Source organism: Micromonospora sp. NPDC002389 (assembly GCF_040296095.1).
Lineage (GTDB): Bacteria > Actinomycetota > Actinomycetes > Mycobacteriales > Micromonosporaceae > Micromonospora.
The window spans coordinates 1-57,017 of record NZ_JBEOWP010000012.1 but is presented as its reverse complement, the minus strand read 5'-3'; the positions used below and the strand labels follow the sequence as shown (position 1 = coordinate 57,017).

Here is a 57,017-nt window from a genome sequence, read left to right as displayed (position 1 = left end):
TCAGCAGCGGCGGACATGGCACGATGGCCGTGTCCTGCGCCGCCGGTGGCCGGGCACGACGCTGATGGAGTCGGGATGTCAGAACTGGCCGGCACGCCGGTGCCAGGATTGGCGAAACTGTGGACGCACGATCCGGTCACCGCCGGCCGGTATCGGCTGGTCGGCCGGCTGGGCGCGGGTGGACAGGGGGTCGTCTATCTCGGCGAGGACGACGCTGGTGACCGGGTCGCGGTCAAGATGATCAACGCCGATCTGAGTGATCCACGGGCCCGGTCGCAGTTCGTGAAAGAGATCGCCGCCGCACGCCGGGTCGCTCCGTTCTGCACCGCGCAGGTGCTCTTCGCCGAGGTGGACGGCGAGCAGCCCTATGTGGTCAGTGAGTTCATCGAGGGTCCGACCCTGCACCGACACGTCCGCGAGCACGGCCCAGTGACCGGCAACTCCCTACACCGGCTCGCGGTCGGCACGGTCACCGCACTCGCCGCGATCCATGGTGCCGGCGTGGTGCACTGCGATCTGAAGCCGGACAATGTCGTACTGGGCAAGGACGGCCCTCGGGTGATCGACTTCGGCATCGCACGCGCGTTGGGAGTCACCGAGACGGCGTCCAGCCGAGTCATGGGGACCACCGCCTACATGGCGCCCGAGCGGTTCCGCAACGACGCGGTCGGTCCACCCTGCGACGTCTTCGCCTGGGCGGCCACGATCGCCTTCGCTGCCGGCGGTCAGCCGCCTTTCGGCAACGACTCGCTCTTCGCCGTGATGCACCGGGTGCTGCACGATCCACCCGAGCTGCCCGCGTTGCCTGCCGCACTGGACGAGCTCATTCGCCAGTGCCTGGCCAAGGATCCGGCGGACCGGCCGGATGCCGAACGTGTACTGGTACGGCTGCTCCGACAGGACACCACGCTCACCAAGCCGCTACACCGGGAGAACCTACTCGAAGTCGGCAACGAGACAGCGGGCGCGCCGACACCGAACCACCCGCTCCCCCAGATCACGCCGACGGCACCGCAGCCGCACTCGACAACGTCGCGGACTCCGGCCCAGCCGACGGTGCCGACCCAGGCCCGGCCGACACGGCCGGAACACGTGCCCGTGACGGAGCCCGCCGTCGGTGCCGAGCCCGACGGCGCGCTGCGGCGACTGCGGCGTGAGTCCCTGGACGCCTGGGGCATCTCGACCGCACTCTTCCTCGGTTCGGTGGGCGCCGCCGGCGGCTACGTCGCGTCGAGCGCGATCGGCCCGGCCGCCGCAGCCGGGGCGGTCACCTTCGTCGTGGTCTACCTGGTTCGGCTGCTCGTCGCGACGGCGGTCGGGGGACGCTCCGACCACGGATGACTCGGTACGGTGGAGGTCTGGGGCGCCGGCTGGCGCCGGATCGATAGGTTGACTGCCACCAGCCGCCCGCCGAGGAGGACGTCCCGATGACCCCATCCGCTACGCGTACACGGCAGTGGTTGCCCTACACCGCCGCCGTCACCGCCGGGCTGGTGGTCATCGTCGGAGCGTTCGTGTTCGTCCAGCAGCACGAAGCGGGCAGCGAGGGGCCCCGCACCGACTGCGCCATCACCCTCCAGGTCAACTCCTCCACGGAGAAGGCGGAGCTACTGGTCGACCTGGCCGAGCGCTACAACAGCAGCACCCGGTCGATCGACGGCGGCGGCTGCGCCCAGGTGCACGTCAGCGCGTTGAACTCGGGCAAGGCAACCGAGGCGCTGGCCACCGGATGGGCCCACACCGGCCTGCCGCAACCACAGGTCTGGCTGCCGACGTCGAGCCTGTGGACCGGCCAGCTGCGGCTGCTCGACATGGCCGCTGGGCGGGCACCGCAGACGCCGGACCGCTACCCGTCGATCGCCAACAGCCCGCTGGTGATCGCGATGCCGCAGCCCAAGGCCGAGCTGGTACGCCAGCGCGGGCCGCTGGGTTGGGGGGAGATCCTGGGCCTGTCCGGGCGGGACGGGTGGGCGGGCTTCGGCAAGCCGGAATGGGGCCGGTTCACGTTCGGCAAGGACAACCCGAACCTGTCCACCTCCGGGCTGGCGGCGACCATCGCCACCTACTACGCGGCGGTGCAACGGTCCAGCGACCTGACCCGGTCCGACCTGGCCAAACCCGCGGTCACCCAGTTCGTGCGCCGGATCGAGGCCAACGTGGCGCACTACAGCGACGACTCGGTGGACCTGCTGCGAAGCCTCGCCGAGGCGGACCTCGCGGGCCGTACGGACGACATGAGTGCCATCGTCCTGCAGGAAGAACTGGTGGACCTCTACAACACGGGTGCGTTGAGCCCTCGGCAGGAGGGGCAGGAGCGGGGCCGCCGGCCGAACGTCCCGCTGGTCGCCGTCCACCCCAAGGAGGGCACGTTCAACCTGGACCACCCGTTCGTGGTGCTGCCCTCCGCCGATGAGCGGCAGCGCGCGGCAGCGGCCGACTTCCAGGCCTTCCTGACCGAGGACGCCCAGCAGCAGAGCTTCACCCGCCTGGGTTTCCGGAACCACGAACGCCGAGCGTCGGCGGAGCTGCTTGCAAGCGTCGGTGACGAGCCCGCCGGCGGGCTGACCTACTTCGAGCCCCCGGACCCGCAGGTCGTCGGTGCGATGTTGGACGGTTGGCGCACCCTCCGTAAGAAGGCCAACATTCTGATCGCCCTGGACACGTCAGGATCGATGCAGGCGATGATCGGCACCCGTACCCGTTTCCAGGTCGCCTCGGCGGCAGCGGGCAAGGGCCTCGCGTTGCTCAACTCCGAGGACCGGGTGGGGCTCTGGTCCTTCTCCTCGGAGACTTCGAAGCGGCCGAAGAGCCCCTACCGCGAGGAGGTTCCTCTCGGCGCGTTCGATCAGAAGCGGATCACCCGCAAGATCGACGGCCTGCACGTCGAGGGCGGCACCGCGCTCTACGCGACGGTCCGGGCCGCCCACCGGGAGCTGCTCGACCGGTACGACCCGCAGCGGATCAACGCGATCGTCGTGCTGACCGACGGCAAGAACGAGTACACCAAGGACAACGACCTCACCCGCCTGCTCGACGAGGTCGCCCTGGATCCGCAGCGTCCGGTGAAGGTGTTCTGCATCGCCTTCGACCGGGAGTCGGACTTCGTCACCCTGAACAAGATCGCCAAAGCGTCGTCGGGCAAGGCCTACGACGCCACCGATCCCGCCACGATCGACGAGGCGTTCGTGAAGCTGGTCAGCAGCTTCTGACGCACTCTCACTCTGGGACGTCGTCAGCGCGCCGCGAACACCCTCAGCGCACTGACGTCGATCCGCGCCGCCTGTCCGGACGGGCACCGATCCCCCGTCGTTATGGACAACCTGTCCGCAAGGCCACACGATCCGGGCATGGGCTGCCGGCACGGGGCCGAGCGGTGCCGTCCCAGGAGCAGAAGCGCCGCATGCGACCCGAGTCTGCCAGGGATCTTGGCCTGATCAGGCCAGGCTCGCTCTCGCCGCACGGGACGGTCCGTCCACGCCGGTTTGGTAGTGCAGAGTGACGATCTCCTTGTGGCGGCTGACGTCGATGAGTGTGAGATGGGTGTGCTTATCGGGGCCGCGGAAGCGTACGCCGTCGCCGAGCAGGATCGGGGCGATGTGCACGATGACCTCGTCCACCAGGCCGGCGGCCAGGCACTGGCTGGCGACGTCCGCGCCGATGATGAGCACATCCCGTCCCGTCGCGGCGATCCGGGCTTCGTCGACGACAGGTGTGACGTCGCCGGCGCGGACTGCCACGCCATGGAGCGGCTGCTCGGTGGGGCGGTGGGTGAGCAGGTACTGCGGGCCGGACCAGGCGCCGTCGAACACTTTCCTGCCGTCTCGTTCTCCCGCCTCGTAGCTGCGTCGTCCGGCGATCACGGCTCCGGTGCGCTCAACCACGGCGACCGCTGTCGGCTCCTCCGGGTCGAAGTGGTCGAAGACCCAGGTGACGTCGTCACCTGGGGCGGCGATGTAGCCGTCGAGCGAGACGGTCGCATGCCACAGCACTCTTCCTGCCGGGCGATCTGGCATGGGCTCTCCCTGGGTACTCGACCATGAATCCGATTGCAACATGCAATCGGCCCGAACAGCCTAGGGGAACCGGGAGTAGTCTGCAATCAGTTCGCGGGGGCATCGGGAGGGTTCATGAGTGAGCATCGTTCGGACTGTCCGATCAACCTCGCCTTGGAAGTGATCGGGGACACCTGGTCGTTGCTGGTGATCCGCGACATCATGTTCGGCAATCGCCGCCACTTCCGCGAACTGCTCACGCGTTCCGACGAAGGGATCGCCTCCAACATCCTCGCCGACCGGCTGCGCCGCCTCCTCGCCAACGATCTTCTCTCGCAAGCCCCGGACCCCCGACACAAACAACGACGCATCTATCACCTCACCGAGCGATCCATCCAGCTCGTCCCGGTGCTCGCGACGCTTGGGGCATGGGGGCGACAGCACCTACCGGTAAGCCCCGAGCTCAGTATCCGAGCCCGGATACTCGACGAGGGCGGCCCACACTTGTGGCACCAGTTCATGGACGAGTTGCGGGAGACGCACCTGGGCCAGCCCCGGCCAGCCGGCGCCACCTCGGTCGCCACCCAGTTGGAGGCGGCCTACCAGGCGGAACTGGCGCGCAGAGCCTGACCCGTCCGTGTTCGAGGCGGCAGGCCCAACTGCGGGTCACAGACGCCACTCGCGGGTGAACCGGCGGACCGCGCCATGTCGACGGCGCGCGCGGGTGAGTGACGTTCGCCGCGATGCCGACTGACCGTTGGTGCGTGGGGGGCCGAGTGGATAACTTCGAGCCCTCAGGGTGGGCGACGGGCGGAGGCTGGATGACGCATGGCAACGCTGAGTATCGCTACGCAAACACGGCGATACTGTCGGTTACGGCTTTGGAGGCGCCGGTCATCGTCACCTCTGATCAGTTCGATGAGCAGCTGAGCGAGACCTTCCGACGGCTGAGACTGCGCCCAGGGATGCTTCAGCGGATCGCCGGAGTTCAGGAGCGGCGCTGGTGGCCGGAGGGCTTCGGATTCGCCGAGGCGGCGGCGACGGCCGGCGCCAAGGCACTGTCGGAAGCGGGTGTCGACGCGCGTGACGTCGGCCTGTTGATCAACACGTCGGTGTCCCGCGCGCATCTGGAGCCCTCGACGGCGGTCGCGATCCACCACGCTCTGGACCTGCCGCCGTCGGCTTTGAACTTCGACATCGCCAACGCCTGCCTCGGGTTCGTCAACGGGATCCAGGTCGCTGCCAACATGATCGACGCCGGGCAGATCCGGTACGCGCTGATCGTGGCGGGTGAGAGTTCCCGCGAGGCCCAACAGGTGACCATCGAGCGGCTACGTCGATCCGACTCCACCCGCGACGACGTCCGGGAACAGTTCGCCACGTTGACCCTCGGTTCCGGCGCGGCCGCGATGGTGTTGGGCGCCGCCGGCAGCCATCACCAGGAGCACCGGCTGATCGGCGGTGTGAGCAGGGCGGCCACCCAGCATCACGAACTGTGCGTCGGGGACAACACGCGGATGCGTACCGATGCGAAGGGTCTCCTCGACGCGGGTGTGGAGCTCGCGGAGGCGACCTGGGCGGATGCGCGGTCGTGGGATTGGCAGGACATGGACCTCTACGTCATGCATCAGGTCTCAGCGGCCCACACGCGTGGCGTCGTCAGGCGGCTCGGCCTTGACCATCGGCGGGTCCCGGCGACGTTCCCACTGTGGGGAAACGTCGGCCCGGCATCGCTACCGATGACCTTGGCCCACCACGCGGGATCGCTCCACTCCGGTGACCGGGTGCTGTGCATGGGGGTCGGCTCCGGCCTGAACACATGCGCCCTGGAGGTCGTGTGGTGAGCAGCCGACAGGCAGCGTCGCCGCTCGGGTTACCCGGCCTGGACAGTGCCTGGTCCCGGTGGGTCACGGCGACGGACAGTCAGGGCGTGCAACGCACCTGGCATGTTCTGGACACCGCCGGTACGGACTCGGGTAGCTCGATCCAACCCGTGGGAACGCTCCTGTGCGTGCACGGCAATCCCACCTGGTCGTACCTGTGGCGGCACCTGCTGGCCCGGTTCCAACGGGCTGACGCTCCACCGTGGCGGGTGGTCGCCGTGGACCATCTGGACATGGGGTTCTCGGAGCGGACTGGCACCGTACGCGGGCTGGCGCAGCGGATCGACGACCTCACCACGGTCACCGACGCGCTAGGTATCACCGGGCCGGTCGTCACCGTCGGGCATGACTGGGGCGGGTCCATCTCCCTGGGTTGGGCGCTGCGTCACCGCGATCAGCTACGTGGCGTCGTGCTGACCAACACTGCGGTGCACCAGCCGAGTGGGTCGCCGGCGCCCGCACTGATCCGCCTGGCCCGACTGCCCGGCGTGTTGCCGGCGGTGACCGTGCGGACGCAGACGTTCCTGCAGGCCACCCTCGCATTGGCGAACCCGTGGCTGCCGAAGCCTGTCCGCGAGGGCTATCTCGCTCCGTACCACGGTATGGAGCGACGGGCGGCGATCGGCGGCTTCGTCGCGGACATCCCGCTCGGACCCGACCACCCGAGCTGGCAGGCGCTGCAAGAGGTCGCGCAGCGTCTGCACACGCTGGCGGGGATACCAGCACTGCTGCTGTGGGGGCCACGCGACCCGGTCTTCGGCGAGGTGCACCTGCGCGACCTGCGAAACCGGCTGCCGCATGCACAGGTGCACCGGTTCGAAGGCGCGGGTCATCTGCTCGCCGAGGACGCTGATGTCGCCGGTACGGTCGAGCAGTGGCTGGTCGACCTGGACCGCCGGCCCGCCGAGCCGATCGCGACGCCGGAACCGGCGGCGCCGTGGCGTCCGCTGTGGGCGGCATTGGCAGAGCGTGCCGAGGACCGGTCGGTTGCTCTGGTCGAGCTGGCGAACAACAGCCGGCAGATCAGCTGGTCCTTGCTGTGGCAACGCATTCAGGAGATCGGGGCCGGGTTGTCCGCCTCCGGAGTGCGTCGCGGCGATCGGGTGGCACTGCTCGTACCGCCCGGCGCCGATCTGACCGCCGCCGTCTACGCGTGCCTTCGCATCGGTGCGGTGATCGTGGTAGCCGATCCCGGGCTGGGACTGGGCGGCATGAGCCGAGCGCTACGCAGCGCCGACCCCTCGCACCTCGTCGCCATCGGCCCCGGACTCGCTCTCGCCCGCGCCCTGCGCTGGCCCGGAAGGCCGCTCGGGGCCGGACCTGGCGCCGCCGTGTTGGGCGCGCTCACCCTGGGCAAGCTGGCCCGCCTCGGCGCCGACGTCCGGGAACTTCCGGCCACGCCAGACCCGGACGACGACGCGGCCGTGCTGTTCACGTCCGGTTCCACCGGACCGGCGAAGGGTGTGGTCTACACCCACCGCCAGCTCGCCGCGATGCGGGACGCGCTGTTCGGCCTCGGAGTGAACGCCGACGCCGGAATCGTGGCGGCCTTCGCGCCGTTCGCACTCTTCGGACCGGCTCTCGGCGCCCCGTCGGCCATCCCGGACATGCGGGTCACCGCTCCACGGACGTTGACCGCCGCCGCTCTCGCCGAGGCGGTAGCCGCAGTCGACGCTTCGGCGGTGTTCGCCTCACCGGCCGCGCTACGCAACGTGGTCGACACCGGCGACGTGTTGGACGATCGCCAGCGCACCGCGTTGGAGGACGTGACATTGCTGCTGAGCGCGGGCGCGCCGGTGCCCGCCGCGCTGCTCACGCAGACGCGAGCCTTGATGCCCAAGGCGCAGCCGCACACGCCCTACGGGATGACCGAGGTTCTCCCGGTCACCGACATCACCCTCGACGAGATCGTCGAGGCCGAGCCGGGTGACGGTGTCTGCGTCGGCCGGCCGTTGCCCGGTGTTCAGGTGGCGATCGCGGCCCTGGACTCGACCGGTACGCCTTCCGAGCAAGCCGGTTGCGCTCCTGGGCTGACCGGCGAGATCTTGGTCAGGGCCGGGCATGTGAAGGATCGTTACGACGGGCTCTGGCTGACCGAGCGGGACAGCTCCCGCACTTCCGGATGGCACCGCACCGGCGACGTGGGCTACCTGGATCCCGAAGGCCGGCTCTGGGTGCAGGGTCGACTGGCCCATATCCTGCTCACCTCCGACGGCGTGCTCGCCCCGGTCGGCATCGAGCAGCAGGTCGAATCGGTGCCGCAGATCGCGCGGGCCGCAGTGGTCGGTGTGGGACCGCCCGGTGTGGCGAAGGTCGTGGTGATCGCCGAGACCCTGCCCGGGACCCGCCATGCCCGACTGGCGAGCCGAGAACTGGCCGACGCGGTACGTGCCGCGACCGTGCCGCCGGTCGCGGCCGTGTTGGTGGTCCCGTCCCTGCCCACTGACATCCGCCACAACTCGAAGATCGACCGTACCCGGCTACGTCGCTGGGCGGAACGAGTGCTCGCTGGCGGGAGGGTTAGCGGACTGTGAGAATCCTGGTCACCGGTGCCAGCGGCATGCTCGGCGGCGCCACTGCCACAGCTTTGCGGATGCGTGGCGACGAGGTCCGCGTCCTGCAACGTCGATCCAGCGGCCTGGTCGGGGTCGACGAGCACCGCGGCGACATCACCGATCCGCAAGCCGTACGTGCGGCCGCGGAGGGGGTCGACGCCGTGGTCCACCTGGCCGCGAAAGTCTCGATGACCGGCCCGTGGCGACAATTCGAGCACATCAACATCGGTGGTACGACCACCGTGCTCGCCGCCGCCCGGGCAGCCGGCGTGACGCGATTCGTGCACGTGTCCTCGCCGTCGGTCGCTCATCATGGCACCGGCCTGGTCGGCGCCGGAGCCGGCGCAGCCGACCCCGAGCGGGCCCGGGGACACTACGCCCGCAGCAAGGCCTCGGCGGAGTCGCTCGCGCTGGCCGCCGACTCGCCCGACTTCGCCGTGGTGGCGATCCGCCCCCACCTGGTCTGGGGACCGGGTGACACCCAGTTGGTGGGCCGAATCGTCGAGCGGGCCCAGGCCGGCCGGCTGGCACTGGTCGGCCAGGGAACCGCCCTGATCGACACGACGTACGTCGATAACGCCGTCGACGCCCTCGTCGCCGCGCTCGACCGGGTGCCCGAGGCGGACGTACATGGGCAGGCCTTCGTCGTCACCAACGGCGAGCCACGGACGGTACACGAACTCGTCGAGCGTATCTGCGTCGCCGCCGGGACGGCGCCACCGAGACTTCGGGTGCCGGTGGCCGCAGCGAAGGCCGGCGGCACCGCAGTGGAGTGGCTGTGGTCGGCGCTTCGGCAGACCGACGAACCGCCCATGACCCGGTTTCTGGCCGAGCAGTTGTCCACCGCACACTGGTTCGACCAACGCCGGACCCGCGAGGCACTGCGCTGGTCACCGCAGGTGACGCTGGATGAAGGCTTCGTGCGGCTAGCTGCGGCGTACGGGTAAGGTCCCGCCCTCGTGGCCACCGACGGGCCCCTGGGTGCGCCACCTCTTGGCTCGTTCGGTCGGGACGACAGCGGCGGCTGACGACGATGCAGTTCCATACCTACCGTCGCGAGGTGCCGCACCGCGCTCCCACACTTGGTGTCATGCACGGTCAGACGACCCACGGCGGTCGCGTGAGAGGGCTCTTGGCGCCCACGCGCCGTCATGTCTGTGTGAGTAGTTCTGCGCGGAATTCGTTCGTGGTGCTGACCCCAAGTCGCTCATACGTCTGCGGCTGCCCGTTAGCCGCCGCGCCCTACGAGATCAGCGAAGTGCGTACGCACAGGGCAACTCCACGGCGCGGTGCCAGGCGCTGCCGAGTACAGCGACGGGGTGATTGATTTCCCTGACCCTTCCGTCAGCGGTCTCTACCGCAAACTCCATCGACAACGGCTCAGTCCCGAACGGGACCACGCAGTCGACCTGCACCTCGACGTCGATCCAGCCGGTGCCGCCGGGACGCACTAACCGATCCTGCCCCATACCTCGGACCCGGATACCCGGCAGCTCGCCGGTAGCCGCACGGACAGTGATCGGGGCCGGCCCAGCATTGATCACTGCCACGCCAGCAGTTCCAGTGCCGGACGCGCGCCGCCGGCGGTGGCGACAGCGGCGTGCACGGCTCTGCCGCTGGTGGCACCGGCCGGCTGGTCGCGACCAGCCCGTTGATCGCGGCGATCCCTGGGCGTACCGGTCTCGACCTCGACGGTGCTGGCCGGCCCGTCGGGCGAGCTCGACAACGCGAGCCCGATACCCGTTGCGCGGTTGCAGTCGTTCAACTTTCAGAACCGTTACGTCCGGCACCAGGACTACGGCGTCCGGATCGACCCGACCGTCAACCGGGCGTTGGACGGGCAGTTCCGGGTGGTGCCCGGACTGGCGGATCCGTCGTGGTCGGGTACGGCACCGGTACCCGGACCGACCCGCGTGCCGCGCGAGGCGGCGGGGACGTCCGAGCCGCAGATCGTGTCCATCGATGCCGTCACCGTCGTGATCAGAGACGGGGTCAGCGGGTCTTCTTCGTTGCGCGTTTGCGGGGCGGGGTCAACAGGTCGGCGACCGCAGCGATGGCAGACGGCACGAGACGGTAATACGCCCAGACACCACGCTTGTCCCGCTCAAGCAGACCAGCCTCGGTGAGAATCCGCAGGTGATGACTCACGGTCGGCTGGGAGAGTCCGAGAGGCTCAGTCAGATCACTGACCGACGCCTCCCCCTCCGGAGCCGACTGGATCAAGCTGAGCAATCGCAGCCGAGCCGGATCAGCGAACGCCTTCAACACCCCCGCAAGCCGCTCGGCATCAGCACGCTCGAACGGCTCACCGGCGAGAGGCGAGATGGCGGGCGTCACAGTCTTCACAGTTGCCACGCCCTGCATCGTTGCAGGAAAACCCATCAATCCGCTGGTGAACGAGGGCAGGATCACCCGGAGCTCGTATGGCGGCCCCGCCGCGTACCTCGCCGCTCGGGTCGATCGCGTGCCCAGCGACGACGTGGCGGCGAGGACCGGCGAGCGGTCCGAGAGCTCACGCTGCGCGCCGTACGCGCCGTGCGAGCGGCTTCGGGTCGGCCGCTATGCGGCGACCGGTATCGCACCGGTGATACCTGGTGCGGCCCTCGTGCTACCAATTGCAGGGTGTCTCATCAGCGGTGCCTCATCCACTCTGGCCGGCGTCAACCTCCTGTCACCCGACGCCCACAGCCCCCGGCCGGCGGAGAGGTACGAGTCCTTGTCACGTCTGGAGCAATCGGTAGTGGCCCAGTCCGGCCGTTGCGCGTTTTGGTATCACGTCATCCTTGCTTTGGTGTGCGCGGGGGGCGGGATACTCCTGTTCAGCCTTGGGTATCGCACGTACCCGGTGGTGGCGCTCGTCGGCGCGACCGCCTGGCTGGGGATGGCAGTTCGATCCGCACGCGACACCGAAACGGCAGGTAGTGACGTGGAAGAAGGCGGCCGTAACACCATGCAGGGTCGAAAAGCTTTGACTCTCGTCATCTCCATACTGATCGCCGTCGGTGCCACCCTGCTACTCGCCAACGCCAACGGCAACATCACCGCGTACATCGTCGGTGGGGCGCTCCTCGCCATCGTGCTCTACGTCATCGTCAGCGTCATGGTGAATTGGAAGAAGGCCGTCTGAAGTCCCGGTGAGCTGATGCGAGCACCGCGCCAGTATCCACGCCGATTCCGTTCCCCCCTCGCTGGTAGGCATACCCTGACCACGAGCACAGCTTCCGCAGGCACGTCACACGCTCGGGCTGCACCGGTCCGCGCCCGCTGCTCGACCCGAGAGGTACTCCTATGCCCGATACGTCGGAACCCGTCACGTACCTCATCGTGGACGGGGAGAACATCGATGCCACTCTCGGCAACAGTGTTCTGGAGCGTCGGCCGGCACCTGCGGAGCGACCTCGGTGGGAGCGGCTACGGGATTTCGCGCGGGACACGTGGCAGCGGCCGGTGAAGGGACTGTTCTTCCTCAACGCCTCCGGTGGCGCTCTGCCGATGCCCTTCGTCCGGGCCCTCCTGAGCATGGAATACCGGCCCATCCCGCTCGCTGGATCATCGGATCAGAAGGTGGTCGACATCGGCATCCAGCGGACGTTGGACGCCATCGCCCGACGCCCCGGCAACGTCATGCTCGCCAGCCACGACGGCGACTTCCTCCCGCAGATCGGGGAACTCCTGCGAGGTGACCACCAGGTCGCCGTCGTCGGCTTCAAGGAGTTCCTCAACGCCGGCTTCGCCGACCTACCGGGCCTGCAGGTATTCGACATCGAAGAGGACGCGGACTGCTTCACCAACGTGCTTCCCCGGGTACGCATCATCGACCTCGAAGACTTCGACCCGGAGCGCTTCCTGTAAGGCGGACAGCATCCGCGGACCGGCTGACGGCGAGCACCAGTTCACAGGCGGACAAGCCGCGACAGATCACCCCCACCTGGTGCTCGCCGTGGCCCGGGCTGTCGTTCGCCGAGGGACGCCAGGCTAGTTTGCTCGGATGAGTTCCCTCGATGACGTCGCGAGGCGTGACGGTTGGCGATGCTGGGTCTGCGACGAGTTGGTCGACCCGCACATGTCGGTGAACGACCCGCGTGGTCCCAGCGTCGACAGCCGCACCGCCGACAAGAAGGCCAAGGTCGCCGAGCGGCTCGCGCATCGTGCCTGCAACACCCGCAAGGGCGCGGTCAAGGTGGTCATCGCCTGGCCGGAGCGTCTGCACGTGGTGGAACCGGCATCGCTGATCGCCGTCGCCGAGCGACTCGAACGCAAGGGTGGCCGCGAGCTGGTCGCTCGCTGTCCAAGCCGAAAGGATGCCCAGGAGGCGGCGGAATGGCTGGTCGACCGGTTCTCCCGGCTGGTGCCCGGACTGCCGGTGACCGCGAGCGTCGACGCGGGCGGCGGACAATACCTCGTCGCCTTGGCCACCGGCCGCCGCTGACCGACTGCCCTGCTCGACAGGCCGCGCCGACCAGGGCAACCCGCTCCGAACCATCACCAACGCCGTCACTCACGCCCCCACTCACAGTGCGTCGATCTCAGCGAACGGCTCGCGCGTCCGAGAGGTCACGGCAGGGACTATCGTTCCAGTGTGGACGTGATGGAGCGGTCACGACGGGCGACAGCGTCGCTGCAGCGCTACCTGGCGCCACTGGAGTTCACCGACTGGTCCGCCGTCCGGGTCACCGCCGAGTTGACCCGCCAGGTCGTGAACTGGGGCGTGGAGCACGGATGGCGAGTGCGCCGCGAGGTGCCCAGCATCGCCGGTCTACCCGGACCACACCCTGACCGACCCGGCTACCTGGACGTCGTGTGTCAACGGCTCGACGGACCACCGATCGCCATCGAGATCGACCGCACCGACAAGCAGTGGTCCAGCCGCAAGCTGCTGTGCGAGGCCGACGCCAGTGCGATCCCGCTCTGGGTTCGCTGGAACGACGCGAAGACCTGGATCGTGCCCGACCCGATTGGTGTGGTCCGGGTACCGACCACCAGCCGGCGGGTCGCCGGGCGACTGCTCTACTCCCGGGCTGCCGACGAGCACCCGCGCCGGACGCCCACGACGCCACCGGTGCCACCCGCCGAGGAAACGGTGGCCCCGCCGCCGGCAGGCCCGACGCGACCGCGCGCACGCTGCTCGGCTGTCACCGCCAAGGGCCAGCCCTGCCTGATCGACCCACGACCGTCCGGTCTGTGCCACGTTCACGACCCGGCGGTGCAGTGCGGAGCCATCAATCGCAAGGGCAGGCGCTGCACCATCGCCACCGGCGGTGGCCGCTGCACACGTCACCAGGATGTCGACGGACCTGGTGCAGGGCTGTTCGATCGCCCCGACACCCTGCTCTGACGTCGTCACCCGCTCCCACCTCGGCCACGGACATCGGCCGGACCACATCAGGGCATCGGCAGCTGGGGCTGCTGCACTGATAGGTGACATCTGAGTTGGCTGCCGGTCGAAGTCGCGGTCGGCGCTGGACTGCGCCGGTGGACGTCCACGCCACGCCTCCCCCGGGCCGCACCGGGCGTGTCCCGCGCCGGAGCGACACGGGACACGCCACCGGGAGCAGGTGGTATCGCAGCCGGGGTCAGGGAGTGACCGACTCGATTCGGACCGGCACGGAGTCCACCCCGACCAGACCGGAGGAGTCGAACACCTCCAGCCACACCACCCAGGTGGTGACGGTGCTCCCACTGTCCAACAGGCCCAGCGGGGCGGTGAAACCGGAGCAGTTCTTCGGCTGCACCACGTCGTCGACCGGGCCGCCGGTGGGCACGCCGCTGCCCTGGCAGAGGACCTTCTTGACACCCCCGTCGCCGTACGCGGTCCACCGCAGGCGCATCCCGCTGATCGCCCCGTCCTCGGAGTCGGTGCCGGTACCGGCGAAGGCGACCGACCGGGGAGTGCCGTCGTCAGTGGTCAGCGTCAGGGCCTGCGCCGGTGCGGTGATCGTGGCCGTCGGCGCGGTCTTCCCGGCCGGTGCCGCCACGACTGCGAAGACGCGGTGGGCGCTGACGCCGTTGGCGGTGAAGGTCACCGCGTACGACCCCGGCGTGACAGTGGCCGCCGGCAGGAGTGCCTGGTGGCCGCTCTTCTGGAACACCACGGTGTTGCCGCGCCGCACCGTCCACGACACCTGCGAGTCGGGTACCGACCCGGGCTCGTCGGGGTCGTGGGAGGTGCCGACCAGACCGACCGACTGCCCGGCGGGAAGGGTCGATCCCACCGGCGGCGAGATGATCGCCACCGTCGTCGGGCTGTCCACCACCGTGACGGTCACGGCGGCGGTGCCGGTGCGGCCGAGGCTGTCGGTGGCGGTGGCGGTGACGATGTGGGTGCCGGCCGACAGCGACGCGAAGGTCTGCGACCCCTGGGCCAGCGGGCCGTCGACGCTGCTGGTCCAGGTCAGTGGGATCTCCTTGCCGAGGAAGTCGGTCGCCGAACCCCACAGGTCCACCGTCTGCCCCACCCCGAACTGCTGACCGGTCTTCGGGGTGCTGATGGTCACCGTCGGCTTCCCGACCTTCACTCCCAGCGCCTCGGCGACCGCGCCCAGGGCGTTGATCCGGCGTTGGCTGCCGGTCACCTTGGCGCCCAGCCCACCGACGTGGGCGGTGTCGTTGAGGATGTCCCGGACCTCGGCGGCGGTGAGGGTGGGGTCGGCGGCCAGCACCAGGGCGGCGACCCCGCCCACGAACGGTGCGGCGACACTGGTGCCGCAGGCGTTCGAGCGGGTCGTGTTGTTCCCCGGCGTACCGGGGTCGGCGAGGCCCCTGACGCACATCGGACCGTAGATCTCCACCGATCGGGTGTGGTCGCTGGTGCCGTAGTTCGACCCGCCCGCCACCGCCGCGTTGTCCCGCATGCCTCCCACACACATCACGTGGGTGCTTTCGCAGGGCACGTAGAGGGTGTCGCCGTCGATGTCCACACCGTTGTTCCCGGCGGCGGCGACGATCAACGCGCCGGTGTCCCGCACGTGCTTCATCCGCCGGTCGGTCCAGGTCCGCGCGTGGGACTTGCCGAGGTCGACGTCGCGGGTGAAGCTGAGGTTGACCACGTCCGGGTGGGTCGCCTCGGCGGCCTTCTCCAGCCGGCGCAGCACCGTCCAGTAGTCGATGCCGTTGCGCACCGCGACGAGTTCCTTCACCACGGGTCCGGCCGGTCCGGCGGTGCCGTAGTCGTTGTCGACCCGGCCCATCCCGGCGAGGACGACGTCGGTGCCGTGCCACGGGCAGGGCGTACCGCCGGTGCAGTCGTTGGTGTTGGCCTTGCCCCACTCCACCGTGTGCAGCGACACCTTGTCCGGGAAGTCGGGGTTGTGGGTGAACCCGCCGTCGAGCACCAGGTACTTCACCTGCTTGGTCAGCCGACCTTTGGACTGGAGCAACTGCCAGGCGGGCGCGACGCCGGTGTCCATCGCACCCCCGGCCCGCATGAACGACCAGTCGAAGACGTTGTGCGCGAAGTCGGGCGCCTCGAACACCTCGCCGTCGGCGATGCCCGTCGGCTCCACCAGCCAGTCGAGGACCAGTTCGGTGCCGACCCGCCACTCGGCCGCGGCCAGGGCGAGCAGCCGCAGCGCCCGCTCGTCACCGACCCGGTACACCCCCGACTGTCGAGGCTCGGCGGCGAGCAGGTCACCGACCAACCCGGCCGGGTCGGCTCGGCCGGTGTCCACCCGGACCAGGTGGTCCTGTCCCTGGTCGTCCGGGGCGAACGAGTCGAGGACCTGGCCACCCCAGCGCGTCAGGAAGGCGTCCAATTCGGCCTGGTCGGCGACCCGCACCATCACCTCGTCGAGGACCAGCCCGGCAGGGGACCCGCTCGGCCCCGCCACCACCCCGAGCTCCCGGTCGGTTCCGAGCCGACCCACCGGGTCGATCGGTAGCCGGGGTGCGGACAGTGCCGGGTCGACCCGGAAGGCCAGGGGCTGCGCCACGGTGGTGCCGGAGGCCGTGGCCGGGCCACCGGGGGTGGGCGCGGCGATGGCGTCCAGCGGGGTGGTCGTGACGAGCCCACCGGCGAGTGTTGCCACCACGGCGGCGGTCAGCAGGCGGCGGACGGGTGTCCACCGGTGGACGGAACGTGTCGGTGTCATCGGTGTCTCCTCGATGTCGGTGATGCGGTGACACCGGTGGGAGCAGCCGAGGGTCGGGATGCCAACAGAAAAGTCCAGAAGTATTTCCGCTTCGCTCTAATGGAACCGTCGACGGGGGCGGGAGCAGGGATGGATACGGCGGCTCAGGACGACCGGAGCCTGGTCGAGGCGGTACGCCGAGGTGACCCGGCCGGGCTGGAGGGCGTGTACCGGCGCTACGCCGACCGGCTCCACACGTACGCCCGGGCGATGGTGCACGAGCCGGAAGCCGCCGCCGACGCCCTCCATGACGCGTTCCTCGTCGCCGGCCAGGCCATGGGTCAACTGCGCGACCCCGACCGGCTCCGCCCCTGGCTGTACGCGATCGTGCGTAACGAGTGCCTGCGGCACCTTCGCGAGGGGGCCCGTTCCAGGCCGCTGGGCGAGACCGACGACCCGGTCGCTGACCTCCCCGACCCGGGGGCGGGTGTCAACGCCGACCAGGTGCGCGCCCTCGTGCACGCCGCCACGGCGTCCCTCAGCCCCGGTGACCGCGAGGTGGTGCACCTGGCGATCCGCCACGACCTGTCGTCCGCCGACATCGGCGCAGCCCTCGGCCTGCCCGCCAACCACGCTCACGCCCGCCTGTCCCGGGCCCGCTCGCAGTTGGAACGGGCGCTCGGCGCCCTGCTCGTCGCGCGCAGCGGTGCCCGGGACTGTCCGGCCCTGGCCGACCTGGTGGCGGGTTGGCAGGGCCGATTCACCCCGACCCTGCGGAAACGGGTCGCCCGGCACGTCGACGACTGTGGGCGGTGCGGACTGCTCCGGCGGGACCAGCTGAATCCGGCGGCGCTGCTGTCGGCCTACACGGCACCGGCGTTCCTCGTCGCCGCTGACGGGACGTGGCCGGGCCCGACCACCTCCGAGACGGCCGAGACCGGCACCGATGCGGTCTCGTCCGGGGAGACGGTGGAGGACGTCTCGCCGGGCGATCCGGTGGGCGACGGTTCGTCCGGGGAGCCTTCGGGGGGCGTCTCGCCGGAGGGTCCGTCGGGGGACGGCTCGTCCGGGGACCCGTCGGAGGGCGTCTCGCCGGAGGGTCCGTCGGGGGACGGCTCCGGGGACGTGGCGGAGGGCGGCTCGTCGGGGAAGGTGGCGGTACGGTCCGGGGGGTCTGTCGGTGGGGCGGGGCAGAGCGTGGAAGCGGGCGAGGACACCGCCGCCGAGACGGACCAGCCGACGGCCCGTAGCGGCGGGCCGGCCCGAGGCGGGGGTGCGGCGCGTACCGCAGGGTCTTCCGGTCGTCAGGCGTCCGCGAGGTCGCGTCGGCGACGTCGGGTGGCCGCTACCGCCCTCCTGGGCGCGCTCCTGGTCGGATCCGGTGTCTGGGCGCTCACGCCCGGTCCACTCACCGGTGACCGGGTGACTGTTGCCGGCGTACCGGCCGACGGGCCGACGGGGACTGCCGGGGCTGCGGACTCGGCGGGCCGTCGAGGGGACGACGCCGACGGCGTCTCCGGCGGTGCACCTCCGCCCCGGCAGGACGGCGGGACCGTCGGTGCGGAACCGCCGACCACGCCGACCAGGCCGAGCACGCCGGCCACCGCAGGACCGACAGCACTCCGACCGACCACGGTACGGCCAACCACGGTGCAGCCGACCACGGTGCGGCCGAGTCCGGTCCGGCCGACCACCCCACGCCCGACGGCGCCCCGACCGTCGGCCACGGCGCGGTTGGTCGCGCCGTTCACTGTCTCGGCCGACGCGCACGTGCGCTGCGGCGCGGACAGCTACAGCCTGGTCGTCCAGGCCACCGGCAGCACCACAGTCGAGGCGGCGCAGGTGTACTGGAGGCCAGCGGGTGGCCGTACGGCGAGTCGGGCCATGACCGGACAGGGAAGCTCGGCGCAGGCCACAGTGCAGCGGCTCCGGACGGCGACGGTGACGTGGTGGGTACAAGCAACCGGTGTGGACGGCCAGGCCGCTCGGACCTCGGCCACCACGGTCCCCGATCCCTGTGTGCGGCCGGGCTGACCGGCGTACGCCGGCACCGGTCGCCCGAAGGAGAGGTGACCTCGGCCGTTCCCCTACCGGTGCAGCAGATCCTGGGGGGCACCCGCCGGCCGGCGGGTGCCCCTTCGTGAACAGGCGTGTCCAGTGACTACCGGAAGGTGACGTCACTTCTGTTGACCTTGCAGTTGGCGTCGTTCCAGCCCTCACCGAGGTAGCTGGGTTCGCTGCCCTTGGGCACACCCTTGTACTTGCCACAGATGGTGGCCGAGCCGATGACGACCACGCGGGTGATCGTCGCGGTGTCGTTCCAGTTGCTGTTGATTCCGGCGAGCATGTCGATGTCGTCGACGAGGACGTTGTCGATACGCACGTGGCGGGTGTGCGAGGTGGAGCAGTTGCCGCAGGCGCGGTACAGCTTGCCGGTCCCCTTGAGGTAGAAGCCGGAGATGTTGACCGTGCCGTTGCCGTTGTGCTGGAAGTTCTTGTCGCTGCCGTTGCGCGCGCCGCCACCGATGACATAGGAGGTGCCGCCGTTGGTCTGCTTGAAGGTGGCGGCGTCCTCACCGATGTCGTTCCACCACACGTTGCGCAGCGTGCAGGTGCCCTCGCAGTGCACGCCGTCGCCTGCGGGCGAACCGAGGATGACGTTCTGCAGCGTGCCGCCGTTGGCGATCTTGAACATCGGGTCCTGCGACTCGCCCTGTCCACCGTCACCGATGCAGCAGTAGGTCTTCATCCCGCCGTCGAAGGTGCCGGAGACGCTGACCGTGCCCGAGATGCTCGCCGAGCCAGCCGATGACGGCCATGCGCCAGTCGGCGTGCCTGGGTTGCCGGTCGGGCCGGCCGTCGGACCGCTGGTGGGGCTGGAGGTCGGGGTCGACCCGCCGCTGGAGTACGTCTCGAACTCGGCGATCCGGGGGGTGCCGGACCCGCTGGTGATGACGAAGGAGATCTTCTTCAGCGACGTCGAGGAGAAGTTGATGGTGCTCGGGGCGCTACTGCCGCTGGCCAGGACGGTGCCCGTGTCGTGGTTTATGAGCTGCCAGCCGCTGATCGATCCACCGCCCGAGGCCTGCACGATGACGGCCGAGGACACCGTGGTGGCGCTGCCCCACTTGACCGAGACCGTGCCGGTGGAGCCGCTCGGCGACCAGTAGGTGCTGGCGTTGCCGTCGATGACGTTGCCATAGCTGGTGCCACTGGCCTTGCTGGAGCCGTCGGCGCCGGCACCGAGGCTCAGGTTCGTGGCGGCCGAGGCGTTGGGGACCTGCAGCGCCAGCGCGACGACGGCACCTGCGACCACAGTGGCACTGCCGGCCAGCCACCGTGTGGCGATTTTGCGTCTCATCGGATGTCACCTTTCAGACGTTGCTACATGGGACGGGAAAGCGCTTTCCGATAACCATAGAGAACGGTCGATGAAGAGGCAAGAGTCACACCCGATCCGTGGACTTATGACGCCAGGAGTCTGATATGGACCCCAGAGGCACCGCTGCTTGGGCTAGACCTCGGTCATCGCCCGACCGCCAGCGGCTTCGCCCAACCCGCCAACATCGGCCGGGCAGCGGTGATCAACCGGCGTCGCCGGTGCGCCGACTTCCCCACCCCCGTGGACGGCACCCCCACCAGCCCGACCTTCGACGCCACCCAGCAGCCGCTGCGCCTGCTCTCGCTGGGCACGCAAGAACCGACGACGCACAACCGACGCGTACACATCAACGAAGTCGTCGGTCGCGTGCGTCCCAGGCGCGGATGCCGTCCAAACGCTGCCCCGGCCGTAGCGCCTCCGGAGGGAACCAGAAGATCACCACATCGGCGTCTGCACTCCAACGAGCCAACCGCGCCGTGACCGTCTGACCGCCGGCCGTGCCGTCAATCCGCGCGGCGGGCCCGACGAAGTATCCGAAGGTGGGCACCGGGTCGTCCGGCAGCACCTCACCCGACGGCTCGTACCCGATCTGGTGGAAACCGGGCCGGCGGTCGGCGCCCTCGACGTCGTTTACCAGGAAATCCAGGATCAATCGACCGGTGGGGGTACGCCGGCCGGCGCCCAACCCGATCGTCACCTCGGGCGCGCGGGGCACGCTGACCGGGACGACGTAGAACACCCGCTCCTCGTCGCCGTACCAGATTCCGGTCCGCACGACTTCGCCTATCACCGGCGGGGGCGTCAGGGCGGCGGCGGGTGTCGCGTCAGTCGATGCGGTGGCGGTCGCGCTGGGTGCCGGGTCCGGTGGCGAGGCCGGTTCCGGGGGACGAGGTCGGTCCCACGCGACCGCGACGCCGACGACCAGCACGATCGCAAGCACGATGGTGCCGCCTTGGACCGCCCAGCGGCGACGGCGCAGCCGACGGCCATCGCGCATGATGGCCTCGACGTCGAACCGGCCCCACTCGGCGTGTTCCGTCGCCTGCATCGCCGCACGGAGGCGGTCTGCCTCGGTCATCGATCCCCTCCCCGCGTGTCCGGAAACTCGACAAGGGTCTGACGCAGCTTCTCCAGCGCTCGGGAACTCGTGCTCTTCACCGTGCCCACCGAGACCTCCAGCTCGCGGGCCACCTGCAGTTCCGGCAGGTCGAAGAAGTAGCGCAACACCACGATTGCCCGTTCACGAGCGGTGAGCGTGCCGAGAGCGTGCTGCAACGTCCGTCTGTCGGCGACCTCGTCCGCGACGTCATCTCGATGCCGGTGCGGAACCTCGTCGGTCGGATGCTCCCGGATCGGACGCCGCCAACCGTCCACGATGTAGTTGGTCATCACCCGCCTGGTGTAGGCGTAGGGGTCGTCGCGTCGCACTCTCGACCAGGAGGCGTACGTCCGGACCAGAGCGGCCTGCGCGGCGTCCTCGGCCTGGTGATGGTCGCCGGTCATCAGGTATGCGGCGTGTGCCAGCCGTCCCGATGCCGCCTGGACGAACTCGACGAACTCCGCGTCACCCCTGGCCATGCTGCCTCACGGCGTCTCTGACGGGCGGGACCGCGAAAAGGTTGAGCCGCCGGCGGATCAACTTTCCGGAGTCGTCGGCCGTCCTTCTCCCACCTGCCACGAACAGCGGCAGGCACATGGACGGAGGACCATGAGCTCGTTCGACACCGGGGTGCGTACCGCCCGGATTCCGTTTCCGCCGTTGGCCGTACCGCTGATCGCCGTACTGCTGGCCGGATGCGCCCCGACCGCCGACGCGGACGCGCGGGCCGCCGAATCCCCCGGGCCGACGGTGACTGCCGCACCGGCGGTGACCGCCGATTCCCTCGCGCAACCGCCCCCGGCGCCGGTCAGCTATCCGGCGAGGGGCGACAACACGTGGGACATCGCCCACGGTGAGCCGGCCTCGGGGCGGCGAGGCGCCGGGCAGCTGCTGCGCTACCAGGTCGCGATGGAACGCGGCATCCAGGGCATTCCGCTTGCCGAGTTTGCCGACCAGGTCACCGATGCCCTCGCCCACCCGCAGGGCTGGACCGCCGGCGGGCGGTGGCAGCTGCGCCGCGTCGGCCCCGGCCGCCAGCCCGACTTCACCGTCTACCTGGCCACCCCCGTCACCCGGGACGTGTTGTGCCAGGACACGCCAGACGGCTACACCTCCTGCCGCAACGGCGATCGGGTCGTCCTCAACGTGGCCCGGTGGGTCAAGGGAACGCCCGGCTTCGGCAAGAACATCGACGGCTACCGCCAGTACGTGGTCAACCACGAGGTCGGTCACCGCCTCGGCATGGGTCACGAATTGTGCCCGGGACGTGGCCGACCGGCTCCGGTGATGCAGCAGCAGACACTGGGGTTGCACGGCTGCACGGCCAACGGCCTGCCGTACCTCGACGGCAGGCGCTACTCCGGGCCGTCGGGGGCCTACAACGATCGGATCCCGCCCCGAGACCGGGGCATGCGCAGCGGCTGAGGCCTCCCGTCGGGCGCGGTCCGCGAGGCGTTCACAGGCGTCGGCCTGTAATGCGCCGAGGGCAAGACCGCTCCCCCTGGCGCGTGCACGGCGACCCAGGCGTGGCAGCAGTTGTTCTCGGCGGACTCGGCCGAGGGCTCCGACCACCGTGGCGGGTGCGGGGCGTACGGGAGGCTGCTCGCGTGGCGCTCGGTCGTGGCACTGGTCGGTGCCCCGCGTGACGCGCCGGCCGATGACGTCGAAGCCGTGGCACATCGCAGCTCGTGGTATTCGTTCGCCGACTCCACCGCGTGGTTCGACAACATCGCTTGGGACATCGGCCTGGCAGTCGTGTCACCGGACCGGGGCCTTCGTGGGCTGCCGTTCCTGGCGTGGGCAGATGGCGGGTGGTTGCGGGTGCAATTTCCGCCAGCGTGATCAAGAGCACGAAGCTGGTTAGTGGTTGCTCCGGGCCGCCTGCCACGCCGCGCCGAGCAGCGCGAGTACCCGGTAAAGCGCGTACAGCGCCCACCAGGTGGCCAGCGGCACACCGATGAGGATGACCGCGCCGCCCAGGTAGTGGGTGCTTTCCAGCATCCAGCCACCGGTGAGCAGGACGGAGCCCACGACGACGGCCCAGGCCAGGATGCGGCCGGCTTTGGTCAGCGACATCCACAGGCGGGCGTTCTCGGCGTTGTCTGGCTGTGTCGGGTCGCCGACCTGGGACTGCAGGGCGAGGCAGTCGATGTCCCGGGCGGCGGCCCGGTCTGTGGCGTGTGGCGACTGGTGCAGCACTGCCGACAGGGCGTGCAGGTCGTCGTGGTGGCGAAGCCGTCCGGTCCGTGGATCGCTGAGTAGCGCCACGGCGTGCGGGAAACCGAGCAGCCATGCCTTGCCGTAGCCGCGTTTCGCCCCTGGTGGCAGCACCACGACTGTGCCGCCGTGCATGTCGTGACGGTCCGTGCGGTCGCCGATCACCCGCACGAGTTCTGTGCCGGCGATCGTCACCTCGGTATCGACGAGGTCGGTGGCATGGCTGAACAGCGTGACGAACTGGGCGTACGCGGCGAGGACCGCGAGCAGGCCCAGGATCGCGACCGCGGCGCCGAGCAGTTCGTGCAGTTGGGCCGTGTGGCCGGTGAGCAGCAGCGTGGGGACGACGGCGAACAGGTACCAGCCGACGAAGAGTAGGAAGCGTCGCCGGTTCAGCCAGCGCTGCGTCCGCACGCCCTGCGCGCCAGGTGGGAAGGCGGGGAGAGTTTTCCCGCCGTTGCGCCGTTGTCGGGCGTCCTCACTCAGCAGTATCGCGTTGAGGCGGTGGTCCCGAACCTCGAGGCGGTCACCGGCCAGGCTCGTCAGGTCGCGGACGAACTGCCTCTCCTCGATCTTCAGGTCGGTCAGGTCGAACAGCAGCACCGCCGGTCGCCCGTCCACGGTGGCCCGCAGGTCACTCGGCGCGTTCAGGCTGACGCCCGGGTCTGGCACCAGGTAGAGCGCGGGAACTGGCCGGCGGTGACCCCGCCCATCGTTCTCCCGGTTCTTGATCACCACTGCTGAGATCTCGGCCCATCGCAGGTCACGTCGGTACCGGCCGATCCGCACCGTCCAGCCGTCCCGGTCGACATCAACCTGAAAGCGCTGCAACGCGTACCGGAGAAAGCTGACCACCACAAGCAGGATGATCAGCGAGATTCCGCCGATGCAGAGCCGCCCGGACACCGAGCCGTGGACAGTGAACTGCAGGTCTACCAGATAGGCGCCGAATCCCACCAGCAACGCCGCAACAACCACCGCGAACACGCGAGAGCCGACTGGACGGCGCAGATACACCCACACATCATCAACGAACCAGGCAACTCCACCACGGCCTCGTCCTCGGTGAACCACACGGCAGCCCGGCGGCAAAAGCCGAAGTAGTCGACCTCACGTCCGAGGTCGTCACTCTCGTGCCGCCGAGCGCGCTACGCGGCGTCATCACGATCGCACGATGCCGGCGCTGGTCATGCCGGTGAGTGGTGGTCCCCGTCATGCTCAGAGGGCGGAAACGGCATGCGTCGGGCGGAGCTTCTATCCTCTTCGTCGTACTCGCTCTCGGGCCGCAGGCTTGCATAAGGACACGAAGTTCGGCGCCAGCACTGTCACCTGGTAGTCCCACTCCTGGTCAGCGTGGACTCCTCGCGGTTCGCCGTCGGACCCGCTGTCTCGGTAGTCGAAGGCGATCATGTCGTGTCCGGCGGATAGACAGCACAGGCGACACTCCCGGTCAGGGCATCGGGCTTGGGCGATTTTTGTCTTACCTGGAGCCTTGCCCTCATCGATTACCGGGCTACGCACACCGCTCCTGAACTGCCAGAGCAGGTTGGAAAGGCTCAAGGTGTGGCGGTATGAGCCGGCTGCCAGTGCCGCCAGTACGATCCGGGGATGGGTAGGTTCCTCGCACTCTTCAGCGGTGCGGCTGATGAGGTCGGCAAGGCCGAACTCAGCGAACAGCAGCAGACTGAGTTCATTCACGCCTGGGCGTCATGGGCGCAGGCCAACGAGAAGGCTCTCATCGATCCCGGCGCTCCGTTGAACGCGAAGAAGCTGGTCACGGCGCAGGGAGTCGAGGACTTTACCGACGCCATGACCGGCTACACCATCGTGGACGCCGAATCGCACGATGAGGCAGTTCAGATCTTCTCCGGACATCCGCACCTGGGGCTGTTCGCCGGGAACTCGATCGCAGTCATCGAGTGTCCGCCGCCACCCGGCTGATACTCCCACGTGCAAGGTGATCCTGGCTGAGCTCGCACCTGACATGAGGGGCAACCACCGTCGATCGCGGGCTGCTGCGCCGCTACCGACCAAGAACTGCTGGAGTATCGCCCTGGCCGGCGCCAGACTGGGTGCTACTTGAAGCCGCGGAAGATGCCGTCGCCGTCTACGTTGTCGGCAAACTCCTCCCAGTCCATGTTCGCGATCGTGAGATTGTTCTGAACCGACCACATCTCTGAGGGCACGACTCGGAACGTGGCACAGCGCTGAGGCCCCTCGTCCTGTTCCTCCATGTCGTCCATGTCGTCCGCGTCGTCGTCGAGGTTTACCACCAGGATCGGGCGGTCCGGGTGGGTCAGCGTCTCTGCGTCGACGAGGAAGGCGACCACGTGATCGCTGTCTTCGGGCACCATCTCCACCAGTTGTGGCGGCGTGATGTTCTCGAAGGCACGGTCATCGACGAATGCAACGAACGCCGTAAACCCTTCCTTTGTCTGCGGTTCAGCGATCGCTACCTGAATCTCTTCCCATTCCTGCGAACGGGAGAAGTCAGTACGGATAACCAGGGAAGCGTCGGAGTCCTGGTGCCAGATGCCATCATCCACGCCGGCGAGGATAGCCCAACCCGACGACATCCGACGCACCCTCATCGGGTAGATCCGTGCCCGGCGGGAACGGCTGGGTCCGGCAACACTCGTCGCGCAACGACACGGATTCAGGATCGTCGCCAGGCGAGACTGCGAGACGTAGGCGTAGACCGAAATCGGCACCGGTGTGAATACCCGCAGCCCGCACCTCCCTCTGCACTCCAGGCCGTACCTCGACACGAGGGGCTGTACCGCAGACGGTGACCCGTCCGCAGGGTGTGGTGACGACAACGCGGAGAAGGCCAACGCTCCTGACGCCTTCGTGCGCAGCTCCGTCGCCGGGAGGTGCAGGCGAGCACGTCCTCCTGCCTTGCCTGCACGCGCCAGGTCTACTCGAGCAACTCCGGGTGGGCGGACTTGTCGATGCCCGCTGCGACCATGACCTCGAACTGCGCGGGATCCTTCCTCGCGAACGCGAAGTAGGCCGTCGTGATCTGCGCGGCACAGGCCACCAGCGTCCTTCCGGCTTCGAGAGCGTTGAAGGCTCCCAGTCAGGGCAGCGCGGGCAGGGGAAGCGCGGCCGACAGCGCGTAGCTGATCGCTCCATGCAGCACGGCCTGGTCGCCGAGGGTGGCTCGGCGTACCTGGGTGGGAGCCGGGGTTCCGGCGGAGACGAGGCTCTGTATCTGTGCGAGTCCCGCGTCGTCAAGCTCGGCGGCGGCACCGCTGAGCAGCACCAGCCCGGGATCGACCACGCAGGCGCAGGAGAGGATGAGCCGGGTCCAGGCGTCGAGGACCTGGTCGAGATAGTCGCGGGCCGGTTCGGATACGGCGGCCAGCTGGATCAGTTCCCGTACGGGCGAGTCGGGTCGGTGTCCCGGATGCAGGGCGACCACCCGTTCCGCGATGGCGTTCGCCGACCACTGGGCCTCGAACTCGCCGACACCGCGGTTACTGCGTCTCGGTGCGCTGTCCAGGGGTAGGAAGCCGACCTCGCCCGCCGCGCCGCTGGCGCCCCGGCGGACCTTGCCGTCGAGGACGAGCCCCGCGCCGATGCCGTCGGCCACGTGGATCAGCAGCAGGTCGGTGACGTCCGCGCCGGCGCCGGCAACGCACTCGCCGGCGGCCATGAGGTTGACGTCGTTGTCGACGACGACGGGTACGCCGAGCCGCCGCTGCACCGACTCGCCGATCGGCCACGCCTCGACCAGTCCCACCGATGGCGCGAGGCGTACCGCACCGTTTGTGGAGACTCCGGGCACGGCGATCGCGATTCCGCGCAGCGCCGGCAGGTTGTTGCCGACCAGTTCGAGGACGAACGCGCAGATGGTGTCGACCACGTCGTCACCGAGCCGCGCGGTGCGGTGCGCGATGAGGACGCCTTCGCTGTCGGCGATCTCGCAGCTGATTCGTGGAGGTTCGAGTGAGACCGCGGCGACGAGTTCGGCGCGTGGGTTGAACGCGAGCATCTCCCGGGGACGCCCGGTGGTGGAAGCGCCTGGCCCCCGTTCGATGAGGTAACCCTCGGCGATGAGTTCCCGCACGAGGGCGGTCACCGTGGCCGCGGAAAGGCCGGTCGTCTCGGCCAGGTCCACTCGGGACAGCAGTCGCGCCTGCCGGGCGGCCACGATCACCGAGAGGCGTTTGATCTCCCGGGAGCGTTCGCGGCTGACCGGGCTGGTCGGCGCTTCCTTGGACACGCCTTACTTCCTACTGAGAAGAAAGAGTGGCGTCAAGTAACGGAATTGTCTCGACGCACGCCAGCCTGACCGGCACATCGGACATCGACCCCGGCAACAGAAGGTTTCAAGCCGGACAAAACTTGCTTATCGACCCGTGTGGCTGGGCTGCCGCAGGCATCATCACCAGCGCGATCGTTTATTCAGAGAAGGAAGAAAGTCCCTGGAAACTCTTGACTATGTATCTGACGCATCCCTAGCGTTACGGCCCGAAGGCCTTCCGGTTGATCAACCTCTACGGTGGACCAGCCGCTATCCCCATCGTGCGTACCGTCCGGTCCGCGACGGCACGCGCACCACCACCGTCTAGCCACCACGACGCACGGAGGCCGTTTCCGGTCTCCAGCGGACAGCTGTCCGCGATCGAGGCCCGGCGCGAGTCAAGCGTCTGTCGACCTTCGGCCCGCCGGTAGCCGCCCTAGACGCAGTACTCGTCCCCACAGGGAGAGGTATGCCCATGAGATGGCGCACCACAGCGACGATCGCCATGTGCGGTCTGCTGTCGCTGGGCCTGGCCAGTCCGGTTCAGGCCCATTCCGAGGGCTCATCGCCCACGTCCAATTCGAAGAGCCCGTCCAAGAAGTCCGACAAGCCGGTCGACCTGGACATCATGTTCATCGGCGCGCACCCCGACGACGAGGCCAGCCAGCTCGGCATGCTCGGGTACTGGAACGAGTACCAGGGGATGAAGGCCGGCGTCATCACCACCACCCGCGGCGAGGGCGGCGGGAACGCCGTCGGCCTCGAGGAAGGCCCTGCACTCGGCATCCTGCGGGAGGCCGAGGAGCGGCGGGCGGTGGCCTGGTCCGGTATCGACCACATCTACAACCTGGACGCCCTCGACTTCTGGTACACCGCCAGCGCTCCCCTGACCGAGGAGGTCTGGGGCTACGAGGAGACCCTGTCCCGGATCGTGCGGGTCCTGCGCACCACCAAGCCCGAGGTCATCCTCACGATGAACCCCTCGGCCACCCAGGGCAACCACGGCAACCACCAGAAGGCCGCCATGCTGGCCGTGGAGGCCTTCTACGCCGCGGCCGACCCGAAGGCATTCCCAGAACAGATCACCAAGGAAGGGCTCAAGCCCTGGCGGGTCTCCCGGATCTTCCAGACCGGCGGCAGCGGCACCGGCAGCAGCGGCCCCGCCTGCGAGACCACCTTCACGCCGACCGAGTCCAGCGACGTCATCTTCGGCACCTGGCAGGGCTACGAATCGGCGCGTCACGACGGCAAGCGCTGGAACACGGTCCAGACCTTCGCCCGCCGGGAGTACGTGTCGCAGGGCTGGGGCAACAGCGCCTTCCCGACGACCGACCCGGCCAGCATCGGCTGCAACCGGCTGAACCTGATCGACAGCCGCACCCCGTACCCGAACCCCAACGTGGGGGCTGGCATCGGGGCACTGCAGGGCGCCACCCTGCGGGCCCCCGGTGGGCTGCCGCTCGGCACCGAGATCCACGTACGGCCGCAGAACTGGGAGGTCCTCGCCGGACAGCCCATCCGCGTCGACACGGTCCTGTACGCCGAGCGGGCCGTCCCGGGCGCCAAGGTCGCCCTGAAGGTTCCGGCCGGCTGGAAGGTGAGCGGCAACGGCGACGTCGGCACGCTCACCCCGCGCAAGCAGGTCGTGAAGAGCTTCACGGTCACCCCGCCCGCGCAGCTCGAGGTGGGTACGCGGTTCCGCATCGAGGCCACGATGACCAGCCGGAAGGACGGCAGCGGCACCAGCAGCGCGCGGGTGCAGGCGACCGCTCCGGTCCGGGGCACCCTTGAGCCGCTGCCGGAGATCGCCGACTTCCGCGAGTGGACCGTGCGCAACAAGAATCAGCAGCTCAACGCGCTCATCGAGTCCCTGCTGAGCATCCCCAGTGGCGCCACCCGCAGCGTCCGGGTCGACCTGACCAACCACAGCACCCAGGTCCAGTCCGGGACCGTCAAGCTGCACGTGCCGGCCGGCTTCTCGGTGGCGGAGCAGCAGCTGCCGTACACCGGGCTGCAGCCGGGCGCCCGCGGTTCGGTGACCTTCACGGTCACCAACACCGACACCTCGCTGCCGACCGCCAACCGGGCGCCGGACAACGGCGCGTACCGGGTGCGGATCGAGACCAGCTACAACGGTGGCAGCGCCACCGAGCCGGGGGCGTTCAACCTGGTGCCGGTCACCACGATCCCGAGGGCCACCACCGCGCCGTCCGTCGACGGCACGGCCGGACCGGGCGAGTACACCGGCGAGGTCATCGACATCTCCACGCGCTGGGAGGGCACCGACGCACCGCCGCAGGACATCTCCGGCACCGCGCAGCTCACCTACACCGACGACGCCCTGTACGCCATCTTCACCATCACCGACGACGTACTCGGCACCGTGCTGCCCCCGGAGGACTGCAAGCGTCCGCGCCGCAACGACAACATCGAGTTCGGTATCGACCCGCGCGGCAACTCGGCGAACACCTCCACGGTGTTCAACGTGGCGCTCTTCCCGGTGACCGACGACCCGGCCAACGGCAACCCGCCGTGCTTCGCCCGGGAGCGGGACAACCACCAGGGTGGCCCGGAGACCGCACCGGGTCTCGAGATCGCCTCTGTCGTCACCAGCAACCCGTACACCGGCTACCGGATCGAGGTCAAGGTGCCGTTCGACGTGCTGCCGGACACCGTCGACCCGGCGCGGATGGGCCTGAACATCCTGGTCAACGACTCGGACACGCAGGACCTGACCGCGCAGACCCGGGTCGGCTGGTCGACCTGGAGCGGCGTGCGGGCCGACCCGTGGCGGTGGGGCATCGCGACCCTGCCGGGTCTGCCGGCGCTGCCGTCGGCGCCGAAGGCTCCGGTCATGCCCGACACCGCGGCGTTGAGCGTCGAATCACCGCAGACGATCCTGCAGTCCGTCTCGGACGGAGTGGCGCCGGGTGGTTACGCGGCGCTACCGGGCAACACGGTCAAGATCAAGAAGGTCGTCCGGACCTCCTCGAAGGTCTCGGTGGACCTCCAGGTGAAGCAGCGCGGCACCGCCCGGGTCTTCATCTGGGACGGGGAGCAGGTGCTGGCACAGACCACGGCCACCCTGAGCAAGAGCCACACCCTTGTCCTGCCGCTGAACGGGCGCCTACCGGCCGGCACGTCGCTGCTCGTCTCGTACGAGCACGGCGACGCCACCACCGGCCTCGCTCACCGGCTGAGCTGACCGAACAGGTCAGCGCGTCGACCTGACGCGCGACCTCGATGGGCCGGGCCTTGCGGCCCGGCCCATCGGCGTCCCACCCCGAATCCGCAGCCGCCTACCACAACGCCAGAAGCTTGATCCGTTTACGGGCCTCGCACAGCTCGACCGACTCGCCGCCGCTCACGCCGGGCTTGACGCCGTCATCGGTGTCGGCCTGACGTAGCCACTTGAACAATGCCATCGGGTGGACCCCGAAGTCCTTCGCGATCTGCTCGACCGACCCGCCGGGGTCCCGGTCACGAGCGACCCGCACGACATTGTCGCGGAACTCCCAAAGGTAGGGCTTGGGCACAGCAACACTATTTCGAGCCCGCCCAGGGGGCGAGCTAACTGAGATGTCACCTATCCGTGCAGCAGACCCATTGGCTTCCGGTCAGGTCCGCTTGCGGCTCGCGATCTCGTCAGCGAGCTGCTGCACACGGGCGGGGTCCGCGTCCCGGGCAAGGGCGACGTAGTGATCCATGACGGCCGGCCGGTAGCGCACGGGCAACGTCTGTCCCGGGGAGAGTCGGGTGAGCTCGGTGATCGTGAGGTCTTCGTCGGCGATACCGCGGAACGAGATGCCGTCAGCGGTCTCCACGTCGAACATCAGGACCACGCGTGGGCTGCCGTCGCTGCTGACCTCCCGCCAGTCGACGAGAACGCCGAGCGCAAGCGCCCCCGTACGCAGTTCCGCATTGCGCTTCCGTGCATCTCTGCTCAGGAGCGGGTTCGGGGCGACACCCGGGAAGTCGGGCCCGACGCCGAGCGATTCCCGACTCAGGTCGGGCCTGAGCTGCGCCACCAGATCGTTGAGCTTCTTCCAACCGAACATCCTGACACCTCCCTGACACCGGTGCCGGAATCTCGGCCTGACGCTTCGCCCTCACCGCGATTGTACGTCGCCGGCCAATCTCTTCCGGCCTGGGCGTCCCGTGAGCGTTCTTCAACCGGGTTCGTGCAGGTGGAGGCGCGGTGAGGGTGCCGATGGCTGGGTGAGGTGAAGCTCCCGGTAGGACAAGCGATCGACCAAGAAAGATGCCCCCGCCGGGAGCCTCGGACCGCCACCGCCCGTAGCGGAGTCAGTGGGTACCGCACGCCTTGTGGATCGGTTGGATCGGGAACAGCAGCGAGCGCGTGCAGCAGCCCGCCGCGTTCACCGTCGGTGACTGGCACTGCCTCGCCGAACAGGTTGGGTCGGTCGGGTAGGACAGCGGCGGCGGCTCCGCCGCGCAGCGGTAGCTTACGGTCGGTGATGTCGGCGGCTTCGAGGCGAGCCGGTCGGGTCGGGTGGGACGAGGTGTTTGGCGGTCTCGTTGGCGGCGACGTTGGCGACACTGAGCACGGCGAGGGTCACCAACACGACCGGTGGGAGTGGGGACAGCCCGAGTGGCGCGGCGAGTGGGCTGAACGGCAGCGCGATGGTGACCGCGATGAGCAGTAGCCCGGTGCCGGCCAGCGGCGCGGAGGGGCGGCTACGGAGGACGCTTCGGTTGGAGCGCAACACCATCAGCACGATGATCTCGGTGGCGGTGAACTGGACGAACCAGGCGGTGCGGAAGACGTCGGTGGGCACGTGCCACCACCAGTGCAGGACGGCGAGCACGAGGAGGTTCATGGTGATGCTGATCGAGCCGTACACCAGCATGAACCTGCGGATGGTGCGGACGTCGACGGTGCGGGGGTGCTGGAGTTGCTCGGGGTCGGCGTGGTCGGTGGACAGGGTGGTGTAGGGGATGTCGGAGAGGAAGTTGAGCAGCAGGACCTGACGGGGCAGTAACGGCAGGAAGGGCAGCAGGAGCGTGGCGATGCTCATGCTGACGACGTTGCCGAAGGATGCGCTGGTGTTGACCCGGATGTATTTCAACGTGTTGGTGAAGGTGCGGCGGCCGAGGCGGATGCCGTCGGCGACCACGTCGAGGTTCTTGTCGAGCAGCACGATCGCGGCGGTTTGTTTGGCGACGTCGACGGCGGTGTCGACGGAGATCCCGACGTCGGCGGAGTGCAGCGCGGGAGCGTCGTTGATGCCGTCGCCGAGGAACCCGACGACTTCGCCACGGCGCCGTAGCGCGGTCAGGATTCGTTCCTTCTGCAACGGGTCCACCTCGGCGAACACGCTGACGTCGGCGATCCGGTCCGGTAGCTGGTCGTCGGGGCAGGCGGCGATCTCGGCGCCGAGCAGTGGTTCACCGGCGAGTCCGACGTCGGCGGCGACGTGCCGTGCGGCGTGCCGGTTGTCCCCGGTGACCAGTCGGACCGCGATTCCCATGCCGGCGAGCCGGCGGATCGCGGCGGCGGCGTCGTCGCGGGGCGGGTCCTGGAAGGCGAGTAACCCGACGAGGGTCATCTCCCGTTCGTCGGCGACGGTGGCTGCGGTGGCCCCGGGCATGGGCCGCACGGCGAGGGCGAGGACCCGGCTTCCCTGATCGCTGAGCGTGGTGAACCGTTGCAGGACGCGGTCTCGAATCTCGTCGAGCGGCACCGGGCCGTCGGTGGTCCGCGCGCTGGTGCAGATGTCGAGCACCGCGCGCAGCGCGCCCTTGGTGACCAGGATCGGCCCGTCGCGGTCGTGCACCAGCAGGGACTGGCGTTGCCGGGTGAAGTCGTAGGGCACCTCGGAGATCCGGGCTACCGGGTCGGTGGGTGGCTGCCCTGTCATGATCGCCGCGTCGATGGGATTGGGGAATCCCTGCTGGAGGCCCGCGTTGAGGCGGGCGAGTCGGGCGACCTCCGCGTCCGGCTCGCCGTCGGCGGAGAGACAACCGGTGAGGGTGACCGTTCCGGCGGTGAGGGTGCCGGTCTTGTCCGTCAGGAGCACGGTCATGGCGCCGAAGTCCTCGATGACGTCGAGGCGTTTGACGATGACCCGGTGCGCGGCCATCGCGCGGGCGCCGGCGGAGAGGCTGACCGCGACAATGGCCGGCAGCATCTGTGGGGTCAACCCGACGGCGAGGGCGAGGGAGAACAGCAGGGAGTCGATGACCGGGCGGTGCATCAGCAGGTTGGCGACGAAGATGCCGACCAGCAGTACCACCATGATCCGGACCAGCAGCAGTCCGAAGCGGGTCAGCCCGCGCTGGAATCCGGTGTTGGTGGGGCGGGCGGCGATCCGGTGGGACACCGCGCCGAAGGTGCTGTCGCGGCCGGTGCGCATCACCACCGCGCGTGCGGTGCCGCTGGCCACGTGCGTGCCCATCCACAGCGCGTTGCCACGGGCGGTCAGCTCCGCGTCCGACGGCGACGGGTCGCTCGACTTGGAGGCGGGGAACGACTCGCCGGTGAGCACCGCCTGGTCGACCTGCAGACGTTCGGCCTCCACGACCCGGCAGTCGGCGGGGATGACGTCTCCGGCGTGCAGCACCACGAGATCACCGACGACGACGTCCTCGACCGGTACGGAGACCTCACGCCCGTCACGGATCACGTCGGTGTCCACGCGCACGCGGGCCTGTAACGCGTCGACGGCCCGCCCGGCGGCGTGTTCCTGCCAAAAGCCGAGGCCGCCGCTGGCGGCGACGATGGCCAGGATGATCGTGCCGTCGATCAGGTCGCCGACGGCCATCGACAGCACGGTCGCGGCGATGAGGATCAGGATGATCGGGCTGGTGAACTGAGACAGCAGAAGCCGCCAGCCCCGCTTGCCGCTTGTGTCGACCCGGTTGGGTCCGTGCTCGCGCAGCAGGTCGGCAGCGCGGTCACCGGTAAGCCCGGCCGTGGACGCCCCGACGGCGGCCATGGCGTCCTGCAGCGGACCGGCCCAGAACGCCGTGCGCTCATCCTCTGCTCGCCCCACTGCGCACTCCGCGGTCGTCGGCCACCTCGCGGGAGTGACGCTACCGATATGCCCGACTACGCGCGGACGAATGGCCGCGCTCTTCAGTGGCCGGCCGGCGCCCGCCGGATCCTGCGCCACCACACCCGTAGTGCCACGCCGACGCCGATCAGGGCAAGCAGCGCCCACTCCCCGATGCCCAGCTCCCGTTCGAGGTAGTGGTAGGAGGCCGCGCCCAGGTAACCCAGCATTGCCACGGCTGTTGCCCACACCAGCCCGCCGACCAGGTTCGCCCGGAGGAACAACGGCCAGCGCATACCACCGGTGCCGGCGATCAGAGGGACCACGGTCCGCAGCACCGCTACCCAGCGTCCGGTGACGACCGCCCATGCCCCGCGACGGTCGACCACGTGGCGGGCTCGCGCGAGGTTGACGCGTCGGCGCAGCACCCTGGGGACGTGAGCGAGCACGCTCGGGCCGTACCGTCGGCCCAGGGCGTACCCGGCCTGGTCGCCGAGGCACGCCCCGATGGTCCCGGCGGCCACCACCGCCCATAGCGGCAACGCGCCGCCGTGGGCCACCAGCCCGCCGATCAGGATCGCGGTCTCGCCCGGCACGACCAGGCCGAGCAGGGTCGAGGACTCCAGGGCCGGCAGGACGAACACCAGTGTCAGGACGAGGAGCGGTGGCAGCCCGGCGAGTACCGCCACCACCTTGTTCATCCGCTGATTGTCGCCCCAGACGTGTTGATCAAGTCGGGTTGCTCGGCGTTGTCCTGGGAGCCGTCTCGGGCGCGCAGCACGTCGGGCCTCTGGCGGCTGGTCGCCGTCGGCGGCTACCTGGCCCTCGCCGGCCTCTGGGCCAGGGCGCCATCGACCGCTGACCGCTCGCCCACCACCGTCCCCTGCCAACCGGGCGCGACCTGCCCGCACCGTCCGCGTCAACCAGGATGGCGCTGCGGAGTCGGCGTCGCCGCGGCGGCGAGCCACACGCCGACGGCGACCGTGACGGCGGCGACGACGAGGCCGATTCCGCGCATGACATCGGTGGTGAGTGTCTCGCCGAGGATGGTGGTGCCCACGATGACACTGGCGACGGGGTCGGTGAGGGTGAGTGCGGTCAGGGGTGCGGCCAGGCGGCCGTGCTGGAACGCGGCCTGGTTCAGCAGCAGCCCGATGGCGGCGATCACCACCAGTGCCGCGGACTGCCAGCTGAGCACGGTGGTCAGGAGGGTGCCGTGGTGGCCGCCGGTGAGGTCCTTGACCAGCGCCGCCGCGAGGCTGTATGCGAGGCCGCTGGCCACGCCCAGTAGCGCGCCGCGCGCGGCGCCGCTGACGCGGTGCGCGGCCAGGACGCACGCGGAGATGATCGCCGTCGCACAGGCAGCGACGGCTGCCCAGGCTGCGGGGCGGGGAGTGGACACCCCGGGGCGGGTGTCCGCGAGGAGGAGGAACGCGGTCAGACCCGTGACGCCCACCGCCACCGCGAGCAGGTCTCGCGACGCGACGCGGCTGCGACGGAGGGCGGCCTCGATCAGCACCGCCATGAACAGGCCGCTGGCCATGACGGGTTGGACGACCGCGAGCGCGCCGAGCCGCAGCGCGAGGACCTGAAAGACGACACCGGCGGAGTCCGGGATCCAGCCGGACAGCCACAGGCGGCTTCTGACCAGCCGCAGGAGCAGCCGTGGGTCGAGCGCGCCGTAGCGCGGCTGTTGCGTCGCGGCGCGCTGGTGCAGCGCGGCGGACAACGCGAAACTGAACGCCGCGGCCAACGCGAAAGCGATCATGGCGGGTTCGGCAGGTCGTCGGGGGCCCGGTGCGGTGGCACCGTCATGCCGCATGCCCGCGACGCACAGCCGGCCGGCGAGCCGTCTGGCGCGCGACTTCGGAGACCATCGTGGCCATGTCGACGGCGGGCGTGAGGGCAGGGGCCATCGTATGGGGATCGGCCGACGCGGTCAGCGCCCAGCGCAGGTGCGCGGCGTCGCGGATGTAGGTGGTCAGGCCGGCGCCGGCCAGCACCTCGGCGTTGGCCCTGCCATGGCCGGGGATCGGCCGGTAGGTGATGGTCGGCAGCCCCGCTACCAGGGACTGCTGGCAGGTGAGGCCGCCGGCGTTTTCCACCATGACGTCGACCGCGCGCACGAGGGTGGGCATGTCGTCGACCCAGCCCATGACGTGGCCGGGGAAGCCGAGCAGCCGGCGGCGCAGGTTGTCGTTGCGTCCGCAGACGACGACCGGGGTGACGCAGCCGGTGGCGAGCACCTCCGCCGCGGTGCGGGTGACGCCGCCGACGCCCCAGGACCCGGCGACGATCAGCGCCAGCCGATCGCGGTCGGGCAGGCCGAACTGGAGGCGCGCGGCACGTTTGGCGGCATCCGACAGCGGCGTGGGCAACGCGGGCACCAACGGTGCGACGACGCGGACGTCCGGCATGCCACGGGTGGCGGCCTGCTGCTGCGCGGTGTCGTGGATGACGCAGTAGGTGTCGACGCCGGGTGCCAGCCACGTCGGGTGGACGACGAAGTCGGTGACGTAGGCGATGACCGGTACCGTGAGCCGTCCGGTGTGACGCAGCGGCCCGAGAATCTGGTTGGCGAACGGAAACGTCGTGACGACTAGGCGGGTGCCGGGCGGAATCAGCGTCAGCATCCGACGGGAGGCCAGCCGCAGCGCGGCCCTGATCGCGGCGACCGTCGGCGGCGAGCGGTCAGTGATGGTGAACAAGGTGTCGTAGCTGCCGGGCAGCCAGCGAAGCAGCGCCCGATAGCCCTCGCGGACGACGGCGTGCATGGGCTGAGGCAACGCGGTGAAGAAGTTGATGTGTTCCACCACGATGCCGTCGCTGGCCAGCCGTCCGGCCAGCTCGGCGGCGGCGGCGTCGTGTCCTGCGCCGATGTCGGCAGACACGATCACGATCCGCTCAGGGACAGGCAGACCCTGCCGGCCGGTTGGCCGGTGGCCAGCCGACGCGCCCACGGCCCCGGGCCGCCCCAGCCGGATACCGTCCACGGGCGGCATCCACGCCTTGGTGTCCCCTTCACGCCGGAGATTCACCGAGCCCGGTTACCCGCTCCTCCCGCCGCCATTCCGGCCTATCGAGGCGTCGACGCGCGGCCCGTCCCTGCGTCGCTGCCTGCTCGCGTCGGGGACCTGGTGCGCACCGAGCGTGCCGATGGTGACGTCCCGTTCACTCGCCCAGGTGATCAGGCGCGGCAGAACCGCCAAGGCGCCACGCCAAGCGCCGGGGGTGGAGGCATGGTCGCAGTCGTGCAGTAGCACGGTCCCCCCGCCGTCGAGATCCTTCACGAGAGTCCGCCAGATCGACTCCGTGGGGCGGGTGGCCTCCCAGTCGCGGCCCCAGGCCGTCCACAACCGCGGCGTCAGTTCCAGCCGTCGACACGCTACCAGCGCGGCTGTCGTCAGGACCCCGTACGGCGGCCGGTACCAGACCGGCGCAACACCCGCCACGGCCGCCACCCGGTCCCGGGCCCGCGCGATGTCGGTGTAGGTGGCGGCGGGCGAACGTCCCAGCAGGTTCCGGTGCTCCCATCCGTGCACCGCGACCTCATGCCCAGCGGCCGCCACCTCCCGGCCGAGCCCCGGGTCACGGTCAAGCATCACGCCCAGCAGAAAGAAGGTCGCCGAAACCTGCTCCCGCTCCAACAGGCGCAGGAAGTGTGGAGTCGAGGCCCGATCAGGCCCGTCATCGAACGTCAACGCGAGCCGGGTCACCGGACCCCGTCCCGACAGGCGTGGACACAGCCGCCGTCTCACCGCCCCGCAGGTGAGGACCGTCGGCAGTGCCTGCACCGCTGCCCCGACCACCACGGCCGCCGCAGCACCCATCATCAACGCCCGCACCCTCGGCACCTCCGTCCCCAGGCACAGCCACCCACCAGCCGTTACCCCCTTCCGCTGAGGTCAGGCCCCGCTATGTCGGCGGAGCGCGGAGTGATTGACCTGGGCGGCCACGATCACCGGTCGATGCCCTCGGGTGGGTCGGCTCCGGACAGCGTCATGACCAGACGAAAGATGAACGTGCGGCTCATCGCTGCCTCTGTGGTCGGCATGGTGCTTGGCGGTGTTGCGGTCGGCCAGCTGCGGGATTCGCGGGAGGAACGGGAGCAGAACTCTTCGATCTCACTCGTGGCCTTTGTTGCGTCCGGCGGTAGCGGGGGTGGGGACGCCAGGGGCGTCTACCAGATGGCAGGACAACTGGCAGTGATCAATGCTGGGCCGGCACCGATCACTGTCCGTGCGGCTACCGGCGAACTGCCGGGTGTCCGGGTCCGAGGTGTCGGACAGTCTCGGTTGCTGCGTCCCGACGGTACCGGCTGGATCGAAGTCGAGGTGCGTATCGACTGCCCGATCCGGTTCGGGAGCGAGCCGTTGTCGGTGGGGTTTGCGGTAGAGACCGCTGATGAGAGGGCCAGGAAGGTCAGCCGGCCCGTCGCTGTGCTCGGTAGCGCCTGGCACCGCGACGTCGAGCGGCCATGTGCGCACCTTGCTGATCTGGTGAAGCGCAACGGCTAGACCGCAGCCGCAGACGCATCAGCGACCTGCAGTCAGCGCCACAAGCGGGATTTTACCCAAGACCACGTACACGGACATGCCGCCGATCGGGTGCCGGGAGTGGGCTACAACTTCTCAGCCAAGGCATCTGGGGCCAAGGCACGATTCAGGTATCCCAACCGGCCCGAACACTGCCCGCGGACGCCCGCATCTGCCGCGAAGCGCCGTCACCAAGGTGACGTTGTTGACGGCGGTCGAGGTCCAGTCGTGTCGATAAGCGTGTGTCGCAACGGGTGCCTTGGCCATGCCCGAGTCGGGGGTCGGGGTTTGACTCGCTGGCGCGGTCCTTCTGCCGGTTCCGTCCACGGAGGTGGTGTAGAGCGTGCCCGTTGTGGGCGTGTCAAATAGGCCGGGAGTCAGAGGCCCGACCGGACGTTGTTCGCCAACGTGCCCCAGGCCAGAATGTGTTGCTGGCTTGGTGGCGGGATCGGATACCAGCTCCGAGTCACCGCATCACGCAGACTCATCTTGATGGTGGATCGTCGACGGAAACGGCTGCCGAGACATCGGCGACCAACTCGCCGATGTCGTCCGTCCAGTGCGACGCGACTACGAGGTCGCGTTCGGGATCGATCCACAGCAGATGGCGGCCAAGATTCCCTCGGGCGCAACGGCCGCTCGCTGGCGCGTCGGGCTGGACCCGCTGTCGGTCATTGAGCCACCACAGGTAGCCGTAGTCGGGGTTCAGTTCGCACGGCTGCCAGCTGCGGTCGATCCAGGATTCGCTCACCAGTTGCCGGCCGGCCCACCGCCCACGGCGAAGGTATAGCTGGCCGAGCAGGGCAAGATCGTTGGCGGAGATCCAGATCCCGCCTCCCCAGTGCGCGCCGCCGCTCACCACGGGCACCCCGGAACCGGAGACCTCGATGACTGAGTTGCTGTAGCCGTGCCACGCCCAAGAGGTTGAGGCACCGAGCTGATCGAACACCTGCTCCCGCAGTATCGATGGCAGCGGCCGTCGGAACAGGGCCGTCAGGGCCAGGCAAAGGAGATTCACCCGTACGTCGTTATAGGCCCACCCGGACCCCGGCGGACCGCCCTGGGGTTCGGTGCCCTCCCGTCGACTCTGAGCGTCGACCCAGGTCGGTTTCCCCCACAGCTCGCCCTGCCACTGGCTGGTCTGTTGCAGCAGATGGTGCCAGGTCATCTCACGAGCCGCATCGGTAGTGAAGATCGGGTGATCAACGGTATCCGCCACCGGCGCGTGCACGTCGATGAGCTTCTGGTCGAAAGCGAGACCGGCGACGGTGGACACGATGCTCTTGGTGCCACTGAACAGCATCTCTGGTCGATCTGGGTTACCCCACTCAGCGACGACCCAACCGCGGTGTACGACGACACCACTGGCTCCGGAGGCCGGTAGGAGTGGCCCGATGAGCCGTCGGTGCGACGAGTCCCCGTTCTGGCCCGACATGTATCTAGCCATGTCTTCTATTCCTTCGGTTACCCGCCGGCTCTGCCGGACGGTCACCTCGCCAATCGTAGCCACGGCAGCCCCATCGGCCGGGTAGGTATCGAGACCTGCCGTAAGTGGTCGAAGTGGTCGCGTCACTCTCGCGACGCTACCGACAAGGCACGTCGCGGTGCTGTAATGCCGCTCTCACAGCAGGGACGAGCAGACCAACAACCCAGCATCGGGCGGACTGCAGGTATTGGTGCAGCACCGCCTTCGGGGCACCCAGATCAGCCATGCCCACCAGTCTTCCTTAGCGCTGGACTATCGAGTCAGCTGTCACCTGCACGATCAGTGCCCGGCTCGATGGGTCGACATCGGCACATGCCGCTGTCGGCGCGCGAGCGGCGAGCAGGACACGACCGCGCGTACGCTGCCGTGGTGCAGATCGACTTGGTTGCCCTGATTGTCGAGGAGTACGACCCGGCGATCGCGTTCTTCACCGACGCACTCGGCTTCGACCTCGTCGAGGACTCCCCATCGCTGACCGATGACGGACGACCCAAGCGGTGGGTCGTCGTCCGGCCCCCGGCTGCCCAGACCGGGATTCTGCTCGCCCGCGCCGACGGAGAACAGCAGCGTGCCGCTGTCGGTAGCCAGGTAGCCGCCTACCGACGGATGACCGAGGCCGGCGTCACCTTCGTCCGGGAACCACGGACCGAGCCCTACGGCCGAGTCGCGGTCTTCCTCGATATCGCCGGCAACCGGTGGGACCTCCTCGGCGCGACCTGACGTCAGCGCACCTGCCAGCAAAGCCGCCAAGATCACACGTCCGGATCTGTCTCCATCCTGGTGTGGTAATGCGTAGAGGGTCGGTGTCGCCGAGACGCGTTACAGGACATGACGACGGGACAGGGCGCGTAGGGCGAGGTAGCCGGGTGGCACCGGGATCCAGAAGGTCGCCAGCCGGTAGATCAGAACGGTGGCGACGGCGGTGTCCAGTGGTATGCCGTAGAGCAGTAGGCCGGATACGAGTGCGGCTTCTGTGGCGCCGAGTCCGCCGGGGGTGGGTGCGGCGGACGCGACGCCTTCGCCGATGACGCAGATGAGGATCACCGGCGGGATGAGGGTGATGGCGAACGGCCGGCCGGTGGCGAGCAGCGCCAGGTAGAGGCAGAGGCCGTAGGTGAGGGTGAGCGCCAGGGAGGCGCCGAGAAGTCGTGGGAGACGGTGGTGGTGGGTCAAGGTGTGTAAGGCGGCGAGGACGTGACGGCTCATCTCACGTCCTCGGTGGCGGATCCGGGGGATGGCGAGGGCCGCCGCGAGGATGAGGAGCGCGACGAGTGCTCCGATCAGCAGGGGCAGCGCCGTGGTGGCGCCGTGGGTGAGCACGCGGGTGGGCTGGCGGGCGAAGGGCAGGAGGAGCGGCAGGAGCGCCACGACCGAGAGTGCGCCGGCGGTGCGTGAGACGGCCACTGCGGTGGCGGCCCCGGCGGTGCCGAGACGCTTCTGGTGAAGGTAGCGCAGGCTGAGAGCCGCACCGCCGAGGCTGCCGGGGGCCAGCCGGTTGGCGAATGAGGCCGCGAGTTGTACCAGGGTGGCTTCGCCGAGCGGTACGCGGTTGGCCGCGGCCAAACGGAGCACGACGGCGCTGAGGAGGTAGGTGAGGGCAGAGCCCAGGAGCGTCGCCACGACGGCGACGGGCTGTGCGTGGGTGATCAGGTGGAGAGCGGTGCGGACCTCGCCGAGCTGTGGGAGCAGCAGGTGCACGATCAGTCCCAGCACGATCAGGAGCAGGACGTCGCGGGTGCCGATCCGGACCACCCGAGCCGGTGGGCGTTGACGGTCGGGGCAGCGTCGGCGGATTTCCTCGCGTAGATGGTTGAGCAGCCCATGCTGGTGGCGGAGGGCTTGACGGCCGGCGCGGGTGAGCGCTGGCTGCTGAAGGAACGCGGCGCTGTCGGTTACTGCATGGGCGCCGAGTCGGTTGATCGCCGTATCGACGACGGCGGCCGGTGCGACCCGGGTGGCGAGTGCGACCATCAGCTCGACGATGTCCCGGGCTTTCTGATCGGGCGGCGCGTCGTCGATGCCGAAGCCGAGATCGACAAGGTGAACGTAATCCCTGTCGACGAGCATGTTGGCGGCGCGTAGGTCGCGGTGGGCGATGCCGGCCTGATGCAACAGCGCCACCTGATTCCACGCGTCGGTCACGACAGTGAGCGGGACCGGCCCGACGGTGTCTCCGAGAGTCACCGCGTCGATGAACTCCTGCACCAGCAGGGCGCTTCCGTCGGCGGCGGTGGCGGTGCAGACGACGGACGGGACCCGCACGCCTGCTCGTTCGGCCAGCAGAGTCAGGTTGCTTTCGTGTTCGCTCTGCTGTTTGGGGCTGAGATACGGAGGCGCGTCGGCGACGTGCCGGTAGCGCATCCGGCGGTACAGCTTGTAGGCCCAGTCCGCGTCCCGCTGCGCCCCTCCGGTGATCTTGACGAACAGCCGTCGTCCGTCGGCGGTGTCCGCCCGCCAGGGCTGGGAGCCATGGGAGTCCCCCCGGATCGGGATCAGCCTGCCGACGTCGAAGCCCCGACGACGCAGCACACCACGCACGGTCTGCGCCGCCATCTGCGGCCCGACGTCGCCGGTGACCAGGAGGGTGAGGCACATCGCGAGCCAGCCGACGAGGATTCCGCCGACCGCGTCGACGGGCAGGTGCGCACCGACGTGGATCCGGGCGACGGCGACCAGCGCCACCAGGCTCCAGGCGAGGCGGCGCTGACGGGTGGTGCCCCGGTGCGTGAGGATCAGCGCCAAGGCGGTCGCGACCGCGACGTGCCCCGAGGGGAAGCCGAGATCCCCAGTGACCGAGCCTTGAACGATGGCGTCGGCGATCAGGGCCGAGGGGCGCTGCCGGGCGACCGCCGCCTTGACGGCCAACGCAAGCCAGTACGCCAGGTTGCCGGCGAGCAGAAGCCGCCATGCCATGTCGGTCCGACGTAGGAGAACGGCCACCGCGGTGGCGACGAGAACCGCCAGATATGAGCCGGCCTGCATGACGACGACCAGGCCCGGCGTCACTACCGCAGGCAGGTGGTTGAACAGGGCGAACAGGTCCCGTTCCCACAGCGGAACGGGACGGTGCCGCGTCATGACACTGACGGCGACCAGCAGGCCGGTCGACGCGGTCAGACTGGCCAGCAGCGCCGGCGACGGGCGATGAGTTCGCATGACCAAGATCCTCGGCTGGCTCCTCGACCCGCTCGCGTCGCCGATGACCCGAACACTACGGCCTGGCCTACGCGCCGCACGGGCGTTCCGGCGAATCATGACTTCGGCGGCCGCCGGACGCGGCGGCCGGGCCATCCTCAGTCAGCCGCATCTGGAAGGCGGGCGGCCTCCGCCTTCGGCGGCAATCGGCCGGAGACCGCGCGGCGAATCTCATCACCCGGAAGGGCATGGTTGAGGCCCGTGCCCGCTGAGGCGATCCCCGACCCGGGAGGGTGGCATGCTCATCGTGGTCGAGTCCGGAGCCGGTGGGGCGACGATACGGTGCCGCTATGGACGGCGAACTGCCGCAACCTCGGCCACCGGGGACAGCTCCGGCAGGACGTAAGCCAACCGGCATGCCCGCGACTCGTGCCCGACTCAGTGTGCGTGAATTGCCGCTGTCGGGTCCGTTCGGCCGGTGAGTTAGTTGCGTGGCCAGACGTGGACGGGGACGGTGGGGAAGGCTGCGGTGAGGAAGTGTTCGGTGCGGCGGTCGCGTAGCAGGCAGTCGGGCCAGAGGTTCAGCACGTCGGGGAGGCTGCGGTGGCCGAGGGCCAGTTGCAGTAGCGCGGTGGGCGGGATTGCGGCGTGGGTCGCCGGGTCGGTGGGCGGGCTGACGGCGCCGCGTACGGCGGTCACTGCCGTCAGGTGACCGTCGGTGAACGTCAGGCGGGCGGCATGGCCGTAGGTGTCGATGGTCAGTGTCGCCTCGGGCCAGTGCAGGTTGGCCGCGCGCCAGCGTTCCCGCAGCACCGGTCGCAGGCGGGCGAGCAGGTCGCACGGGTCGCCGGTGCGGACGTACCAGCCTCGGGGTCGTTGTGGTGCGCCGGGCGGGGTGAGCAGGATGAGCGGGTGCCGCGGGTCGAGGATGGGCCGCACCCCGGTGAACGGTCGGCCTTGCGATGCCTCGTGCTGCCGGCCGGTCCGGCCGAGGTAGGTGTGCATCGCGGGGGCGGCCTGCGGCCACTGGTTCGGTGGGCAGGCGGCCGCGACGACGATCAGCTCGCCGGTGGCGGACAAGCGGACACCGTGTACCAGGTAGCCGAGTACGTGGGTGTCGCGGGCGAGGACGGCCACCGTGCGGCGGGCGGTGGCTGTCGGGCGGCGTCCGGCGATCTCGTATCGCCACGTCGCCGCGTCGCGGGGGCAGGTCAGGGTGGTGCTGTCGGCAAGCGACCGGTCGAGGTCGGCGAGAGCGTCCGCGTCGGTGACCGTGGCGGGCCGCATCGTCAGGCCACCGGTCGGCTGGTCCTGTCCGTTGGCGGGTAGTGCGGTGGCGGATACGGTTGGTGCGCCGTCGTTGGCCAAGGCGTAGTCGTAGCCGAGCCGCCGGTAGAAGTACGGAATCCCCTCGATCATCTGTACCGGCACGCCGTCGGTCGTGTACCGCTGGTGCAACGTGGTGAACAGCCGCTCCGTCAGCCGATTGCCGCGATGCGCGGGCAGGGTGCCGACCAGTTCGATCTGGGCGACCGGCAGCCGTACTCCGGCGAGACTCCAGTCCTGCCGCAGCCCGACGAGACTGGCCACCAGGCGGCCGGTGGCGATCTCCTCGGCCACCACGAAGTCGTCGTGCCTGACTGAAGGATGACCGTCCAGGAGATCCTCGACCCAGGCGGCGATACCCGCGTCCGGTGTTCCGTCGGTCGAGGCCGACAGCTGGACCGAGGCCTGCAGCGCCGCCAACTCGGCGGCATCGCAGGGCCGGCCCGGCCGCACGAGGTAACGATCGCTCGCCGTTGTCATGACTTACGTTCTACCAACCCGACCGCAAACCGCAAAGCCTGCGAACATCCCCGCCCGTGTTACATCGCTGGTGCTGCTGCTTCGGGTGCCCTGCCCTGGTGGAGGGCCGCTTATCCACGCTCTAGATCGCCTTCGAGGCCGACTCAGCCGAGCCATCACAGTTCAACCAATCAAGATCAGCCGTCGATCTGACACTCTTGGTGACGCTACTGCTCTCGCGTCTATTGAGTGGATAGGTCCCGGCCAGGAGCGGCGGGCTGGGATCTGTCGATCTCGGAGGGTCGCGAGATGGCCAGCTCAGTGAACCAGCGCCGGTCGTGATGAAACACCCCGCGGACGGTGAGTCCGGCGGCCTTTGCCACCCCGTCGACCGCCGCAGTGTCAAGCCGGGCCCAGAGGAACGATGGCCCTAGGCGCAGTCCGCCCCTGGCGGTCCTTACCGCCAGTCGGGCCTGACCACGCCACAGGCCGAAACCGGGTGGTTCGAGTTCCACGAGCACGGTGCCGTCGGGACGCAGCAGGTCGAGGCACCGATCGAGCAGGGTTACCGGGTCGCCGCCGATGCCGATGTTCCCGTCGATGAGCGCCACGTGTGACCAGGTTCCCTCGGCGGGCAGCGGATCGAAGATGTCTCGCTGAAGGGCGACCGCGCCTCGGGCCCGAGTCATGCGGACCGCTTGCGCGGAGATGTCGACGCCGACCGCGGTTAGACCAGCCCGAGTCAGTGCCAGGGTGAGCCGACCTGGGCCGCAGCCCAGGTCGAGGGTCGGGCCGGCGCATCGGGTGACGACTGCGTCCACTGCGGGCTCGGCCGACCCGTGCCATCGGCGTACCGGCAGTCGGCTACGTCGACCGTTGTCGTCGTGCACCAGCCAATGGACTTCGGTCTGGTGCCGCAGCGCGCTGCCGAACGCCTCCACGGGTCTGGCCCGGACGCTGCGGGTCACCGCTGGATCCCTGACAGCAGGCTGCTTCGGACCGCCACAACCTGGCTCGCGAACCGGCCGCGCGGGGCAACTGCGCCCCGCCGCTCCCGAGCGTCGTGCGGGCCGGCCGGGATCGGCCGCTCCGACCGAACCTTCGTGCCGGCCGGCCACGCCGTCGGACCTTCGGTGGTGAGCAAGGCCACCGCCAGTGCGTCGGCCCAGTTGTCGACGTCGCGTAACAGGGGTAATGGATCGACTCGTAACCCTTGTCCACGCAAAGCCGTCCGGGTCCAGCGTCCGGTCCGTGCGGTGGACATCGGCACCGCCCGTAGCGCGCCGGCGTGCCGGGGGTCCCGCAGGCCCAACGCCCACCATCCGCCATCGACGGCGGGGCCGAGCACGGCGTCGGTCAGGGCGAGGCGGTGGACGGCCGCGTCGAGCTGCGTCAGGGTCAGTTGTGGGGTGTCCATGCCGATCTGGAGGACCGGCCGCCCTGGATGTGCGGCGGCTACGTCAGCGTGGGCATTGGCGAGTCGGTCGCCGAGGTCGGTGCCCCGCTGCGGCATGATCCGCCAGCCGGTGAGCGCGGCGGTCAGTTCGCTGGATTCCTCGGCGTCGGCCAGGCGCCCGTCGAGGGCCAGCACCGGGGTCACCCCGGGGGTGGCGCGAACGGTGTCCAGGGTGTCCAGCAGCGAGGCGGCAGCGATCCGGGCTGCCTGGAGTGGGCTGGCCGGCGGGCAGAGTCGCGTCTTCACCGCCCCTGGCACGGGTGCCTTCGCCACTACCAGCAGGATGGTCACCGAGGCCCGTCCACCGTGCGTAGCACCCCGGCGAAGTCTCGGGTCGCGCGGAGTGTGCCGCGTACCGAGCCGGAGACCTTCGAGCGGGTGCCGACGGCGCGGGGCGAGTAGCGTACGTCGAGCTCGCGGATCCGCCAGCCGGCCGCGGCGGCGCGGATGAGCAGTTCGAGGGGGTATCCGAAGGCGCGGTCGGTGACGCCGAGGCCGAGCAGCGCCTCGCGGCGGGCCACCCGGATCGGGCTGAGGTCGCGCAGCGGTATGCCGCGGTGCCGCAGCAGCGCCGTGACCAGGGCGGTACCGGCTCGGGCGTGCCACGGCCAGGCACCGGCGGCGACCGGCCGGCGACGGCCGGCCGTCAGATCGGCCGAGCCGTCCGCGACCGGCGCGACGAGTGTCGGGAGTTCGGTGGGGTCGAAGGAACCGTCGGCGTCGAGGACGCAGACCAGTTCGGCGTCGGCCGCCTCCAGTCCGGTGTGGACGGCGGCACCGTAGCCCCGGCGCGCTTCGTGCACCACCCGGGCGCCGTGTCGGGCCGCGACCTCCGGCGAGCCGTCCCGGGAGCCGTTGTCCACCACGATCGCCCGGTAACCGGGCGGCAGGGCGGTGAGTACGCCGGGCAGCGCCGCCGCTTCGTCCAGGCACGGCAGTACCACGTCGATCCGTGATGACATACCGGGAACGCTAGGACGCGGAACGACCCGGAGAGAGCTAAACAACACGATATGCGTTCTTAACGGTGTATCGGCGTGTACCGGATGGGGATGTCCTGGCTGTTCGGGCATCACAGAGTCGGTGCGGGCCGTACCGTCCGGTCGTCATGAGAACGAGCTCGCCCCTGCAGCAGGCGCCGGAGCAGTCCGCCCGACGCGTCGACGCCGACCTGGTCGTGCTCGGTGTCGAGGTGGTGTTGGTCGCCGCCGCGGTAGGGGTCGGCATGGTGCTCAACGCGCGCGGCGTCGGGCTGCACGCCGACGCCGCGCCGATCTACGCCACCTGGCGTCCGCACGTGGGCTGGGGAACCCCGGCCGCACTCCTGGTCGCCGCAGGGGTGGTCGGCTGGGGCGCCCGGTGGGCTCGGACTGCTCGCTGGGGTCGGCTGTTGGTCGCCGGCTATCTCGCGGCGGTGGCCTGGACGATGTCGCTGGCTCTGGTGGACGGCTGGTCAGCCGGCTTCACCCAGCGGCTCACACCGCAGGCCGAGTACCTGCACGAGGTGCCTGCGATCACCGACATCCCGGCGACGGTGGCCGGTTTCAGTGCCCGGATCCTCGACTTCCAGCCGGACTCCTGGTCCACCCACACGGCCGGCCATCCGCCGGGGGCGCTGCTGGCCTTCGTCGTGCTGGATCGGGTGGGTCTCGGCGGACCCACTGCCGCCGCCCTGGCATGCGTGCTGGTGGGGGCGACAGTGACCGTGTCGGTGCCGGTGGCGCTGCGGGCGCTCGGCGCGGCGCAGTCGGCACGTACAGTGCTGCCCTTTCTGGTGTTGCTGCCCGGCTCCGTCTGGGTGGGCGTGTCGGCCGACGGCATCTTCGCCGGTGTGGTCGCGGCGGGGCTGGCCCTGCTGGCGGTACGCGGACGGGTCGCCGCCGTCGCCGGGGGCCTGCTTCTCGGCGTCGCCCTGTACCTGTCGTACGGCTTCGTGCTGGTCGGCATCGCGGCCCTGGCGGTGTTGGTGCTGCGGTCCCGGGACCGCTGGCCGGCGCTACTCGCGGGGCTCGCCGGGGCCGGCGCGGTGGTGCTCGCCTTCACCCTGGCCGGTTTCTGGTGGCTGGACGGCTACCACCTGGTGGTCGAGCGGTACTACCAGGGCTGGGGGGCGGATCGCCCGTACGGGTACTGGGTGTGGGCGAACCTGGCGGCGCTGGTGGTCTGTGCCGGCCCGGTGCTCGGGCCGGCGCTGCGTCGGACAGCGCGGGCAGCGGTCCGTCCGGCGCGGTCCGCCGCGGCAGCCTGGCGCGGGTCCAGCCGGCACCGCGTGATCGGGTTGCTGGACGCCCTTCGGGCGGCGGGGCCGACGGTGCTGCTGCCACTGGCCGCCGCGCTGATGGTCAGCGCAGCGAACCTGTCCGGGCTGAGTAAGGCGGAGGTGGAGCGGATCTGGCTGCCGTTCGTGGTCTGGCTGCTGGTGGCCACCGCTCATCTGCCGCCGCGCGCCCATCGGTGGTGGCTGGCCGGGCAGGCGCTCACCGCCCTCGCGGTCAACCACCTGCTCTGGACGGTGTCCTGACCCCGGCGGCCACTCAGGCCGCGAGCGCGGCCGGTTCTCGGAGCGGATCGGTGGCGAAGGCGGCCACCCCTTCGGCGAACCCGACCTGGGCGGTGTAGCCGAGCAGCTCCGCCGCCCTGCGGGGGTCGGCGACCACGTGCCGGACATCGGCCGCCCGTCCACCGCCGACGATCAGCGGTGCCGGTCCGGCCATCGCCTCGGCGAGGGTGGCGGCCAGTTCGCCGACGGTATGCGGCTCGCCGGAGCAGACGTTGACCGGCACCAGCCCACCCGGTGGTGGGGTGGCGGTCAGCGCCAGCAGGTTCGCCCGGGCGACATCAGTGACATGGACGAAGTCGCGTCGCTGCCGGCCATCCTCGAACACCCTCGGAGGTAGGCCCGCCGCCAGCGCGGACCGGAAGATCGACGCCACCCCGGCGTACGGCGTGTCCCGGGGCATCCGGGGACCGTAGACGTTGTGGTAGCGCAGCGCCCAGGCACTGCCGCCGGTCTGCCGCGCCCACGCGGCGGCCAGGTGCTCCTGGGCCAGCTTGGTGGCCGCGTACGTACTCCGGGGCTCCAACCGCGCGTCCTCGGGCACCAGGGCCGGTGCGAGCGTCCCCCCACAGCGGGGACAGGCCGGCTCGTACCGGCCAGCCGTCAGGTCGGCGACGCTGCGGCAGGCCGGCCGCACGACGCCGTGGGTCACACATTCGTACCGACCCTCACCGTAGACGACCATCGAGCTGGCCAGCACCAGCCGCGTCACGCCCGCCCGGTGCATCGCGGCGAGCAGCACGGCGGTGCCGTAGTCGTTGTGGCTGGTGTAGTCGGGGGCGTCGGACGGGTCCAGCCCGTGCCCCACCATCGCCGCCTGGTGGCACACCGCGTCCACGCCGGACAGGAGCCGGTCCAGCAGGCGGGCGTCCCGGACGTCCCCGGCCACCAGATCGTGCCGCCGGGACCAGTCGGGCAGTTGTCCGCCGTGCGCCTGGGGCAGCATCGCGTCGAGCGCCACCGGCTCGTGGCCCTCGGCCACGAGCAGGTCGGCGACCTGCGATCCGATGAAACCGGCGGCGCCGGTGAGCAGTACCCGCATCCCCGTGACGGTAATCGGACACGGACGGCGTGGGCGCGGTTCCGCCGATTGGCAGGCATTCGGTATCGGGGTATCCACCAAATCGGGGCATAGTGGCGTCTAACCTGCCGGCTATGGGTCTGACGGACCGGCGATTCGGCTTTCCGCAGAGGTGGTGGCGTGCCCTCGACAGGCATCGCCCGCCGGTCCCGGGTCTCGGCGGGGATCGGTGGCGCAGCCCGTTGCGCGGCCCGCGACTCACCGCCATCTTCGGCGCCGTGCTCCTCGCCGGCCTGCCGCTGGTGATCATCACGGGGTTACTCGACTACGCCGCCTACGGCCCACAGTTCGGTCAGGCCCTCCCCCGCGATGTCGGCTGGTTGCGGCTACCGCCGTTCGACTGGCCGACCAGGCCGTCCTGGCTGTTCCGGGTCACCCAGGGGCTGCACGTCACGCTCGGCATCATCCTGATCCCGGTGGTACTGGCGAAGCTGTGGTCGGTGATCCCGAAGCTCTTCGTCTGGCCGCCGGCCCGCTCCCTGGCCCAGGTCCTGGAACGGCTGTCGCTGCTACTGCTGGTCGGCGGGATCCTCTTCGAGATCGCGACCGGCCTGCTCAACATCCAGTACGCGTACCTGTTCGGCTTCGACTTCTACACCGCGCACTACTTCGGCGCCTGGGTCTTCATCGGCGCGTTCGTGGCACACGTGGCGCTGAAGCTGCCCCGGATGATCAGCGCGCTGCGCTCCCGGCCGACCCTCCGGCATCCCCGCCTGCCAGGGCAGGGTGAGCCACTCCGGGCCACACTGCGTACCCCACTGGCCGACAGCCGACCCGAGGCACCCGACCCGGACGAGTTGGTTCCCACCGCACCCGGCACACCCACGGTGAGCCGACGCGGCGCGGTGGCCCTGGTCGGCGGCCTGTCCCTGCTCCTCGGCGCCCTCACGGCCGGGCAGACCCTCGACGGTGGCTGGCGGCGCACCGCGCTGCTGCTGCCCAGGGGACGGCAGCTCGACAGTGGACCGAACGGCTTCCCGGTCAACCGCACCGCCGTCGCGGCCGGCATCCGACCGGACGAGACCGGGCCGCAGTGGCGGTTGACCGTACGCGGCGGTGGACGCCTGGTCACCCTCGACCGGCCCCGGCTGATCGCGATGAGCCAGCACACCGCCCGCCTGCCGATCTCCTGCGTGGAGGGGTGGTCGACGCTGCAGACCTGGTCGGGCGTACGACTGCGCGACCTCGCCGCCCTGGTGGGAGTGACCGATCCGGCCTCCGCTCGGGTGCGCTCGCTGGAGCAGGCCGGCCAGTTCAACCAGGCGATCCTCCAGGCCAACCAGGTCCTCGACGGCGACTCCCTGCTCGCGCTACGGGTCAACGGCGCCGATCTCTCAGCCGACCACGGCTTTCCCGCCAGGGTGATCATCCCCGCCATTCCCGGCGTGCACTGCACGAAATGGGTCGCCGAGATCGACTTCCGAACGGACAGCCAGTGAACCGGCCCGGCGCCCGCTTCCGGGCGGCCTACGGGTCGTCCCTACGGCACCTGGCCGTCCTGCTCGCCTGCTTCGGCCTTACCGGCTGGATCGCACTCCGACTGGCCGGAGAGCCGTCGGCGGGCCGGATGCTGCTCTGGTTCGTCGGCGCAGTCGTGGCCCACGACCTCATCCTCTTCCCGATCTACGCGACGGCCGACCAGGGGCTGCGACAGGTACTCGACCGCTTCGACAGCACACGCTCGAGCTACCCCCCGAACGCCACCCGCCAGACGGCAGGCCTGCGGGTCGGGCAGCCCTCACCCCCACCTTTGGCGCTGAACCACGTCCGGGTGCCGGCACTCGCCGCCGGACTGCTGTTCCTTGTCTATCTCCCGGGAATCCTGCGACAGGGCCGGGACACCTATCTCGCTGCCACCGGTCAGGACCAGCAGCCGTACCTGCATCGGTGGCTGATGATCACCGGAACGCTGTTCCTGGTCAGCGGCGGCTTGTACGCGCTGCGCCGGATCCGTCGACGACAACTCGACGGGCTCGCGCGGTGAACAGCTCAACCCCCGTCACACTCGCAGGAGGCAGAACATGACCGGACTCGCACAGCCGCCCCTGGCCGAGGTGGCCGTGATCGGCGGCAGCGGGCTGTACGAGCTGATCTCCGGTGGCAGGTCGGTCGACGTGTCCACCCCGTACGGCCGCCCGTCCGAGGCGATCACCGTCGGTCAGGTCGATGGCCGGCGGGTGGCGTTCCTACCCCGACACGGCGCCGATCACCGGTTCCCACCACACCGGATCAACTACCGGGCCAACCTCTGGGCGCTGCGCACGCTCGGAGTACGCCAGGTTCTGGCACCCTGCGCGGTCGGATCACTGACCCCGGCACTGACACCCGGGACGCTCGTCCTCCCGGACCAGTTGGTCGACCGGACCAGTGGGCGGGCCGACAGCTACTTCGACGACGGCGCGGTGCACGTGTCGTTCGCCGACCCGTACTGCCCGAACGGACGCTCGACGGTCGCCTCTGCCGCCCGCGCCGTCGGGCTCGACCCGGTCGTCGGCGCCACGATGGTGGTGGTGCAGGGGCCACGCTTCTCGACCCGGGCAGAATCACAGTGGTACGCCCGCCAGGGCTGGCAGTTGATCAACATGACCGGACACCCGGAGGCAGTCCTCGCCCGTGAGCTGGAGCTGTGCTACACACCCATCGCCCTGGTGACCGACCTCGATGCCGGAATCGACGCGGCCGACGCGGTCAGCCACACCGAGGTGCTGCGCATCTTCGCCGCGAACGTCGAACTCCTGCGCAAGGTGCTCCACCATGCCGTGCCGGCCATGCCCGATCCCGTCGACTGCCCCTGTGGACGGGGACACGAGGGCGTCCCGCTCCCGATCACCCTGCCCTGAACACACCGGAGGCGCCATGACTCGTTCGGGGCCCTGTGCCAGTTGGTGTGCGCCTACGAGGCAACCGCTCCCCAGCAAGGTGATTCTGATGGTCGAGGTTGCAGCCAGAGCGCACAGGCCGGCCACGTCCGGGTGCGTGAGCTGGGCGCGGGCCATCGCCTCCCTGCGCAACTCGGCCCGGCGGATTACCTCCGGGCGGCGGGACGGCTAATCGTCGCGGTCTTTCCGCCTCTTTCGAGCTGCCGGCGCTGGAGGCTCGGCCGTTGGTGGGATGGCCGCGGCGATGCAGTCGAGGACGCGCTCTAGCCCGTACCGGAACTGCTCGTCGCGGCTCAGGTGCGGCCGGCGCGCCTGCACCACGATCTTGGTGAAGATCGGGTACTCCCCACTCTTCATCAGCTGCTCGACACGCGGGGCGCTCCGCACCATCCACTCCGGCTCGCCGAGCCCGCTGCGGCGGACCTCCTCGGCCCAGCCGATCTCCTCGCGGACGGCGCTCTCCACGTACCCGGTCAGCAGGGCGATAAGGCCGAGGTTCTCGTCGATGGAGACGTGGACGTCGAGGGCGCCCATCACCCGTTCGATCACGAGCAGCTGGTTGGGGCCGTAGCTGGGGAGTGCCCGGCGCACGGTGGCGATCCACGGGTGCCTCAGCCACATGGCCCGCAGCCCGTTGGCGTAGCGGGTCAGGTCCGCGCGCCAGTCGCCGGAGGGCATGCCCTCGAGGTCGATCTCGCCCTGCAGTCGGTCGGCAATGAGCTCGATGAGGTCGTCGCGGCTGGGGACGTACCGGTAGAGAGACATCGCGCCCGCGCCGATCTCGGCGGCGATCCGCCGCATGGTGGCGGCCTCCAGCCCTTCGGCGTCGGCGATCCGGATCGCCGCCTCGGTGATCTGCCCACGGCTGTAGGCCGGTTTCGGCCCGTAGGCGGGGCGCTCGGGCCGCATCCAGATGCTCACATACTCGGCGTCTGTCACCGTTCCACTCCTCCTGGTTGCGTACATAGTACCCAGTCGCCTAGCCTGGCCGCCATGACCGCGTACAACGTACCCAGTGGGGAGATCATGGCGGACCCGATCGTGGTCGCCGAAGGGCTGCACAAGTCCTTCGGCGGCACCCATGCGCTGCGAGGGCTGGACCTGAGCGTTCCGAGAGGAACGGTCTGCGGCGTGCTCGGGCCGAACGGTGCGGGGAAGACCACTGCGCTGCGCATCCTGGCGACCTTGTCCGATCCCGATGCCGGGCACGCCCGTATCGCCGGATACGACGTCGTCCGCGAGGCCGGCAAGGTGCGGGAGAGGATCGGACTCGCGGGCCAGTACGCCGCCGTGGACGAGAAGCTCACCGGCCGCGGCAACCTGCGCATGTTCGGGCGCCTCTACCACCTGTCCCGGCGCGAGGCGCACCGGCGGGCCGACGAGCTGCTTGACCGATTCGGGCTGATGGACGCCGCCGACCGCCCGGTCGCCGGCTACTCCGGCGGCATGCGCCGCCGCCTCGACCTCATCACCAGCCTCGTCCTGCGCCCCGTTGTGCTCTTCCTGGACGAGCCCACCACCGGCCTGGACCCACGCAGCCGCGGCGAGATCTGGGCCAGCATCCGCGAGCTGGTGGCCGACGGGACCACGGTGCTGCTCACCACGCAGTACCTGGACGAGGCCGACCACCTGGCCAACGACATCGCCGTCATCGACCACGGACAGGTGATCGCCACGGGCACGCCCGACGAGCTGAAGGCCACGATCGGGAACCGCCTCGATGTCACCCTCGAAGACCCCGCCGCACTGCCTGAGGCGGCGACCATCCTGAACACCCTGGCCGGCACCGAACCCACGCCGACCGACGCCGACCGGCTCAGCGTCGCCCTGCCCGCCACCGGCCTCCGCCTCGCCGACATCGTGCGCGAGCTCGACCACGCCGGAGTCGCCGCCGCCGACGTGAGCTTGCGCCGCCCCACCCTCAACGAGGTGTTCCTGCGCCTCACCGACCGCAAGGAGCCTGTCCGATGACCACCCTCACCTCACCACTGCGTCGCCTGGGCTGGACGTTCATCGACGGGCTGACCCTGATCGGCCGCGAGCTGGGACGGCTGCGACAAGAGCCCGGGCAGATCGTCGCCGCGCTGATCTTCCCGGCCGTCATGGTGGTGCTGTTCGGGTACGTCTTCGGCAGCGCGATCCAGGTGCCCGGTGGCGACTACCGCGAGTACCTCATGCCAGGCCTGTTCGCGATGGTGACCTTCTCCGCGTGGCTGGGGGTCATGACGCGGACGGCCAGCGACGCCTCCCGCGGTGTGATGGACCGGTTCCGCTCCATGCCGATGGCGCGCTTGGCGGTGCCGTTCGGCCAGACCGGTGCCGACCTGCTGACCGGCCTGCTGATGCTGGCCATCATGGTGGGTGCGGGCCTGCTGGTGGGCTGGCAGCCGCACCGCGGTCTGATCCCCACGGCTCAGGCGTTCCTGCTGATGATCGTGCTGCGGTACGCGCTGAGCTGGGTGGGCGTCTATGTGGGCCTGGCGGTGAAGAACGAGCAGGTCGCCGACGCGATGGTGCCGCTGGGCCTACCGTTCACGATGCTGTCGAACGCGTTCGTCCCGACCGACGGCATGCCGGGCTGGCTGCGCTTCCTCGCCGACTGGAACCCGGTAAGCGCGCTCACCGCCGGCTCACGGGAGCTGTTCGGCAACCCGGGCGCCCCGTCCGGAGACGTGGCCTGGCCACTCGCACATCCGGTGACCGCCGTCCTACTCTGGTCGGCCGCGCTGCTGGCGGTGTTTGTCCCGCTGTCGCTGCGTGCCTACACGCGCAGGGGACGGTGAAGGCCCGGGGAGGATCCGACTCGCGGTACAAGCGCACAGCACGCTGACGTAGCTCATCGGGGTACTTCTTCGGTGCTGCCACGGACGACTTCCTCCCCACGGCCATCAGACCATGATCAAGAATGATGTTCCCCGGGTTTCTCGGAGCCGTGTCGGTTGGCGTCAGGCGACGGACAGGGCGATCGGATGGAGCCTTTCATACTCGGTTGGGGTGAGCATGCCCAGCGAGCTGTGGCGGCGTTGCCGGTTGTGGAAGATCTCCAGGTACTCGAAAATCGCGTTGGCCAGTTCGATGCGGGTGCGCCAGCGTCGGCGGTTGAGCAGCTCGGTCTGCATGCGACCCCAGAACGACTCGATCATGCCGTTGTCGTAGCAGTCGCCGATGGATCCCATCGATGGTGCCAGGCCAGCTTCCTGGACCCGGCGGGTGAATGCCCATGAGGTGAACTGGGCGAGTTCAATCGGTCGTTGCAACACCGGGCTGTTTCAGCGAGCTTAGCTGCTCGGCGAAGACCTCGGCCGGAGTCTTCCAGCCAAGGCTCTTGCGGGGCCGGTTGTTGAAAGCCCGTGGCCACTTCCCCAACGAGCAGGCCGCGTTGAAATGCTTGTACCTGGTGACCCGGTCCCTGGACCCCACCGGCACAGGCAGAACCCGATGGACGATCCGCTGGAAACCCGCCCTGAACGCCTTCGCCATCACCTTCAGCGACCGCTTCCCGACCGCTGAAACCTACTAACCAAGATCGCCGGAAACACCGTTTGGCGAGGCTCTGTCTCACATTCGGTGGTGACCGAAGGTGATCGATGTCGTTGAGGTCATGTGTGCAAGATCGATGATCTGACGAAGATGGTGTTCTCGGG

At 69.7% G+C, this 57,017-nt stretch carries 48 protein-coding genes and 5 pseudogenes; 25 read left to right on the top strand and 28 right to left on the bottom strand.

Going from position 1 to position 57,017, the window contains the following annotated elements:
* Positions 1-75: 75 nt before the first annotated feature.
* Positions 76-1,341, top strand: coding sequence for a serine/threonine-protein kinase (locus tag ABT008_RS22330; protein WP_350698154.1), 1,266 nt, complete (start codon positions 76-78; stop codon positions 1,339-1,341).
* A gap of 86 nt (positions 1,342-1,427) precedes the next feature.
* Positions 1,428-3,209, top strand: a complete 1,782-nt coding sequence (locus ABT008_RS22325) for a substrate-binding and vWA domain-containing protein (protein ID WP_350698153.1) — start codon at positions 1,428-1,430, stop codon at positions 3,207-3,209.
* Positions 3,210-3,434: 225 nt separating this feature from the next.
* On the opposite strand, the gene ABT008_RS22320 is transcribed toward ABT008_RS22325, so the two are convergent.
* Positions 3,435-4,013, bottom strand: coding sequence for a dihydrofolate reductase family protein (locus tag ABT008_RS22320; RefSeq protein ID WP_350698152.1), 579 nt, complete (start codon positions 4,011-4,013; stop codon positions 3,435-3,437).
* A 114-nt stretch (positions 4,014-4,127) separates the two neighbouring features.
* On the opposite strand from ABT008_RS22320, the gene ABT008_RS22315 reads away from it, so the two are divergent.
* The 4 genes from ABT008_RS22315 (at position 4,128) to ABT008_RS22300 (ending at position 9,377) form a co-directional block, all read left to right on the top strand.
* On the top strand, positions 4,128-4,622 hold the full coding sequence (locus ABT008_RS22315; RefSeq protein WP_350698151.1) for a winged helix-turn-helix transcriptional regulator: 495 nt from the start codon (positions 4,128-4,130) through the stop codon (positions 4,620-4,622).
* A 191-nt stretch (positions 4,623-4,813) separates the two neighbouring features.
* Entirely contained in the window at positions 4,814-5,836 is a 1,023-nt protein-coding gene (locus ABT008_RS22310; RefSeq protein WP_350698150.1) for a 3-oxoacyl-ACP synthase III, read from the top strand.
* 149 nt (positions 5,837-5,985) lie between these two features.
* Positions 5,986-8,409 carry an alpha/beta fold hydrolase gene (locus ABT008_RS22305; RefSeq protein WP_350698149.1) on the top strand — a complete coding sequence of 808 codons (2,424 nt, stop codon included), beginning with the start codon at positions 5,986-5,988 and terminating at the stop codon, positions 8,407-8,409.
* Positions 8,406-9,377 carry an NAD-dependent epimerase/dehydratase family protein gene (locus ABT008_RS22300; RefSeq protein WP_350698148.1) on the top strand — a complete coding sequence of 324 codons (972 nt, stop codon included), beginning with the start codon at positions 8,406-8,408 and terminating at the stop codon, positions 9,375-9,377. The genes ABT008_RS22305 and ABT008_RS22300 overlap by 4 nt, the downstream gene beginning before the upstream one ends.
* Before the next feature lie 593 nt (positions 9,378-9,970).
* On the opposite strand, the gene ABT008_RS22295 is transcribed toward ABT008_RS22300, so the two are convergent.
* A complete protein-coding gene (locus tag ABT008_RS22295) occupies positions 9,971-10,156 on the bottom strand; it encodes a hypothetical protein (RefSeq protein ID WP_350698281.1) in 186 nt (61 codons plus the stop codon).
* Here ABT008_RS22295 and ABT008_RS22290 point away from each other — a divergent pair.
* Positions 10,125-10,295, top strand: a pseudogene (locus tag ABT008_RS22290) (AbfB domain-containing protein); the annotation flags it as partial. The gene ABT008_RS22295 and the pseudogene ABT008_RS22290 overlap by 32 nt on opposite strands.
* 127 nt (positions 10,296-10,422) lie before the next feature.
* Here ABT008_RS22290 and ABT008_RS22285 read toward each other — a convergent pair.
* Positions 10,423-10,794, bottom strand: a complete 372-nt coding sequence (locus ABT008_RS22285) for an ArsR/SmtB family transcription factor (protein WP_350698278.1) — start codon at positions 10,792-10,794, stop codon at positions 10,423-10,425.
* A 352-nt stretch (positions 10,795-11,146) separates the two neighbouring features.
* Here ABT008_RS22285 and ABT008_RS22280 point away from each other — a divergent pair, with 352 nt between their 5' ends.
* From ABT008_RS22280 to ABT008_RS22265, 4 genes are all read left to right on the top strand, one after another.
* Complete coding sequence (locus tag ABT008_RS22280; protein ID WP_350698147.1) at positions 11,147-11,557, top strand: hypothetical protein; 411 nt, start codon at positions 11,147-11,149, stop codon at positions 11,555-11,557.
* 161 nt (positions 11,558-11,718) lie between these two features.
* Positions 11,719-12,282 (top strand): NYN domain-containing protein, encoded by a 564-nt coding sequence (locus ABT008_RS22275; RefSeq protein ID WP_350698146.1) that lies wholly within the window; start codon positions 11,719-11,721, stop codon positions 12,280-12,282.
* A gap of 136 nt (positions 12,283-12,418) precedes the next feature.
* Entirely contained in the window at positions 12,419-12,859 is a 441-nt protein-coding gene (locus ABT008_RS22270) for a hypothetical protein (protein WP_350698145.1), read from the top strand.
* A gap of 150 nt (positions 12,860-13,009) precedes the next feature.
* The gene (locus ABT008_RS22265) at positions 13,010-13,765 is read left to right on the top strand and encodes a hypothetical protein (protein ID WP_350698144.1); all 756 of its coding nucleotides are present in this window, start codon (positions 13,010-13,012) and stop codon (positions 13,763-13,765) included.
* A 238-nt stretch (positions 13,766-14,003) separates the two neighbouring features.
* Here the strand turns inward: ABT008_RS22265 and ABT008_RS22260 are convergent, their stop codons facing one another.
* Positions 14,004-16,517: a S8 family serine peptidase gene (locus ABT008_RS22260; protein WP_350698143.1), complete on the bottom strand. Its 2,514-nt coding sequence runs from the start codon at positions 16,515-16,517 to the stop codon at positions 14,004-14,006.
* Between the two features lie 129 nt (positions 16,518-16,646).
* On the opposite strand from ABT008_RS22260, the gene ABT008_RS22255 reads away from it, so the two are divergent.
* Positions 16,647-18,530 (top strand): sigma-70 family RNA polymerase sigma factor, encoded by a 1,884-nt coding sequence (locus tag ABT008_RS22255; RefSeq protein WP_350698142.1) that lies wholly within the window; start codon positions 16,647-16,649, stop codon positions 18,528-18,530.
* A gap of 127 nt (positions 18,531-18,657) precedes the next feature.
* Here ABT008_RS22255 and ABT008_RS22250 read toward each other — a convergent pair whose 3' ends face one another.
* The 3 genes from ABT008_RS22250 to ABT008_RS22240 all read right to left on the bottom strand — a co-directional run bounded on the left by ABT008_RS22250 (position 18,658) and on the right by ABT008_RS22240 (position 21,456).
* On the bottom strand, positions 18,658-19,857 hold the full coding sequence (locus tag ABT008_RS22250; protein ID WP_350698141.1) for a pectate lyase: 1,200 nt from the start codon (positions 19,855-19,857) through the stop codon (positions 18,658-18,660).
* 367 nt (positions 19,858-20,224) lie between these two features.
* Complete coding sequence (locus tag ABT008_RS22245) at positions 20,225-20,956, bottom strand: hypothetical protein (RefSeq protein ID WP_350698140.1); 732 nt, start codon at positions 20,954-20,956, stop codon at positions 20,225-20,227.
* Positions 20,953-21,456, bottom strand: coding sequence for a SigE family RNA polymerase sigma factor (locus ABT008_RS22240; protein ID WP_350698139.1), 504 nt, complete (start codon positions 21,454-21,456; stop codon positions 20,953-20,955). The genes ABT008_RS22245 and ABT008_RS22240 overlap by 4 nt, the downstream gene beginning before the upstream one ends.
* A 130-nt stretch (positions 21,457-21,586) precedes the next feature.
* Here ABT008_RS22240 and ABT008_RS22235 point away from each other — a divergent pair, with 130 nt between their 5' ends.
* Both ABT008_RS22235 and ABT008_RS22230 read left to right on the top strand, forming a co-directional pair.
* Positions 21,587-22,402 carry a DUF3152 domain-containing protein gene (locus ABT008_RS22235; RefSeq protein ID WP_350698138.1) on the top strand — a complete coding sequence of 272 codons (816 nt, stop codon included), beginning with the start codon at positions 21,587-21,589 and terminating at the stop codon, positions 22,400-22,402.
* A gap of 75 nt (positions 22,403-22,477) precedes the next feature.
* Positions 22,478-22,819, top strand: a pseudogene (locus ABT008_RS22230) (DUF6183 family protein); the annotation flags it as partial.
* A gap of 18 nt (positions 22,820-22,837) precedes the next feature.
* Here ABT008_RS22230 and ABT008_RS22225 read toward each other — a convergent pair.
* Together ABT008_RS22225 and ABT008_RS22220 are read right to left on the bottom strand one after the other, a co-directional pair.
* Positions 22,838-24,181 carry a hypothetical protein gene (locus ABT008_RS22225; protein WP_350698137.1) on the bottom strand — a complete coding sequence of 448 codons (1,344 nt, stop codon included), beginning with the start codon at positions 24,179-24,181 and terminating at the stop codon, positions 22,838-22,840.
* 200 nt (positions 24,182-24,381) lie between these two features.
* Positions 24,382-24,625 (bottom strand): annotated as a pseudogene (locus ABT008_RS22220) (hypothetical protein); the annotation flags it as partial.
* A gap of 177 nt (positions 24,626-24,802) precedes the next feature.
* On the opposite strand from ABT008_RS22220, the gene ABT008_RS22215 reads away from it, so the two are divergent.
* Positions 24,803-25,135, top strand: coding sequence for a YciI family protein (locus ABT008_RS22215; protein ID WP_350698136.1), 333 nt, complete (start codon positions 24,803-24,805; stop codon positions 25,133-25,135).
* A 134-nt stretch (positions 25,136-25,269) separates the two neighbouring features.
* Here the strand turns inward: ABT008_RS22215 and ABT008_RS22210 are convergent, their stop codons facing one another.
* From ABT008_RS22210 to ABT008_RS22200, 3 genes are all read right to left on the bottom strand, one after another.
* Positions 25,270-25,740 (bottom strand): DUF6924 domain-containing protein, encoded by a 471-nt coding sequence (locus tag ABT008_RS22210; RefSeq protein WP_350698135.1) that lies wholly within the window; start codon positions 25,738-25,740, stop codon positions 25,270-25,272.
* Between the two features lie 371 nt (positions 25,741-26,111).
* Positions 26,112-26,234, bottom strand: coding sequence for a hypothetical protein (locus ABT008_RS22205; protein WP_350698134.1), 123 nt, complete (start codon positions 26,232-26,234; stop codon positions 26,112-26,114).
* 39 nt (positions 26,235-26,273) lie between these two features.
* Positions 26,274-27,422 (bottom strand): ROK family transcriptional regulator, encoded by a 1,149-nt coding sequence (locus tag ABT008_RS22200; protein WP_350698133.1) that lies wholly within the window; start codon positions 27,420-27,422, stop codon positions 26,274-26,276.
* Positions 27,423-27,918: 496 nt separating this feature from the next.
* Between ABT008_RS22200 and ABT008_RS22195 the strand changes: the two genes are divergently transcribed.
* Positions 27,919-30,648 carry a PIG-L family deacetylase gene (locus ABT008_RS22195; RefSeq protein WP_350698132.1) on the top strand — a complete coding sequence of 910 codons (2,730 nt, stop codon included), beginning with the start codon at positions 27,919-27,921 and terminating at the stop codon, positions 30,646-30,648.
* 94 nt (positions 30,649-30,742) lie between these two features.
* On the opposite strand, the gene ABT008_RS22190 is transcribed toward ABT008_RS22195, so the two are convergent.
* The 7 genes from ABT008_RS22190 to ABT008_RS22160 all read right to left on the bottom strand — a co-directional run bounded on the left by ABT008_RS22190 (position 30,743) and on the right by ABT008_RS22160 (position 38,292).
* Positions 30,743-30,979 carry a transposase gene (locus ABT008_RS22190; protein ID WP_350698131.1) on the bottom strand — a complete coding sequence of 79 codons (237 nt, stop codon included), beginning with the start codon at positions 30,977-30,979 and terminating at the stop codon, positions 30,743-30,745.
* Between the two features lie 81 nt (positions 30,980-31,060).
* Positions 31,061-31,501: a hypothetical protein gene (locus ABT008_RS22185; RefSeq protein WP_350698130.1), complete on the bottom strand. Its 441-nt coding sequence runs from the start codon at positions 31,499-31,501 to the stop codon at positions 31,061-31,063.
* A 408-nt stretch (positions 31,502-31,909) separates the two neighbouring features.
* Positions 31,910-34,459, bottom strand: a complete 2,550-nt coding sequence (mgtA, locus tag ABT008_RS22180; RefSeq protein WP_350698129.1) for a magnesium-translocating P-type ATPase — start codon at positions 34,457-34,459, stop codon at positions 31,910-31,912.
* Positions 34,460-34,542: 83 nt separating this feature from the next.
* Complete coding sequence (locus tag ABT008_RS22175) at positions 34,543-35,160, bottom strand: DedA family protein (RefSeq protein ID WP_350698128.1); 618 nt, start codon at positions 35,158-35,160, stop codon at positions 34,543-34,545.
* Between the two features lie 218 nt (positions 35,161-35,378).
* Positions 35,379-36,227: a DMT family transporter gene (locus ABT008_RS22170; RefSeq protein ID WP_350698127.1), complete on the bottom strand. Its 849-nt coding sequence runs from the start codon at positions 36,225-36,227 to the stop codon at positions 35,379-35,381.
* Positions 36,228-36,270: 43 nt separating this feature from the next.
* Positions 36,271-37,461, bottom strand: a complete 1,191-nt coding sequence (locus ABT008_RS22165) for an MGDG synthase family glycosyltransferase (protein WP_350698277.1) — start codon at positions 37,459-37,461, stop codon at positions 36,271-36,273.
* A gap of 45 nt (positions 37,462-37,506) precedes the next feature.
* A complete protein-coding gene (locus ABT008_RS22160; RefSeq protein WP_350698276.1) occupies positions 37,507-38,292 on the bottom strand; it encodes a polysaccharide deacetylase family protein in 786 nt (261 codons plus the stop codon).
* A gap of 102 nt (positions 38,293-38,394) precedes the next feature.
* On the opposite strand from ABT008_RS22160, the gene ABT008_RS22155 reads away from it, so the two are divergent.
* Complete coding sequence (locus tag ABT008_RS22155; RefSeq protein ID WP_350698126.1) at positions 38,395-38,976, top strand: hypothetical protein; 582 nt, start codon at positions 38,395-38,397, stop codon at positions 38,974-38,976.
* Positions 38,977-39,478: 502 nt separating this feature from the next.
* Here ABT008_RS22155 and ABT008_RS22150 read toward each other — a convergent pair.
* Positions 39,479-40,429, bottom strand: a complete 951-nt coding sequence (locus ABT008_RS22150; RefSeq protein WP_350698275.1) for a serine hydrolase domain-containing protein — start codon at positions 40,427-40,429, stop codon at positions 39,479-39,481.
* Between the two features lie 420 nt (positions 40,430-40,849).
* On the opposite strand from ABT008_RS22150, the gene ABT008_RS22145 reads away from it, so the two are divergent.
* A complete protein-coding gene (locus tag ABT008_RS22145; RefSeq protein WP_502890488.1) occupies positions 40,850-41,200 on the top strand; it encodes a VOC family protein in 351 nt (116 codons plus the stop codon).
* A 99-nt stretch (positions 41,201-41,299) separates the two neighbouring features.
* On the opposite strand, the gene ABT008_RS22140 is transcribed toward ABT008_RS22145, so the two are convergent.
* The 5 genes from ABT008_RS22140 to ABT008_RS22120 all read right to left on the bottom strand — a co-directional run bounded on the left by ABT008_RS22140 (position 41,300) and on the right by ABT008_RS22120 (position 47,818).
* Entirely contained in the window at positions 41,300-43,636 is a 2,337-nt protein-coding gene (locus ABT008_RS22140; RefSeq protein WP_350698125.1) for a lysylphosphatidylglycerol synthase domain-containing protein, read from the bottom strand.
* Positions 43,637-44,098: 462 nt separating this feature from the next.
* Positions 44,099-45,421, bottom strand: a complete 1,323-nt coding sequence (locus ABT008_RS22135) for a GNAT family N-acetyltransferase (RefSeq protein WP_350698124.1) — start codon at positions 45,419-45,421, stop codon at positions 44,099-44,101.
* A gap of 221 nt (positions 45,422-45,642) precedes the next feature.
* Positions 45,643-46,368 carry a methyltransferase domain-containing protein gene (locus ABT008_RS22130; protein WP_502890486.1) on the bottom strand — a complete coding sequence of 242 codons (726 nt, stop codon included), beginning with the start codon at positions 46,366-46,368 and terminating at the stop codon, positions 45,643-45,645.
* Positions 46,365-47,147 (bottom strand): TIGR04282 family arsenosugar biosynthesis glycosyltransferase, encoded by a 783-nt coding sequence (locus ABT008_RS22125; protein WP_350698123.1) that lies wholly within the window; start codon positions 47,145-47,147, stop codon positions 46,365-46,367. The genes ABT008_RS22130 and ABT008_RS22125 overlap by 4 nt, the downstream gene beginning before the upstream one ends.
* The gene (locus ABT008_RS22120; RefSeq protein ID WP_350698122.1) at positions 47,144-47,818 is read right to left on the bottom strand and encodes a glycosyltransferase family 2 protein; all 675 of its coding nucleotides are present in this window, start codon (positions 47,816-47,818) and stop codon (positions 47,144-47,146) included. Before ABT008_RS22120 ends, ABT008_RS22125 begins: the two co-directional genes overlap by 4 nt.
* Before the next feature lie 146 nt (positions 47,819-47,964).
* On the opposite strand from ABT008_RS22120, the gene ABT008_RS22115 reads away from it, so the two are divergent.
* Positions 47,965-49,377 carry a hypothetical protein gene (locus tag ABT008_RS22115; RefSeq protein WP_350698121.1) on the top strand — a complete coding sequence of 471 codons (1,413 nt, stop codon included), beginning with the start codon at positions 47,965-47,967 and terminating at the stop codon, positions 49,375-49,377.
* Between the two features lie 13 nt (positions 49,378-49,390).
* Here the strand turns inward: ABT008_RS22115 and ABT008_RS22110 are convergent, their stop codons facing one another.
* A complete protein-coding gene (locus tag ABT008_RS22110; RefSeq protein WP_350698120.1) occupies positions 49,391-50,455 on the bottom strand; it encodes an NAD-dependent epimerase/dehydratase family protein in 1,065 nt (354 codons plus the stop codon).
* 113 nt (positions 50,456-50,568) lie between these two features.
* On the opposite strand from ABT008_RS22110, the gene ABT008_RS22105 reads away from it, so the two are divergent.
* The 3 genes from ABT008_RS22105 to ABT008_RS22095 are packed head-to-tail and all read left to right on the top strand — an operon-like array spanning position 50,569 to position 53,334.
* Positions 50,569-51,933: a molybdopterin-dependent oxidoreductase gene (locus ABT008_RS22105; protein ID WP_350698119.1), complete on the top strand. Its 1,365-nt coding sequence runs from the start codon at positions 50,569-50,571 to the stop codon at positions 51,931-51,933.
* Positions 51,930-52,478: a hypothetical protein gene (locus ABT008_RS22100; RefSeq protein ID WP_350698118.1), complete on the top strand. Its 549-nt coding sequence runs from the start codon at positions 51,930-51,932 to the stop codon at positions 52,476-52,478. The genes ABT008_RS22105 and ABT008_RS22100 overlap by 4 nt, the downstream gene beginning before the upstream one ends.
* Before the next feature lie 37 nt (positions 52,479-52,515).
* Positions 52,516-53,334: an S-methyl-5'-thioadenosine phosphorylase gene (locus ABT008_RS22095; protein ID WP_350698117.1), complete on the top strand. Its 819-nt coding sequence runs from the start codon at positions 52,516-52,518 to the stop codon at positions 53,332-53,334.
* 207 nt (positions 53,335-53,541) lie between these two features.
* Here the strand turns inward: ABT008_RS22095 and ABT008_RS22090 are convergent, their stop codons facing one another.
* Positions 53,542-54,312 (bottom strand): TetR/AcrR family transcriptional regulator, encoded by a 771-nt coding sequence (locus ABT008_RS22090; protein ID WP_350698116.1) that lies wholly within the window; start codon positions 54,310-54,312, stop codon positions 53,542-53,544.
* Positions 54,313-54,366: 54 nt separating this feature from the next.
* On the opposite strand from ABT008_RS22090, the gene ABT008_RS22085 reads away from it, so the two are divergent.
* Both ABT008_RS22085 and ABT008_RS22080 read left to right on the top strand, forming a co-directional pair.
* Complete coding sequence (locus tag ABT008_RS22085) at positions 54,367-55,344, top strand: ATP-binding cassette domain-containing protein (RefSeq protein WP_350698115.1); 978 nt, start codon at positions 54,367-54,369, stop codon at positions 55,342-55,344.
* Positions 55,341-56,156 carry an ABC transporter permease gene (locus tag ABT008_RS22080; RefSeq protein ID WP_350698114.1) on the top strand — a complete coding sequence of 272 codons (816 nt, stop codon included), beginning with the start codon at positions 55,341-55,343 and terminating at the stop codon, positions 56,154-56,156. The genes ABT008_RS22085 and ABT008_RS22080 overlap by 4 nt, the downstream gene beginning before the upstream one ends.
* 162 nt (positions 56,157-56,318) lie before the next feature.
* Here ABT008_RS22080 and ABT008_RS22075 read toward each other — a convergent pair.
* Positions 56,319-56,606: pseudogene (locus ABT008_RS22075) on the bottom strand (transposase); the annotation flags it as partial.
* Positions 56,607-56,707: 101 nt separating this feature from the next.
* Here ABT008_RS22075 and ABT008_RS22070 point away from each other — a divergent pair.
* Positions 56,708-56,893 (top strand): annotated as a pseudogene (locus tag ABT008_RS22070) (IS256 family transposase); the annotation flags it as partial.
* Positions 56,894-57,017 lie beyond the last annotated feature (124 nt).

Bases quoted from the DNA above. Each gene is read 5' to 3' on its own strand.
- ABT008_RS22315 (WP_350698151.1), top strand. From the start codon at position 4,128: ATGAGTGAGCATCGTTCGGACTGTCCGATCAACCTCGCCTTGGAAGTG.
- ABT008_RS22255 (WP_350698142.1), top strand. From the start codon at position 16,647: ATGGATACGGCGGCTCAGGACGACCGGAGCCTGGTCGAGGCGGTACGC.
- ABT008_RS22165 (WP_350698277.1), bottom strand. From the start codon at position 37,461: ATGCCGCCCGTGGACGGTATCCGGCTGGGGCGGCCCGGGGCCGTGGGC.
- ABT008_RS22170 (WP_350698127.1), bottom strand. From the start codon at position 36,227: ATGATCGCTTTCGCGTTGGCCGCGGCGTTCAGTTTCGCGTTGTCCGCC.
- ABT008_RS22095 (WP_350698117.1), top strand. From the start codon at position 52,516: ATGACCGGACTCGCACAGCCGCCCCTGGCCGAGGTGGCCGTGATCGGC.
- ABT008_RS22310 (WP_350698150.1), top strand. From the start codon at position 4,814: ATGACGCATGGCAACGCTGAGTATCGCTACGCAAACACGGCGATACTG.
- ABT008_RS22215 (WP_350698136.1), top strand. From the start codon at position 24,803: ATGGGTAGGTTCCTCGCACTCTTCAGCGGTGCGGCTGATGAGGTCGGC.
- ABT008_RS22260 (WP_350698143.1), bottom strand. From the start codon at position 16,517: ATGACACCGACACGTTCCGTCCACCGGTGGACACCCGTCCGCCGCCTG.
- ABT008_RS22135 (WP_350698124.1), bottom strand. From the start codon at position 45,421: ATGACAACGGCGAGCGATCGTTACCTCGTGCGGCCGGGCCGGCCCTGC.
- ABT008_RS22150 (WP_350698275.1), bottom strand. From the start codon at position 40,429: ATGTCGGGCCAGAACGGGGACTCGTCGCACCGACGGCTCATCGGGCCA.
- ABT008_RS22080 (WP_350698114.1), top strand. From the start codon at position 55,341: ATGACCACCCTCACCTCACCACTGCGTCGCCTGGGCTGGACGTTCATC.
- ABT008_RS22320 (WP_350698152.1), bottom strand. From the start codon at position 4,013: ATGCCAGATCGCCCGGCAGGAAGAGTGCTGTGGCATGCGACCGTCTCG.
- ABT008_RS22110 (WP_350698120.1), bottom strand. From the start codon at position 50,455: ATGCGGGTACTGCTCACCGGCGCCGCCGGTTTCATCGGATCGCAGGTC.
- ABT008_RS22235 (WP_350698138.1), top strand. From the start codon at position 21,587: ATGAGCTCGTTCGACACCGGGGTGCGTACCGCCCGGATTCCGTTTCCG.
- ABT008_RS22105 (WP_350698119.1), top strand. From the start codon at position 50,569: ATGGGTCTGACGGACCGGCGATTCGGCTTTCCGCAGAGGTGGTGGCGT.
- ABT008_RS22250 (WP_350698141.1), bottom strand. From the start codon at position 19,857: ATGAGACGCAAAATCGCCACACGGTGGCTGGCCGGCAGTGCCACTGTG.
- ABT008_RS22285 (WP_350698278.1), bottom strand. From the start codon at position 10,794: ATGCAGGGCGTGGCAACTGTGAAGACTGTGACGCCCGCCATCTCGCCT.
- ABT008_RS22120 (WP_350698122.1), bottom strand. From the start codon at position 47,818: ATGTCATCACGGATCGACGTGGTACTGCCGTGCCTGGACGAAGCGGCG.
- ABT008_RS22160 (WP_350698276.1), bottom strand. From the start codon at position 38,292: ATGATGGGTGCTGCGGCGGCCGTGGTGGTCGGGGCAGCGGTGCAGGCA.
- ABT008_RS22185 (WP_350698130.1), bottom strand. From the start codon at position 31,501: ATGTTCGGTTGGAAGAAGCTCAACGATCTGGTGGCGCAGCTCAGGCCC.
- ABT008_RS22140 (WP_350698125.1), bottom strand. From the start codon at position 43,636: ATGCGAACTCATCGCCCGTCGCCGGCGCTGCTGGCCAGTCTGACCGCG.
- ABT008_RS22085 (WP_350698115.1), top strand. From the start codon at position 54,367: ATGACCGCGTACAACGTACCCAGTGGGGAGATCATGGCGGACCCGATC.
- ABT008_RS22240 (WP_350698139.1), bottom strand. From the start codon at position 21,456: ATGGCCAGGGGTGACGCGGAGTTCGTCGAGTTCGTCCAGGCGGCATCG.
- ABT008_RS22325 (WP_350698153.1), top strand. From the start codon at position 1,428: ATGACCCCATCCGCTACGCGTACACGGCAGTGGTTGCCCTACACCGCC.
- ABT008_RS22275 (WP_350698146.1), top strand. From the start codon at position 11,719: ATGCCCGATACGTCGGAACCCGTCACGTACCTCATCGTGGACGGGGAG.
- ABT008_RS22175 (WP_350698128.1), bottom strand. From the start codon at position 35,160: ATGAACAAGGTGGTGGCGGTACTCGCCGGGCTGCCACCGCTCCTCGTC.
- ABT008_RS22270 (WP_350698145.1), top strand. From the start codon at position 12,419: ATGAGTTCCCTCGATGACGTCGCGAGGCGTGACGGTTGGCGATGCTGG.
- ABT008_RS22195 (WP_350698132.1), top strand. From the start codon at position 27,919: ATGAGATGGCGCACCACAGCGACGATCGCCATGTGCGGTCTGCTGTCG.
- ABT008_RS22115 (WP_350698121.1), top strand. From the start codon at position 47,965: ATGAGAACGAGCTCGCCCCTGCAGCAGGCGCCGGAGCAGTCCGCCCGA.
- ABT008_RS22330 (WP_350698154.1), top strand. From the start codon at position 76: ATGTCAGAACTGGCCGGCACGCCGGTGCCAGGATTGGCGAAACTGTGG.
- ABT008_RS22245 (WP_350698140.1), bottom strand. From the start codon at position 20,956: ATGACCGAGGCAGACCGCCTCCGTGCGGCGATGCAGGCGACGGAACAC.